General features: G+C 63.0%; 52 protein-coding genes, 2 tRNA genes and 3 pseudogenes (2 of these 57 only partly in view). 27 read left to right on the top strand and 30 right to left on the bottom strand.

Annotated features, from left to right (window positions below):
- A protein-coding gene (gene gloB / locus R2676_RS20130; RefSeq protein ID WP_027681150.1) for a hydroxyacylglutathione hydrolase crosses the window boundary here: on the bottom strand, positions 1-662 show its 5' portion. Its footprint begins 178 nt before the window's first position; 662 of the gene's 840 nt are visible here — the first part of the coding sequence; the start codon lies at positions 660-662; its stop codon lies off the left edge, out of view.
- Between gloB and R2676_RS20125 the strand changes: the two genes are divergently transcribed.
- Positions 661-1,566 carry a class I SAM-dependent methyltransferase gene (locus R2676_RS20125; RefSeq protein ID WP_206275247.1) on the top strand — a complete coding sequence of 302 codons (906 nt, stop codon included), beginning with the start codon at positions 661-663 and terminating at the stop codon, positions 1,564-1,566. The two genes, gloB and R2676_RS20125, sit on opposite strands and share 2 nt — an antisense overlap.
- Before the next feature lie 39 nt (positions 1,567-1,605).
- Positions 1,606-2,052 carry a ribonuclease HI gene (rnhA, locus tag R2676_RS20120; protein WP_009240904.1) on the top strand — a complete coding sequence of 149 codons (447 nt, stop codon included), beginning with the start codon at positions 1,606-1,608 and terminating at the stop codon, positions 2,050-2,052.
- 17 nt (positions 2,053-2,069) lie between these two features.
- On the opposite strand, the gene R2676_RS20115 is transcribed toward rnhA, so the two are convergent.
- From R2676_RS20115 to R2676_RS20100, 4 genes are all read right to left on the bottom strand, one after another.
- Positions 2,070-2,579 carry a hypothetical protein gene (locus R2676_RS20115; RefSeq protein WP_206275246.1) on the bottom strand — a complete coding sequence of 170 codons (510 nt, stop codon included), beginning with the start codon at positions 2,577-2,579 and terminating at the stop codon, positions 2,070-2,072.
- A gap of 41 nt (positions 2,580-2,620) precedes the next feature.
- Positions 2,621-3,073, bottom strand: coding sequence for a lysozyme (locus R2676_RS20110; protein WP_012762196.1), 453 nt, complete (start codon positions 3,071-3,073; stop codon positions 2,621-2,623).
- Positions 3,063-3,812: a DUF2589 domain-containing protein gene (locus R2676_RS20105; protein WP_206275245.1), complete on the bottom strand. Its 750-nt coding sequence runs from the start codon at positions 3,810-3,812 to the stop codon at positions 3,063-3,065. Before R2676_RS20105 ends, R2676_RS20110 begins: the two co-directional genes overlap by 11 nt.
- Positions 3,813-3,920: 108 nt before the next feature.
- Positions 3,921-4,589 carry a DUF2589 domain-containing protein gene (locus tag R2676_RS20100; protein WP_206275244.1) on the bottom strand — a complete coding sequence of 223 codons (669 nt, stop codon included), beginning with the start codon at positions 4,587-4,589 and terminating at the stop codon, positions 3,921-3,923.
- Between the two features lie 248 nt (positions 4,590-4,837).
- Between R2676_RS20100 and R2676_RS20095 the strand changes: the two genes are divergently transcribed.
- Both R2676_RS20095 and R2676_RS20090 read left to right on the top strand, forming a co-directional pair.
- Positions 4,838-5,497: a response regulator transcription factor gene (locus tag R2676_RS20095; protein ID WP_027681145.1), complete on the top strand. Its 660-nt coding sequence runs from the start codon at positions 4,838-4,840 to the stop codon at positions 5,495-5,497.
- Between the two features lie 167 nt (positions 5,498-5,664).
- A complete protein-coding gene (locus R2676_RS20090; protein ID WP_102067569.1) occupies positions 5,665-5,943 on the top strand; it encodes a DUF1488 family protein in 279 nt (92 codons plus the stop codon).
- Between the two features lie 90 nt (positions 5,944-6,033).
- Here the strand turns inward: R2676_RS20090 and R2676_RS20085 are convergent, their stop codons facing one another.
- The 3 genes from R2676_RS20085 to R2676_RS20075 form a co-directional block, all read right to left on the bottom strand.
- Positions 6,034-7,542 (bottom strand): SpoVR family protein, encoded by a 1,509-nt coding sequence (locus R2676_RS20085; protein ID WP_206275243.1) that lies wholly within the window; start codon positions 7,540-7,542, stop codon positions 6,034-6,036.
- Between the two features lie 114 nt (positions 7,543-7,656).
- Entirely contained in the window at positions 7,657-8,919 is a 1,263-nt protein-coding gene (locus R2676_RS20080; protein ID WP_206275242.1) for a YeaH/YhbH family protein, read from the bottom strand.
- Between the two features lie 54 nt (positions 8,920-8,973).
- Complete coding sequence (locus tag R2676_RS20075; protein ID WP_004634293.1) at positions 8,974-10,896, bottom strand: PrkA family serine protein kinase; 1,923 nt, start codon at positions 10,894-10,896, stop codon at positions 8,974-8,976.
- 1,198 nt (positions 10,897-12,094) lie between these two features.
- Here R2676_RS20075 and R2676_RS20070 point away from each other — a divergent pair.
- The 7 genes from R2676_RS20070 to R2676_RS20040 all read left to right on the top strand — a co-directional run bounded on the left by R2676_RS20070 (position 12,095) and on the right by R2676_RS20040 (position 17,208).
- Positions 12,095-12,346 (top strand): helix-turn-helix transcriptional regulator, encoded by a 252-nt coding sequence (locus R2676_RS20070; RefSeq protein ID WP_316887432.1) that lies wholly within the window; start codon positions 12,095-12,097, stop codon positions 12,344-12,346.
- A 12-nt stretch (positions 12,347-12,358) separates the two neighbouring features.
- Positions 12,359-12,766, top strand: coding sequence for a helix-turn-helix domain-containing protein (locus R2676_RS20065; RefSeq protein ID WP_316887431.1), 408 nt, complete (start codon positions 12,359-12,361; stop codon positions 12,764-12,766).
- Positions 12,763-13,227, top strand: a complete 465-nt coding sequence (locus R2676_RS20060) for a hypothetical protein (RefSeq protein ID WP_316887430.1) — start codon at positions 12,763-12,765, stop codon at positions 13,225-13,227. Before R2676_RS20065 ends, R2676_RS20060 begins: the two co-directional genes overlap by 4 nt.
- Positions 13,228-13,506: 279 nt before the next feature.
- Positions 13,507-14,061 carry a hypothetical protein gene (locus R2676_RS20055; protein WP_316887429.1) on the top strand — a complete coding sequence of 185 codons (555 nt, stop codon included), beginning with the start codon at positions 13,507-13,509 and terminating at the stop codon, positions 14,059-14,061.
- Positions 14,062-14,114: 53 nt separating this feature from the next.
- Entirely contained in the window at positions 14,115-15,203 is a 1,089-nt protein-coding gene (locus R2676_RS20050; RefSeq protein ID WP_316887428.1) for a phage late control D family protein, read from the top strand.
- Between the two features lie 703 nt (positions 15,204-15,906).
- Positions 15,907-16,359 (top strand): hypothetical protein, encoded by a 453-nt coding sequence (locus R2676_RS20045; protein WP_316887427.1) that lies wholly within the window; start codon positions 15,907-15,909, stop codon positions 16,357-16,359.
- Positions 16,360-16,839: 480 nt separating this feature from the next.
- Positions 16,840-17,208 (top strand): hypothetical protein, encoded by a 369-nt coding sequence (locus tag R2676_RS20040; protein ID WP_316887426.1) that lies wholly within the window; start codon positions 16,840-16,842, stop codon positions 17,206-17,208.
- Positions 17,209-17,552: 344 nt separating this feature from the next.
- On the opposite strand, the gene R2676_RS20035 is transcribed toward R2676_RS20040, so the two are convergent.
- The 5 genes from R2676_RS20035 to R2676_RS20015 form a co-directional block, all read right to left on the bottom strand.
- Positions 17,553-18,776, bottom strand: coding sequence for a tyrosine-type recombinase/integrase (locus tag R2676_RS20035; protein WP_316887425.1), 1,224 nt, complete (start codon positions 18,774-18,776; stop codon positions 17,553-17,555).
- A 188-nt stretch (positions 18,777-18,964) separates the two neighbouring features.
- Positions 18,965-19,039, bottom strand: a tRNA-Val gene (locus R2676_RS20030).
- Positions 19,040-19,110: 71 nt separating this feature from the next.
- Entirely contained in the window at positions 19,111-19,836 is a 726-nt protein-coding gene (gene dnaQ, locus R2676_RS20025; protein WP_027681141.1) for a DNA polymerase III subunit epsilon, read from the bottom strand.
- 25 nt (positions 19,837-19,861) lie between these two features.
- Positions 19,862-20,728, bottom strand: a complete 867-nt coding sequence (gene purU / locus R2676_RS20020; protein WP_206275241.1) for a formyltetrahydrofolate deformylase — start codon at positions 20,726-20,728, stop codon at positions 19,862-19,864.
- An 8-nt stretch (positions 20,729-20,736) separates the two neighbouring features.
- The gene (locus R2676_RS20015) at positions 20,737-21,591 is read right to left on the bottom strand and encodes an NUDIX hydrolase (RefSeq protein WP_206275240.1); all 855 of its coding nucleotides are present in this window, start codon (positions 21,589-21,591) and stop codon (positions 20,737-20,739) included.
- A 104-nt stretch (positions 21,592-21,695) separates the two neighbouring features.
- On the opposite strand from R2676_RS20015, the gene R2676_RS20010 reads away from it, so the two are divergent.
- Entirely contained in the window at positions 21,696-22,091 is a 396-nt protein-coding gene (locus R2676_RS20010; protein ID WP_027681138.1) for a hypothetical protein, read from the top strand.
- A gap of 25 nt (positions 22,092-22,116) precedes the next feature.
- Here R2676_RS20010 and R2676_RS20005 read toward each other — a convergent pair whose 3' ends face one another.
- Positions 22,117-22,677 (bottom strand): hypothetical protein, encoded by a 561-nt coding sequence (locus R2676_RS20005; protein WP_206275239.1) that lies wholly within the window; start codon positions 22,675-22,677, stop codon positions 22,117-22,119.
- A gap of 261 nt (positions 22,678-22,938) precedes the next feature.
- Between R2676_RS20005 and lpxO the strand changes: the two genes are divergently transcribed.
- From lpxO to R2676_RS19950, 11 genes are all read left to right on the top strand, one after another.
- On the top strand, positions 22,939-23,841 hold the full coding sequence (gene lpxO, locus R2676_RS20000; protein ID WP_065856564.1) for a lipid A hydroxylase LpxO: 903 nt from the start codon (positions 22,939-22,941) through the stop codon (positions 23,839-23,841).
- Positions 23,842-24,149: 308 nt separating this feature from the next.
- A complete protein-coding gene (locus tag R2676_RS19995; protein WP_206275238.1) occupies positions 24,150-24,767 on the top strand; it encodes a BPSL1445 family SYLF domain-containing lipoprotein in 618 nt (205 codons plus the stop codon).
- Positions 24,768-25,028: 261 nt separating this feature from the next.
- Positions 25,029-26,003 (top strand): LysR substrate-binding domain-containing protein, encoded by a 975-nt coding sequence (locus R2676_RS19990; protein WP_206275237.1) that lies wholly within the window; start codon positions 25,029-25,031, stop codon positions 26,001-26,003.
- Entirely contained in the window at positions 26,000-27,499 is a 1,500-nt protein-coding gene (locus R2676_RS19985) for an NAD(P)-binding domain-containing protein (RefSeq protein WP_206275236.1), read from the top strand. Before R2676_RS19990 ends, R2676_RS19985 begins: the two co-directional genes overlap by 4 nt.
- Complete coding sequence (locus R2676_RS19980) at positions 27,496-28,479, top strand: ABC transporter permease (protein WP_027681131.1); 984 nt, start codon at positions 27,496-27,498, stop codon at positions 28,477-28,479. Before R2676_RS19985 ends, R2676_RS19980 begins: the two co-directional genes overlap by 4 nt.
- Positions 28,476-29,405, top strand: a complete 930-nt coding sequence (locus R2676_RS19975) for an ABC transporter permease (protein ID WP_206275235.1) — start codon at positions 28,476-28,478, stop codon at positions 29,403-29,405. Before R2676_RS19980 ends, R2676_RS19975 begins: the two co-directional genes overlap by 4 nt.
- Positions 29,402-30,406, top strand: a complete 1,005-nt coding sequence (locus R2676_RS19970; protein WP_027681129.1) for an ABC transporter ATP-binding protein — start codon at positions 29,402-29,404, stop codon at positions 30,404-30,406. The genes R2676_RS19975 and R2676_RS19970 overlap by 4 nt, the downstream gene beginning before the upstream one ends.
- Complete coding sequence (locus tag R2676_RS19965) at positions 30,403-31,404, top strand: ABC transporter ATP-binding protein (RefSeq protein ID WP_206275234.1); 1,002 nt, start codon at positions 30,403-30,405, stop codon at positions 31,402-31,404. The genes R2676_RS19970 and R2676_RS19965 overlap by 4 nt, the downstream gene beginning before the upstream one ends.
- 49 nt (positions 31,405-31,453) lie before the next feature.
- Complete coding sequence (locus R2676_RS19960; protein ID WP_206275233.1) at positions 31,454-33,022, top strand: ABC transporter substrate-binding protein; 1,569 nt, start codon at positions 31,454-31,456, stop codon at positions 33,020-33,022.
- Between the two features lie 5 nt (positions 33,023-33,027).
- Entirely contained in the window at positions 33,028-34,908 is a 1,881-nt protein-coding gene (locus R2676_RS19955; RefSeq protein ID WP_206275232.1) for an acyl-CoA thioester hydrolase/BAAT C-terminal domain-containing protein, read from the top strand.
- Positions 34,905-35,495 carry a peroxidase-related enzyme gene (locus R2676_RS19950; protein WP_027681125.1) on the top strand — a complete coding sequence of 197 codons (591 nt, stop codon included), beginning with the start codon at positions 34,905-34,907 and terminating at the stop codon, positions 35,493-35,495. Before R2676_RS19955 ends, R2676_RS19950 begins: the two co-directional genes overlap by 4 nt.
- A gap of 73 nt (positions 35,496-35,568) precedes the next feature.
- Here R2676_RS19950 and R2676_RS19945 read toward each other — a convergent pair whose 3' ends face one another.
- Complete coding sequence (locus tag R2676_RS19945; RefSeq protein WP_206275231.1) at positions 35,569-37,866, bottom strand: xanthine dehydrogenase family protein molybdopterin-binding subunit; 2,298 nt, start codon at positions 37,864-37,866, stop codon at positions 35,569-35,571.
- Positions 37,863-38,330, bottom strand: a complete 468-nt coding sequence (locus R2676_RS19940) for a (2Fe-2S)-binding protein (RefSeq protein ID WP_206275230.1) — start codon at positions 38,328-38,330, stop codon at positions 37,863-37,865. Before R2676_RS19940 ends, R2676_RS19945 begins: the two co-directional genes overlap by 4 nt.
- Before the next feature lie 181 nt (positions 38,331-38,511).
- Between R2676_RS19940 and R2676_RS19935 the strand changes: the two genes are divergently transcribed.
- Positions 38,512-38,602 (top strand) — tRNA-Ser (locus R2676_RS19935).
- A gap of 315 nt (positions 38,603-38,917) precedes the next feature.
- Here the strand turns inward: R2676_RS19935 and R2676_RS19930 are convergent.
- Positions 38,918-39,226: pseudogene (locus R2676_RS19930) on the bottom strand (LysR substrate-binding domain-containing protein); the annotation flags it as partial.
- A 473-nt stretch (positions 39,227-39,699) separates the two neighbouring features.
- Positions 39,700-39,913, bottom strand: a pseudogene (locus tag R2676_RS19920) (integrase core domain-containing protein); the annotation flags it as partial.
- 270 nt (positions 39,914-40,183) lie between these two features.
- On the opposite strand from R2676_RS19920, the gene R2676_RS19915 reads away from it, so the two are divergent.
- Both R2676_RS19915 and R2676_RS19910 read left to right on the top strand, forming a co-directional pair.
- Positions 40,184-41,212 carry an IS110 family RNA-guided transposase gene (locus tag R2676_RS19915; RefSeq protein WP_316887423.1) on the top strand — a complete coding sequence of 343 codons (1,029 nt, stop codon included), beginning with the start codon at positions 40,184-40,186 and terminating at the stop codon, positions 41,210-41,212.
- A gap of 281 nt (positions 41,213-41,493) precedes the next feature.
- Positions 41,494-42,275, top strand: a pseudogene (locus R2676_RS19910) (transposase); the annotation flags it as partial.
- Positions 42,276-42,329: 54 nt separating this feature from the next.
- Here R2676_RS19910 and R2676_RS19905 read toward each other — a convergent pair.
- The 5 genes from R2676_RS19905 to gtdA form a co-directional block, all read right to left on the bottom strand.
- Positions 42,330-43,673: an MFS transporter gene (locus R2676_RS19905; protein ID WP_316887421.1), complete on the bottom strand. Its 1,344-nt coding sequence runs from the start codon at positions 43,671-43,673 to the stop codon at positions 42,330-42,332.
- Between the two features lie 109 nt (positions 43,674-43,782).
- Complete coding sequence (locus R2676_RS19900; RefSeq protein ID WP_316887419.1) at positions 43,783-44,997, bottom strand: 3-hydroxybenzoate 6-monooxygenase; 1,215 nt, start codon at positions 44,995-44,997, stop codon at positions 43,783-43,785.
- 30 nt (positions 44,998-45,027) lie between these two features.
- Entirely contained in the window at positions 45,028-45,669 is a 642-nt protein-coding gene (maiA, locus tag R2676_RS19895; protein ID WP_316887418.1) for a maleylacetoacetate isomerase, read from the bottom strand.
- Between the two features lie 11 nt (positions 45,670-45,680).
- A complete protein-coding gene (locus R2676_RS19890; protein WP_316887417.1) occupies positions 45,681-46,376 on the bottom strand; it encodes a fumarylacetoacetate hydrolase family protein in 696 nt (231 codons plus the stop codon).
- A gap of 83 nt (positions 46,377-46,459) precedes the next feature.
- Positions 46,460-47,506: a gentisate 1,2-dioxygenase gene (gene gtdA, locus R2676_RS19885; RefSeq protein ID WP_316887416.1), complete on the bottom strand. Its 1,047-nt coding sequence runs from the start codon at positions 47,504-47,506 to the stop codon at positions 46,460-46,462.
- A 131-nt stretch (positions 47,507-47,637) separates the two neighbouring features.
- Between gtdA and R2676_RS19880 the strand changes: the two genes are divergently transcribed.
- The gene (locus tag R2676_RS19880; RefSeq protein WP_316887415.1) at positions 47,638-48,585 is read left to right on the top strand and encodes a LysR family transcriptional regulator; all 948 of its coding nucleotides are present in this window, start codon (positions 47,638-47,640) and stop codon (positions 48,583-48,585) included.
- A gap of 8 nt (positions 48,586-48,593) precedes the next feature.
- Here the strand turns inward: R2676_RS19880 and dmpG are convergent, their stop codons facing one another.
- The 7 genes from dmpG to R2676_RS19845 form a co-directional block, all read right to left on the bottom strand.
- The gene (gene dmpG, locus R2676_RS19875) at positions 48,594-49,637 is read right to left on the bottom strand and encodes a 4-hydroxy-2-oxovalerate aldolase (RefSeq protein ID WP_316887414.1); all 1,044 of its coding nucleotides are present in this window, start codon (positions 49,635-49,637) and stop codon (positions 48,594-48,596) included.
- 17 nt (positions 49,638-49,654) lie between these two features.
- Complete coding sequence (locus R2676_RS19870; RefSeq protein WP_410482522.1) at positions 49,655-50,599, bottom strand: acetaldehyde dehydrogenase (acetylating); 945 nt, start codon at positions 50,597-50,599, stop codon at positions 49,655-49,657.
- 16 nt (positions 50,600-50,615) lie between these two features.
- A complete protein-coding gene (locus R2676_RS19865; RefSeq protein ID WP_316887411.1) occupies positions 50,616-51,413 on the bottom strand; it encodes a 2-keto-4-pentenoate hydratase in 798 nt (265 codons plus the stop codon).
- 36 nt (positions 51,414-51,449) lie between these two features.
- Positions 51,450-52,001, bottom strand: coding sequence for a flavin reductase family protein (locus tag R2676_RS19860; protein WP_316887410.1), 552 nt, complete (start codon positions 51,999-52,001; stop codon positions 51,450-51,452).
- An 18-nt stretch (positions 52,002-52,019) separates the two neighbouring features.
- Positions 52,020-54,467 (bottom strand): efflux RND transporter permease subunit, encoded by a 2,448-nt coding sequence (locus tag R2676_RS19855; protein WP_316887409.1) that lies wholly within the window; start codon positions 54,465-54,467, stop codon positions 52,020-52,022.
- Positions 54,464-55,522: a WD40/YVTN/BNR-like repeat-containing protein gene (locus R2676_RS19850; protein WP_316887408.1), complete on the bottom strand. Its 1,059-nt coding sequence runs from the start codon at positions 55,520-55,522 to the stop codon at positions 54,464-54,466. Before R2676_RS19850 ends, R2676_RS19855 begins: the two co-directional genes overlap by 4 nt.
- 101 nt (positions 55,523-55,623) lie before the next feature.
- Positions 55,624-56,729: the 3' portion of a DUF1329 domain-containing protein gene (locus R2676_RS19845; RefSeq protein ID WP_316887407.1), read on the bottom strand. 238 nt of this gene lie beyond the right edge of the window; 1,106 of the gene's 1,344 nt are visible here — the last part of the coding sequence; the start codon falls outside the window, past its right edge; the stop codon is at positions 55,624-55,626.

The following is a 56,729-nucleotide window of genomic DNA, read 5'->3' as shown; positions in this document are numbered from 1 at the left end:
CGCAACGCCGTTACCTCATCCTCCCAGGCGGCCAAGTCGGCGTTGCCAGGTTCGACTGCGCGCGCAAAGCGCACATTCGATGCAGTGTATTCATGCGCGCAATAGACACGCGTATCGGGTGCCAGCGCCGCCAGCTTGGCCAGCGACGCGCGCATCTGCGCGGGCGTCCCTTCAAAAAGCCGGCCGCAACCGGTGGCGAAGAGTGTATCGCCACAAAACAGGCTCGCCGATGCGGCATTACCCTGAAGGTGTCCCACATAGGCGACGTGACCGCTGGTATGCCCGGGCACATCGAGCACCCGGAAGGTGGCGGCCGGCTGCGCGAGCGTGACGACATCGCCTTCGCGCACGGCCTGCGTGCGGCACGGGATCGATTCGTTGGCTGGGCCGATGACGGGCAGCGGCGCTCCCTCGGGATTCTCCGGATACGCCGCAAGCAGTTCGCGCACCCCGCCGACGTGATCGCCATGATGATGTGTGATTACAATGGCACCGAGCGCAAGCCCGCGCTCCTTCAGGAAGCGCAGCACCGGTTGCGCGTCGCCCGGGTCGACGACAGCAGCCACACGGCCATCGTGTAGTGCCCAAATATAATTGTCGGTAAACGCAGCGATCGCCTCCACCTCAAGCGCTACACCACGCGGCACACCACCCTGGACCATGTCCGACTCCTCTAACGATCGTCGCATTATAGATTGGCACCACTGGCTGGCTTCGCCGCCCGGGCAATATGTCCTGCGCTGGGAGCAGGCTCAATTCGATCGCACGGTGGCCGACATGTTCGGCTATCACGCGCTGCAGTTGGGCCACCCGGGTTTTGGGGCGCTGCGCGAGAACCGCATCCCGCTGATCGCCCGCGTGGTGGATGACATCGATCCGACAGCCCCCATCGAAACGCTCGACCCGATGGACGGCAACCCGGCAGAATCCGCCGATACCGCCGACGCAGACCCGGACGCCAACACGCCGCAGCGCCAAGCCACGCCCCGCGTGATCTGCCGCTATGACGAACTGCCCTTTGCTTCGCAGAGCATCGATCTCGTCGCCCTGCCCCACGTGCTGGAATTTACTGACGATCCGCACGAAGTGCTGCGCGAAGTGGCGCGCGTGCTGATGCCGGAGGGGCGTCTCGTCATCACCGGTTTCAACCCGCTCAGCCTATGGGGCATGCGACAGGGCATGCGGCGCCTGGGCACGGAATCGTTTCTGCCCGCGCAGAGCCAGATGATTGCGTTCACGCGCCTGAAGGACTGGCTCAAGCTGCTTGGATTTGATATCGTGCGCGGCCGTTTCGGCTGCTACTGCCCGCCCAATCGCTCGGACAAATGGCTGCAGCGCACCGCCTTCATGGAAAAGGCCGGCGACCGCTGGTGGCCGATCTTCGGCGCGGTCTACATGCTGCAGGCCGTCAAGCGCGTGCGCACCATACGCTTGGTCGGCCCGGCATGGAAGACACGCAAATCGCCGGCGCTGGTGCCGGCCGGTACACCGGTCGCGACCCCTTCGGGCTCGCATTCGAGCAAGACGCCATCGGCCACCGCGCGTGACGGCAAATCGGGCGTCTGAGCGCGCCCATTCCACTCACTGATCACCCATCGTTTCTCAATGCAGGAAGTCACCGTTTATTCCGATGGCGCGTGCAAGGGCAACCCCGGCCTTGGCGGCTGGGGCACCGTGCTCGTCTCGGGCAGCCACGAAAAAGAACTCTTTGGCGGCGAAGCGCTGACCACCAACAACCGCATGGAATTGATGGCCGTGATCGAGGCGTTTCGCGCGCTGAAGCGGCCATGCCGGGTGCAGGTTTATACCGATTCGCAGTACGTCCAGAAAGGCATCAGCGAATGGCTGGCCGGCTGGAAGGCGCGCGGCTGGAAGACGGCCGACAAGAAGCCGGTCAAGAACGACGACCTCTGGCGCACGCTGGATGAACTCGTCGCCGGACATGAAGTGAGCTGGCACTGGGTCAAGGGCCATGCCGGCCACCCCGGCAACGAGCGCGCTGATGCGCTGGCCAACAAGGGCGTCGAAATGGCGCGTCAGGCAAAAGCCTGACGCGGCCGCGCACACGCTCACTTGCCCGCGCAACGCTGCGTCGGGATCTGCGGCGCATTTGCAGCGGTGGTCGTCACGTACTGCGGCTTGCCGTCCTGCGCATAGACCAGCCGCAGCGGGCCGCGCTTGGAAAGGCCATCGTCGATATCCGCCTGCAGCAGACCGGTCTGCGCCCATGCATCACCGCCGATGCTGCGCTTCTGCATCATGACGGGGCGATTCGCGCCCGGCTCCCAGTTGGCCTGGCGCTCCGGCACGTAACGGTTGGGCAACGTGCCATAGGCGTAGAGCTGATTCAGCGTGTCGGCCAGGTAGCCCCCGGCTTGATCGTTGAATGTCGGAAGATCCTGCTTGCCGAGTTCGCTGCGTATGCGCTCCGCTTCGACGGCGCATGTTGGCGCGGCATTGTCGGCGGCGCGGGCGTAGGACATGCCGATCGCAACCGCCGCGGCGGCAAGCCACGTCAATACGCGATACAGGCGGCGTGGGCGGGTGGTGGGAATCACGGACATCGGTTCGGTATGCATGCGAGCTTCTCCGTTGAACGTTGAAGTAACGTGGTGGTGAATCAGGACAGGAACAGCTTGCGTTCGGCCTGACGACGCTTCGTCAGCCCTTTGAGCGGCTTGCCGCCGGCCTTGTCCCACAGCAGGAACTGATTGGCCGCGCCGGCGTAATCGCCCGCGTTGAGCTTGCGCAGCAGCGTCGACGAGCGCAGCCGCCCCGCCCCCAGGTTGAAGACGAACGACGCCAGGGCGTCGAACTGCCCTTGCGTGATCGACACGCGCACGGCCTTCGCAATGCCCTGCTCGGTGTCGGCAAGGTCCTTGCGCAGCAGCGCTTCGGCCTGTTGCTGAGAGATCGGCCCATTGAAGGTCTCGCCGGGCCGAATCAGGTGGCCGTAGCCGATGGTCGGTTTGCCGACCGCGTCCAGATACGTCGACAGACGCAGCCCCTCCGATTCCTTGATCAGCGCGAGGCCTCGCTCGCCTGTGGTGCGCGGGTTGTGCTCAGTGCTCATCGCTTTTCTCCTGGGGCGTGCTGGGCGTGCCGGGGCCGTCGGAACCCGCGGCATTGGGCTGCAGGGGCCTTGGCACGAGCCGATTCGTGTATTCGTCGATCACGCGCATCACGGCTTCCGGCGGCTGCAGCGCGGTGAACCTCATTTCGATGTCGATGTGCTCGCTGTCGCGGCCGGTCTCACGCTGGGAATGCGGCGCAAGCGAGACGTAGAACCGGCCTACACCGCCGGTGGCTGCGCCGTGCAAGGGCAAGGCCTCGGCGAGGTCGCTGCGCACGGTCATGTTCACCGTCATTTCGTCGAGTGCGAGGCCGCGCGGCATCGCCAGCGACACCAGCGGCAGCGCCAGCCGGTGCTGACTGTCGAGCGCAAGTTCCACCTCGCGGGCGACCAGCGTGCCGCTCTCGTCGGCGTCGAAAAACTGGTCGAGTAGCGTGGTGTACTGCTGCGCGAGCATCTGGTTGGCGGAGGCTGCGGCGTGCTGCATGCCGCGCGTGATGTCGTCCAGCGTCAGGCCATTCACGCCCGGATGACCGTGGCTGTTGCTGCCACCGCCGCCAGGCGGAGAAGAACCCGGTGGCGGCGGCGGAGACGCATCGGACGCCGTCTCGGTAAACGGCGCGGCATCAGAAGAGACAGGTGGCGTGGGTGGCGCGCTGGCGGCGGGCGCTGGCGGTGTGGCGGGCGCTGACGATGCACGGCCATCGTCACGCCCGCGGCGGCTGAAGAGTTTGAACATGGTGTCGGGTCGGTCGAATCGAACAGATCAATGGGCGGCGCGCGCAAGCGCGCACCGATCAGGACACCGACCGTGGGGAGGCCGGCCGGCGTCCGTCGCCGTGGCGGCTTACGGCGTTGCCGGAGCCGGCGCCGGAGCGTTGCCGCCAGCCGGCACCTTTTCGCCGACCATCGTGCCGTCGGTCGGCGTGGCCGGCAGCGGCTTGACGTCGTTCTCCTTGCCCTTGACGACCACCGGCTTGGTTGCCGCGTCAGTCAAGAACTCCATCACGCGCATCAGCGCTTCCGGCGGGTTCTGGCGCTTGACCTGGGTGTGGAAGGAGTACTTGGCGCGCGTATCGGTGCTGCGCGTCTGCTCCGACTTGTGCGAAGCGCGGCCCGACACCGACACGCTGAACGGGCCCCAGCCGAATTTGGCCTGGAAAGACCCTTCTGCCTCGGTGGTGGACGATGACTTCTCTGACTGCGTGATCTCCAGCTCGAAGTCGATCGTGCCTTCCTCGATGGCGATCACCGGATGCACGACCGCGCACAGCAGCGGAATGCGCATCGTCTTCTGGATCGTGCCCTGCGACACGCCCTTCTCGTCGACGATGGTTTCGTCGTAGTCAAATTGCACCGCAACGGCTTTGCCGTTCTGAATACAGACCTGCAACAGAAAATCCGCATAGGATTTTGCCGCCGAGGTTTGCGCTGCGATCATGGCCTGCAGCGGCGCAGAGATCATCTTGTCAATCGGCAGCGCATTGATAACCGACCCGATAAGTCCGTTGTCCATTTAAAACTCCTCAGATTGAATTATTCGGACGCGCAGGTTTGTGCGCCCGAATCCAAAGTAAGAGTTTTTCCTGCGGGCTTCGATGCCTCGAAAGTCCCAGCCAAGGCCACGGAACAGCGGCCCAGTACATGGCGATAGCCAGCCCGTGACTTTCGGCACTGAACTTCCGTTTCAATGCATCCGGATCGATCCCGCTCTACAAAATAATCGGTTTCGCTGAAAACAATTAACTGAAGTACGAGGGGTCGATGAATATTCTGGTAATCGACAGCTTGCCGCTTTTTGCGGCAGGTGTGTCCAATGTATTGAATGCACTCGACGCACAGGGTGTGTTTATCGATACGCACTACACGGCGCAAATCGGACCGGCTTGCAGGCAAGCCGAACCCAGCGCCGTCGTCATGGAATGGAGCGCAGAAGACGACGACGCACGACAACGTTTATCGGAGTTGAAAGCGGTGCTGCCCGAAGTGCCCGTGTTGCTGACGGTGCAAGCAGTCGGGCGGCACGTGGTGGGCGACGCGCTGCGCTTCGGTGCCGCGGGCGTGGTCGACCGGCAGGCCACGGCCGACGTTCTGCTAGAAGCCCTGCAGCGCATTACCTCCGGCGCGGTGTACCTGCCGCCCATCAGCAACCTCTACCCCGACGATCCGCGCCAAACATCGGGAGAAAGCCCGGCAGAACTTTGGCGCCGACTCACGCCGCGACAGCATGAGGTGCTGCAACTGCTTGCAGAGGGCAAATCCAACAAGCAGATCTGTCGCGTGCTGAACGTGGCTGAAGGCACGATCAAGAACCATCTGTACGCACTGTTCCGGCAGATCGGCGTCAACAATCGGACGGAAGCAGCGCTGTGGCTGTCGCGTTGCAAGGCGAGCCTTGCCCGTCTGCAGATGTGTGCGATGTAGCGCCGCTCGCCTCCGCCTTTGCGGCCGCCGCCGTGGTCAGACGTTGCGGGCCAAGGTTACGCCGCCGGTGAAAACACTGAGCGGCGACATTGCATTCACGCGACCACGCCATACACTGGTTGAAAGGCGGCGCACGGTGCATCGCCGTCTTTTCATGGAGGCCGCCCATGGAAACCATCGAATTCCACGCCAGCCCGCCACGCTATTGCGCCGCGGATCTCACCCTGACCTGCACCGCCAGCGTCGACGGCCGCCTCGCCTGCTATGCGGTGACGGCGGAAGCGCTCGAAGAGCATTTCGGCGCGCGCTCGTGGCGGCAGGAAGATCTGCTGCAAGCCATGGAATCGCATCGCGGCACCATTGAGGACATGGCGCGGTCGCTGTTCAAGCTGACGGACTCACACAACATCGTGCTGCGCAGCGGCCATTTCCGCTTCGGCATGTAGCTGCGCCGTGAGCAGCATGGTCGACATCCGCGTCTGCGCCAGACAAAAAGAAGGCCAGCGCAAGGCTGGCCTCGTGGAAGCAGGCGTGGGCTAATCAGGCTTGCACTCGTGCTTCATCTCGCGTCGGCCGTCTTCATAGACCACCTCAAGCCGGCAGGTGAAGCCCCACAGGCGCACGACGTGCCGCAGCATCTCTTCGTAGTTCGGCCCAATCGGGCGGCGGTTGCTTTGCAGGTGGCGCAGCGTCAATGAGCGATCCCCGCCCACGTCGACGTTGGTCACCTGGATGTTGGGCTCGATGTTCGACAAGTCGTACTGCCCAGCCAACAACTCGCGGATCTTGCGATAGCCATCGTCATCGTGGATGGCGGTGACGCGCAGCTTGGCGTCGCGGTCGTCGTCGAGCACGGAGAACAGCTTCAACTCACGGATCACACGCGGCGAGAGGAACTGCAGGAGGAAGCTCTCGTCCTTGAAATTGCGCATGGCGAAGTCGAGCGTCTTTTGCCAATCGCTGCCGGCAATCTCCGGCGCCCAGCGGTAGTCCTCTTCGTCCGGGGATTCGCAAATGCGGCGGATGTCCTGGAACATCAGGAAACCGAGCGTGTACGGGTTCAGGCCGCTGTAGTACGGGCTGTTGAACGGCGGCTGGTAGATCACGTTGGTATGCGCCTGCAGCAGCTCGAGCATGAAGGCGTCGTTGACGAGCTTTTCGTCGTACAGCTTGTGCAGGATCGTGTAATGCCAGAAGGTGGCCCAGCCTTCGTTCATCACCTTGGTCTGCCGCTGCGGGTAGAAGTACTGCGCAATCTTGCGCACGATGCGCACGATCTCTCGCTGCCAAGGCTGCAACTTGGGCGCGTTCTTCTCGATGAAGTACAGCAGGTTCTCTTCAGGTTCCGGCGGGAATTGCGGATCGGGTTCGGGTATGTCGTCCGCCGTTGCCAGCGCGCGGGCACGGTGCGTCGGCAGCGTGCGCCACAGGTCGTTCACCTGCGCTTCAAGGTATTTCTCGCGCTCTGCCTGACGCGCCTGCTCTTCATTGATCGACAGCTTCTTGGGCCGCCGATAACGATCCACCCCGTAGTTCTGCAGCGCATGGCAGGAGTCGAGCAGCAATTCCACCTCCTGCTCGCCGAAGCGCTGCTCGCATTCGGCCACGTAGTTTTTGGCGAAGAGCAGGTAATCGACGATGGCGTCGGCGTTCGTCCACGTGCGGAAGAGGTAGTTGCCTTTGAAAAAGGAGTTGTGGCCATAGCAGGCATGCGCGATCGTCAGCGCCTGCATCGGCATCGTGTTCTCCTCCATCAGGTAGGCGATGCAGGGGTTCGAATTGATGACGATTTCGTAGGCCAGCCCCATGAGGCCGCGCTGGTAGCCGCGTTCGGACGCCAGGAAGTGCTTGCCGTACGACCAATGGTTGTAGCCCAGCGGCAAGCCGGACGACGCGTAGGCGTCGAGCATCTGCTCGGCGGTGATGATCTCGATCTGGTTCGGATAGGTGTCCAGACCGAAGTCTGCGGCAATCTGGGCGATGCTTTGGTCGTAGCGCCTGATCAGCTCGAAGGTCCACTCCGAGCCCGTAGATAGGTAGGCCATGCTCGTTCCCGTTGGTCCATCACACAGGGTCACAGGTGGCGTGCTCGCCATGGCTCACGCTGTCACTGCACAGCGGTGCCGGGCCTGAGCAACCTGCTGCTGCCCGATCAGCGATCAGGCGGCGCGCTTCTGAAACAGCTCGTGCAAGACCGGATAGATTTCATCCGCCTTGAGAATGCGCTGCATCGCGAAGTTTTCGTGCCCCGCCTTCAACGTAAGATACTCCTCCCACAGGTTCTGGGGCTCCGTGGAGACCACCTCGACATAGGCGTAATACTGCGTCAGGGGCAAGATCGTTTCGCGCAGCAGCTTTGCGCACAGTTCCGAATCGCCTGCCCAGTTGTCGCCATCCGAAGCCTGCGCGCAATAGATGTTCCATTGGCTTGGCGAATAGCGCTCCTGCATCACTTCCGCCATCAGCTTGAGTGCGCTCGACACGACAGTGCCGCCCGACTCGCGCGAGTGGAAGAAATCTTCTTCGTCGACTTCCTTGGCCACGGTGTGGTGACGGATGAAGACGACGTCGATGCGTTCGTAGTTCCGCTTCAGGAACAGATAAAGCAGCATGAAGAAGCGCTTGGCCAGGTCCTTGCGCGATTCGTCCATCGAGCCGGACACGTCCATCACGCAGAACATCACCGCCTGCGCCTGGGGGCGCTTACGCATCACGCGGTTGTTGTAGCGCAGGTCAAGCTTTTCAATGAACGGGACGCGATCGAGACAGGAGCGCAGATGGCGCATCTCCTTCATCAGCTCTTGCGCGCGTACGCCGTAGGGCCCGTCGTTTTCCAATTCTTCGTTGTACTCGCGTTCCAACTCGTGCAGGCGGCGCTGATACGGGCTGGACAACGCGATACGGCGACCGAGCGAGCTGCGCATCGTGCGCAGAATCGACAGGTTGGACGGTGTGCCATCGAGCGAGAAACCCGCGCGCACTTTGCGCACCTCGGCGATCTTGGCCAGGCTGCGCTTGGCAAGATCGGGCAACGCCATGTCTTCGAAGAAGAAGTTAAGGAAGTCCTCGCGCGAGAGCGTGAAGATGAAATCGTCTTCGCCCTCGCCCGAGTCGCTGGCCTGCGAGCCTGAGCCGCCGCTGCCCTGCTGCGGGCGGTCAAAGCTGTCGCCGCGAATGAACTCTTTGTTGCCCGGGTGAACGCCCTCCCGGCGCCCGCCCGAGCCGTGGTGGAACATGGGCTCCGAGATGTCCTTCACGGGAATGGACACCTGCCCGCTCTGCTCGATGTCCATGATCTTGCGGCCCGTCACGGCCTTGGCCACCGCGCGGCGGATCTGGTCTCGGTAACGCTTGATGAAGCGTTGCTTGTTGACGGTGCTCTTGCCGCCACCGTTCTCCCGCCGATCAATGATCGTGCCCATGTAACTGCCCTCGATTGGAAGTTCGCTGGGTGTCCTTGCCCTCTTCTGGTCTCCTTAAGATGACTTCCTGACGCGCAGATACCACTCCACCAGCAAGCGGACCTGCTTCTGGGTGTAGCCCTTCTCAACCATGCGGTTGACGAAGTTCTCGTGCTTTTCCTTGTCGTCATGCGACGACTTGGCATTGAACGAGATCACGGGCAGCAAATCTTCCGTGGTCGAGAACATCCGCTTCTCGATCACCGCACGCAGCTTCTCGTAGCTCGTCCAGACCGGGTTCTTGCCCCCGTTCTTGGCCCGCGCCCGCAGCACGAAATTGACGATCTCGTTGCGGAAGTCCTTCGGGTTGGAAATGCCCGCCGGTTTTTCCACCTTTTCCAGCTCGTCGTTCAACGCGCTGCGATCGAGAATCTCGCCGGTGTTCGGATCGCGATATTCCTGGTCCTGGATCCACAGGTCGGCAAACACCACGTAGCGATCGAAAATGTTTTGCCCGTACTCGGAGTAGGACTCCAGATACGACGTCTGAATCTCCTTGCCGATGAACTCCACGTACGGCGACGTGAGGTACTCCTTGATGTAGGACATCAGCTTGGATTCCGTCTCCGGCGGGAACTGCTCGCGCTCGATCTGCTGCTCGAGCACATACAGCAAGTGCACCGGATTGGCCGCCACTTCCGTCCCATCGAAGTTGAAGACCTTCGAGAGCACCTTGAACGCAAAGCGCGTCGACAAGCCCGTCATGCCCTCGTCGATGCCGGCAAAGTCGCGGTACTCCTGATACGACTTCGCTTTCGGGTCGACATCCTTCAGGCTCTCGCCGTCGTACACGCGCATCTTCGAGAAGATGTTGGAATTCTCGGGCTCCTTGATGCGCGTGAGCACCGCGAACTGCGCCATCATCTTCAGCGTGTTCGGCGCGCAGGGCGCCGCGGCGAGCGAGCTGTTACGCAGCAGCTTGTCGTAGATCTTCACCTCGTCCGACACGCGCAGGCAGTACGGCACCTTGACGATGTAGATGCGATCAAGGAACGCCTCGTTGTTGCGATCGGACTTGAAGCTTTGCCACTCCGCCTCGTTCGAGTGCGCCAGGATGACGCCATCGAACGGGATTGCGCCAAAGCCCTCCGTGCCCTTGTAGTTGCCTTCCTGCGTGGCCGTCAGCAGCGGGTGCAACACCTTGATCGGCGCCTTGAACATCTCGACGAACTCGAGCAGCCCGCGGTTGGCCAGGCACAGCCCGCCCGAATACGAATACGCATCCGGATCGTCCTGCGGATAGTCCTCCAGCTTGCGGATGTCGACCTTGCCGACCAGCGACGAAATATCCTGATTGTTTTCGTCGCCCGGCTCGGTCTTGGAGATCGCAATCTGCGACAACACCGACGGATGCAGCTTCACCACGCGGAAACGCGTGATATCGCCATTGAACTCGTGCAGCCGCTTGACCGCCCACGGCGAAGCAATCGAGTTTAGATAGCGTCTCGGGATACCGTAGTCTTCCTCCAGAATCTTGCCGTCTTCCTCAGGCGAGAACAGCCCGAGCGGGGACTCGTGTATCGGCGAGCCCTTCAGTGCGTAGATGGGGATCTGCTCCATCAACGACTTCAACTTCTCGGCAAGCGAGGATTTGCCGCCGCCCGGAGGCCCTAGCAGATAAAGGATCTGTTTGCGTTCCTCAAGGCCCTGCGCGGCGTGTTTGAAGAAGGAGACGATCTGCTCGATCGTGTCTTCCATGCCGTAGAACTCCCGGAAGGCCGGGTAGATCTTGATGACCTTGTTGAAGAACAATCGTGACAGCCGGGGATCGTGGTGGGTGTCCACCAGTTCCGGCTGACCAATCGCGGTGAGCATGCGCTCGGCGGCAGTCGCATAGGCGGTCGAGTCTTTTTTGCAGATATCCAGATACTCCTGGATGCTGTACTCGTCCTCTTTGCGAGCTTCAAAACGCGTTGCGTAGTGGCGGAAAATATCCATATCTCCCCCGTAGATTTCTTCCCTACTCCACACCAACAAGCGAGAGCCAGGCTAGTTCTTGCGTGCGTTGCTGATTCCACTGTAGACGAATCACCGATGAGCACAAGAACGGTTGACGACCTGGAACGGTGCACAACTCGTCGCGATTGCGTTAGCGCTCGACTGCATCAAGTGCTAACCGAACCTTGCACGATGCATCAGCCCATGCACCACGACGACCGGCTGCCCCGAGCACAGCAGAAAGCGTACCCATGACTTCCGCCCCGCGCTCGCAGGTTGGTACGTAACCGATCTGCGCGAGTTCCCGCGCGCACGCTGAATACAGGAGGGGGATATCCCTGCATTTCAACGCTTTGCCAACTGTGATAACGCAGAGCGCGCGCGTGGCATCGGACCGGGGCGATACGTTTGTAGCGGCAGCTTTTCTCGCCGTGACGCAACAATGCATTGTGCAAAGTATTGGGCGAAAGGCGTTTTGGGCCCGCCACCCCATCCGACGGAAGGAGGGAACGGATCGACAGAAGATGTCTCTTTTTTGCGCCACGGGGAAAGTTTTGCCGCATGCTTCGGACGAGCATACGGGAAAGCCCGCACAGAGAACGCGGACAAAGAAAAAGGCCCTCGGCGTTTGCCTGAGGGCCTTTTAAGCGATTTCTCGCCAGTTTGGTGGTGGTACACCTACAAAATAGTTGCCACGAAGCCACACAGCATAACCATCTTGCATTTTCGAATCGAAAAGTTGCCCCCAAAGTTGCCCCCAAACCCTCCCCGCTACCCATCCGCTTTCCACTAGATGACGCCCTGGTCCAGGGTTGAGGCAATGGCGTACGTGAATGAAAGCCTATGGCCCCTATTGCATGTATGCGCCGGGTTATGGTACTATTTTTGGTAGGTTAGAAGAACCTATGCCTAAAGAGCCCGCGAAAGCGGGCTTTTTTGTTTTCCCGCCGCCCTGACGCCCTGGTTCATGGTCGAAGCAATGGCGGACGAAAACGAAAGACCGCGGCCCCTATTGCACATGTGCGCCGTGTACGGTAGGATTTTGCTAAGTTAGAAGAACTGCAAGCCACACGCCCGCCTCGAGCGGGCTTTTTCGTTTTCCTGCGACCCGCGGGAGAACAAACCGCCAAGCCGCCTCCGGGCGGCTTTTTTGTTGCCCCGCCTCGTGCGGGGTTTTTCGTTTGGAGATCACTCGACGATGGCACACCAACCGCTCACCCGCCTGCTCAAGCTGCCCGAAGTTTGTGAGCGCCGTGCTCGCGGCGCAACGAGCCACTATAACGACATCTCTCGCGGCCTCTGGACCCGCCCCGTAAAGTGTGGCGTGAGGTCGTCGTCATGGCCCGAGCACGAAGTAGAAGCACTGATTCGCGCCCGCATTGCCGGCAAGACCGACGACGAAATCCGCGCCCTTGTCGCAAAGCTCGAAGCAGACCGAGCCAAGGCATAAGGGGCACGCGCGATGACGAGTTCAAATGAAAAAGCCCGCGGTAGCGCGGGCATTCCCAAGAAGCCGGAGATCCGTGGGGACGAATCGACGGCGATCATTCAGATACGAGTTCAGCGCTACTTTAACGCCTTGCGCGCCTGCTGGCAATGCCACGGCATCGATGTCAACACAACAGACACAAGCGCACAAATCAGCCGACTAGCCGCAATCCTTCGGGTCCAAGGCAGCTATGGCCTGGGTTCGGTTGAAGGACGCACGGCCGGCGGGATGCTTCAACTGCCCGCACGCATTTTTGACCTACGGGCCCGCGGCTGGGAAATCCTCGCGGTTCGGGAATCAACTTGGGGCGCTGATGGCCTGAGACATCCTCGCACTGTGCGGTATTTCGTCATCTCCGAACCGAGCGCGGAACATGCATGAGCAAAGCCGACAAGAACTGGAGCGGCATCGCGCACGTTCGCATCCGGCTCGACATCCTCAACTCCCCTGCATGGCGAGCGCTCAGCTTCACCGCGCGGGCGCTATACATGGACATGCGGGCCGGCCTGCGCTCAACGAACAACGGCGACATCAATGCGGCTCTTGGCACGCTAGCGCACAAAGGCTGGAGTTCGCGCACGACGATCCTAAAAGCCATAGGCGAGCTAACCGCGCTCGGCTTTGTAGCCAAGACCCGTCAGGGCATGGGCGGCCCAACAAACGGCTCCTGCAACTTGTATCGGTTCACGGATGTCCCGGCCTACGAGCAGCCAAAGGTCGGCGTCGGCGCGAGCAGGGCTACGTTCGATTACTTGGCCTTCAAAACAACCGGGGAAGCAGAGCAAGCGCTTCGGGAGTGGGCCGAAAACGAGGCCAAGCCGAAGGCTCAAAAAACAAAATGACCCGACAGAATCTGGACGCGACCTGTTCAGATTCTGGACGCGTGACGTACAGATTCTGGACTCGATACCTTTTCCCGCGTTCAGATTCTGGACGCGAAAAAGCGCTGCAAAGTCTTTCCGGGCTTGGCTTGAGTGGCATTTTCACTGTGGCGGCCCTCGCGTTCAGATTCTGGACACCTAAGTATTACCAATCCATATGGCAATTTCAGCGCAGGCGGAACGGGGACATGCATGAGCAAATCCCGAATGAATCATTCCGCCCATCGATCAGGACCGACCATGTTTGAAACCCTCCTCAAGCGCAAACCCGCAAGCGCCATCGAAGGCACGCAAAACCAACCGCGGCAACTGCTGGACGCGATGGAGATGCGGCTTGCGCAACTCCCCGACGAGATCGCCGCGGCACAAGCCGACCTGCAAGCTTTGGCCATCCGCAGAAAGGCCGCCGACGCTGCTGCGGCAAAGTTCACCGAGCAAGCGGGCGCCGGGACACTGGACGATCCGGCATGGCTGGTGACGGCACTACGCCAGCAAAGCGAACTTTCTGCGGACGATTCGGCATCAAAGCGATTGCAGGCGCTTCAGGCCGAACACGCCGCGCTAGAGCAAGAAATTCACGCACATCGACAGGCGGCAGCACGTGAGGCGTATCTCGCGGCTGTAGCGCACTACGCTGCGGCCTGCGCGCCACTGCCGGCGCTCGCGGTGCGGGTCCGCGAAGCGGCTGCTGCGGCCGGCGTCACGGTGAACAGTTTCAACTCACCGGGTTTGCTCGGGCGCGAAATTCAGGTCGGCGGCGCCATCATTGCCGTTCCCAGTGAAGGGGGCCTCTGATGACAAGCCTGAATGTTGTTCCCGCAGTGCCGACCGCTCGGCAACCTCGGGGCATGGTTTTGCTCGGCGACCCGAAACAGCCTGTTACTCCGGTTCCGTGGATTGACTGGGAGGTCGAGCAGAACGTCTGGCACTCGGCCAGCACGTTCCGCGTGCGTCTGCCGATCTCGGCGCTCACTGATCCGGTCAATCTGGATTACGTGACCAACACGAACCCGCTACAGGCGCAGATTTATGCAGGCTTCCCGCAAGATCCGGATCAGTACGGCACGGCGGACCTGCAGCAGCTCATCATCGGCAACGTCGATCAGGTGCAGTTTGACCCGGTTCGGCGGACGGTCGATCTGTCTGGGCGGGATTACACGTCACTGCTGATCGACACCAAGACCTTTGACCGATGGACGAACCAGACGGCCAGCCAGATCGCCACGACGCTCGCAGAGCGCCACGGCCTGACGCCACAGGTGACGGCCACGAAGGGGCTAGTCGGCAAGATCTACGAGATCGACAAAATCCACGATCGACACGGATCGACCGAGTGGGAATTGCTCACGTGGCTGGCCAGCGTCTATGACTACGTGGTGTACGTGCAGGGCATGACGCTCTATTTCGGCCCGAAGCCGGACCCGCAGACGGCGACGCCGTACCTGATCCAGTGGCAGAACCCAGACCAAGACAATGGCTTCTTCCAAGCCAACGCCTTGGATGTGTCGTTCTCGCGCACGCTGACGGTCGGCAAGGGCGTCGTGGTGCAGGTGCACAGCTTCAACCACAAGCAGAAGGCCGGCTTCTCGGTTACGTACCCGCAAGGCAAGGCCAAGGGCATCACGCCAGGCACGGCCAAGGCGCCGGCGCAGGTGTACAGCTACATCATCGCCAACTTGAGCCAGCAGGACGCCCAGCAGCGGGCGAAGCAGATTTACGACGACATCATCCGGCACGAACTCAAGATGACCGCCGAACTCCCCGGCGACAACATCCTCATGCCGAACGTCATGGTTGAGGTTTCAGGACTGGGAAAGCCGTTTGAGTCACCGTATTACGTCGAGTCGGTCGCGCGCCGTATGTCGTTCGATACCGGCTACACCATGACCGTGCGCGGGAAGAATCACAGCCTTGATACGTCGATCATTCCAGCTTGATTGCGTAATGGGGGGGCGCCTTCGGGCAGTCTCCCCGCTAGGCGAAACTAGACGCGCGCCTGTCGGTAAGTGTTGGTCCAATAGTTCCTTGGATGCGTTGTCCCGCTTATGGGGTGGCGTTTCCGCAAATCTGCTTACTTTTGCTAACCGTCGATTCGTGCGCTAACTCGCGCGCTAACCTGAGCATTTCCGTCCCGATGTCAGGTTTTGTCAGGTCGAAACCGTGCGTACCACCTTGCGTACCGAAAGGCTCCAAACCGTGCGAACCTGGGCGCGAACCGTGGTTTGCAAAAGGCCCAAAACCGTGGCTACCAGAGTGGCTACCACACTTCGAACCATCAACATGGCAAACGGCTGGACACCAGAACGACGGGCGCGGCAAGCGGAAGCAATCAAGCGCTGGAGGCCTTGGGATAAGTCCACAGGCCCCAAAACCGATGGCGGCAAGCGTGTATCGGCGATGAACGCCGTCAAGCACGGGTTGAGATCGCGCGGCTGGCTCGCGTACCAGAAGCGGGTCAACGACTTGCTACGGGCCTGCAAAGAGCGACTGCGAAGGGCATAGACAACGCTTCTGGAAATTAACCCCATGGATGAGGTGTTGGCGCCACCGGTGGTCGGCTGCTATCGTTGGCAAGGGGGGCGATTTGGCCCTCTTGTCCGAAAATAAGAAAAGCGCTTCGGCGCTGAAGGCGAGAGACCAATGAAAAATGCATTGATTGCGTGTGCTGTCGCGCTTCCTACGCTGCTCGGTTGCCAGCAAAAACCGGATCAAGAGGCGATGGCTGAGTGCTGGGGCCAGCCAGCCAAAGACATGGTGGCGAAGCTGGCTAGGCAGAATCTCGAGGAAAAGATCGACGCACTTATAAAAGCAGCAGGCGATCCGCTAAATGACGAAATGAAGAAGCGGGTTTCTGACTCCCTCGACGTGATGGCATCCAACTTCTATGTGATGTCGGTCGATCGCGTAGCAGACGGCGTTCATTGCGGCGCCCAGATCGCGATGAAGTACACGAAGGCAAACGGGAAGGTAATGACGGCCGATGGCGCCATCGTTGATTTTGATATTTACCATGGCGAGACTGGCAAGATGTATTCAATCCGGAATACGGGCCCCTTGATGCAGCTCGTCACTGATGCGATAAGCTCGATATAACCGCGTGGCTGTTGGCAAATGTTGGTGTGCAAGGAGGACTTATGCGCCCTTTGTACCGCCTACGTGAATGGCCGGCCGACCCTATCGGCTGGGTACAGTACCCAAAGCCGAAACCTCGCAGCCTGAGGGGGCACCCGCATAGGGATGGGGAGCCGGTAACGCCAGAGTAACGCTCGGAGCGTTACCGCTGCGGCGCAATTGCCACCATCAACGCCGGCAGCACACACCACCCCGGCAGGAGGCGCCGCACCCCGCCAAGCTCTGGCCTTATACGGGAGTTCTCATATTGATTTACTGATAACTTTTTAGATAACTTGTTATCACTGAATCTGTAAAAACTCGTTGGTAATTTAATACTCAAGAACTATTTCGTCAATTAAAAATGGCGTGTTAAATCCATTCCTGAAGCCTGATGCCATCGGGCGGGCAGCGGCGCACCAAAGCCGCCTAACCACAATCCAGCCACAAGGAAACCGGATCATGACTAACGCCGATCTCGCCTCTACCGCCATCGACGCTGACACCAAGCGAAACGGCGAAGCATCAATAGCACGTCTCATCGCCGCTGAAATGGCATCGGGCCGCCTGGATGAGCGAGCGATTGCGCTCTCTCTCGGCATGATCGACATGCTCAGAGAGCTATCCGAACGAAAGCTCAGCGGGGAGGATTACGCTATCTTGGCGGACGGCATAGGAGAGACGCTACGGATGATCGCTCGCCAGACGGAAGACCCTACCGCCGACCTTGAAGCCATCGCGGGTGCATCCTTGCTGTGTGCCGATATTGCCAACCTGATCGATGCACAACTGATGCGAATGTCGGACGAGTTGTCTAAGTTGCGCCATTGAGCTGGCGCAGCAACCGACCCGCAGATCGCTGTCACTCGTTCGACCCTCACCTGTCCCGTGGGACAGGCACGGGACGGATTGCGGACAAATTGCGGACATTGGCGCGAAGGCTACGCGGATGCCTTCCGGTTAGGCTTGCGGGACGATCGCGCTGTGTGCGAACGGATAGGGTACAAAGCGGCAGGGGAATCTATCGGAAGCCCCTTGGTAGCCCCTTAGCAGCCCCTTTGGACAACCACCGAAGCGCTCTATCCCTTGGCTGTCGGCCGCCGAAGAAGAAACTGAAAACAAACCCAGTGGGTTTGTTCTGGGTTTGGCTGGCGCTGCGAGCCGGTATCACATCCTCACGCAGCAGTCCGTGACGTAGGCATCTGCACTACGGCTGCCCCAGCCTTCAATCGGTCTAGATAGTCAGCCCATGCCTGCATCATTTGCTTGCGCACGGACAGGAAGGCCACACGATCGTACGCCGCGCCGTTCGGGTCTTTTTTCCTGTGCGCAAGCTGCAACTCGATCACTTCCGCCTCAAAGCCCAACACTTCACGCAGGATAGTGCGCGCGATTGGGCGCACACCGTGCCCGGTGAACTCCTTCTGCGTGTCGATGCCCATGCGCTTCAGTGCTGCGTTGATGGCGACTTCCGACATGGGTTTAGCCTTGTCCCTGGCCCCAGGGAATAGGTAGCGCCCGTGACCAGTCAGTGCGTGCAAATCGCGCAGGATTGCGACGGCCTGGGTGGCAAGCGGCACGATATGCGGCACATCCCGCTTAGACGACACGAAGCGCCATTCGGCTGCATCCAGATCGACATCCGCCCATTCGGCCTGCCGAAGCTCGCCGGGTCGGACGAAAAGCATAGGGGCCAGCAGAAGCGCGCATTTCACGACAAACGTGCCAGTGAAGCCGTCAAACATGCGCAACAGCCCTGCCACTTCCTTGGGATCGGTCGGCGCGGCGTAGTGCTTCCCTTTGGCCGGCGGCAAGGCGCCCCTCAGATCGCCCGATGGGTCGCGCTCTGCCCGCCCAGTAGCGACGGCGTAGCGGCACACCTGGCCGCAGGTTTGCAGCACGCGGTGCGCAGTGTCCAAGGCACCGCGAGACTCGACGCGGCGGCACACGGCAAGCAACTCAGGCGCCTTCAGTTCAGCAATCGGCCGGCCGCCGAGCCAGGGGAACACGTCATTCTCCAGGCGGGCCAGCACCTTCTTGGCGTTGCTCTCGGACCAACTCGGCGCGTACTTAGCGTGCCATTCGCGGGCCACGGCCTCAAAACTGTTAGCCGTCCGCTCGACCGTCGTCGCCTTCTGCACCTTGCGCTCGACTGACGGGTCGATGCCCTCGCCCAGCAACCGTTTTGCTTCATCCCGTCGGTCCCTCGCTTCCTTCAGGCCGATTTCCGGGTAGACGCCAAGGGAGAGTCGCTTTTCCTTTCCTGCGAAGCGGTATTTCAGCCGCCACCACTTGCCCCCAGCGGGCGAAATCTCAAGATACAGACCACCACCATCAAACAGCCGGATCGGCTTTTCAGACGGCTTGGCGTTTCGTATTGCGGTATCTGTCAGCGGCATGTGGGCACCTTCCGGAACGGGGGCAACAGCAGTTGCCCCCCACGACTCTTTGAGTTGCCCCCAAAGTTGCCCCCACTTGCCCCCGGTTGTCAATGGACATCACCGGACGCTGGCGGAAAGAAAAAACCCGCTAAGCCTTGAGCTTTCGCGGGTTTTTGGACTTCAACGGACGTTGCCGGAAGTGTATTTGGTGGGTGGTACAGGGATTGAACCTGTGACCCCTGCCGTGTGAAGGCAGTGCTCTACCGCTGAGCTAACCACCCGAATGCGGTGAAAAAGAGATTATGGCGAAAAGGCGCGGCCGTGTAAATACCCTGGCCGCACATTTTTTTGATCAGGCAGCCGGTGCAGCTTCCACAGCCTCCCGCGTCCAGACCGTTTTGCCGCCGCTGGCCTTGTCGATTTCCTTCAGGACGCCGGCGTGCGCCTCGGCCTCGGCTTCGGTCGCCAGCAGCACCGGCAGTTGCAGCGCGCTCAGGTCGACGGCGACGGCTTCGTCCGACGCGCCCTCGCCCGACTCCAGCATGTCGATCACCAGCGTGTTCTGGCCGCGCGTCATGGCGAGGTAGACCTCGGCCAGCAGTTCCGCATCCAGCAATGCGCCGTGCAGCGTACGGTGCGCGTTGCTGACGCCCAGACGGTCGCACAGCGCATCCAGCGAGTTGCGCTTGCCGGGGAACATCTGGCGCGCCTCGCGCAGCGTGTCGATGTGGCCCGACAGGTGCTCGCGGAATGGCGGCAGGCCCAGGCGCTGGAATTCCATGTCCAGGAAGCCCAAGTCGAACGCGGCGTTGTGGATGATCGCCTCGGCGCCCTGCACGTAGTCGCGGATCTCGTCGACGATCTCGGCAAACTTCGGCTTGTCGGCCACGAACTCGTTGGTGATGCCGTGCACGGCCATCGCGCCCGCGTCGATCTCGCGCTCAGGGTTGATATAGAAGTGCAGGTTGCGGCCGGTCAGGCGGCGGTTGACCATCTCCACGCAGCCGATTTCGATCACGCGGTCGCCGGTGGCGGCATTCAGGCCGGTGGTTTCGGTATCCAGGATGATCTGTCGCATCGCGCGCTCCCCTACTCTGACTGGATTACTTGAAGACGACGGTCTTGTGGCCGTTGAGCAGGATGCGATGTTCCGCATGCCACTTCACGGCACGGGCCAGCGCCACGCATTCCACGTCGCGGCCCACGGCGGTGAGCTGTTCCGGGTCCATGCTGTGGTCCACGCGCTCGATTTCCTGCTCGATGATCGGACCTTCGTCCAGATCGGCCGTCACGTAATGGGCCGTTGCACCGATCAGCTTCACACCGCGCTCGTGCGCCTGGTAATACGGCTTGGCGCCCTTGAAGCTCGGCAGGAACGAATGGTGGATGTTGATAGCGCGGCCTTCCAGCTTGCGGCACAGATCGTCGGAAAGAATCTGCATATAGCGCGCGAGCACGACGAGGTCGATCTGCTGCTCCTGCGCGATTTCCCAGATGCGGGCTTCCTGCTGGGCCTTCTGCGCGTCCGTCGCCTGCAGCAAGGGCAGATGCATGAACGGCACGTCGTACGACGCCGCGAGTTGGTAAAAATCGCGGTGGTTCGACACGATGGCCGCAATCTCGATCGGCAGCTGGCCTGCGCGGGCACGGAACAGGAGGTCGTTCAGGCAATGGCCGATCTTCGAAACCAGGATCATCACGCGCGGCTTGACGGCCGCGTCGAACATGCCCCACTGCATGGAGAAACGTTCGCCGATGGGCGCAAAGCGGTCACGCAGGGCGGTAAGGTCCAGCGGCTGGCCCTGCGGCACAAAATGCACGCGCATGAAGAACCGGCCCGTGAATTCGTCGCCGAACTGGTCGGAATCGAGAATATTGCAGCCTTGCTCGAACAGCAGACCCGACACGGCGTGGACGATGCCCGGCTGGTCCGGGCACGACAAGGTAAGAATGAAACCGGAGTGACTCATGAAGCGTTTTATGTATTGTTGTCGGGCGCAAACCGCTGTGGCGTAGGGGACGGACCCAGCCGCGCCAGGGCGTCGAGGGTGACGAGCGTCGCGTCGACCGTCATCGCGAAGTCCGCCATGATATCAAGCGCCGCGTCGGGGCTGGCACGCAAGTGGCCGGCGACCTCCCCGTCCTGATTGGCGGGGACGAAGCTGTCCGGCAGCGTCAGGTCAAAGGCGAACAGCGTTTCGCACTGGATGCCTTCGGGCACTTCGCGCAGCACATCCAGCGTGCCGCACGGCACCAGTTGCGCCGCAAGGTCGGCCCCGATGCCCGCCTCTTCCCAGCATTCCTTCTCCAGCGCGCCGCGGGCGTCGAAGCCATGACCGATACCGCCGGCGACGAGGTTGTCCCACATGCCGGGGTCGATCGGTTTGGTTTCGGCGCGGCGGGCCAGCCATAGCGCCGGCCCGGCGTCGTCCGCGCCGGCAATCAGGCCGTTCATGTGCGCGGCATAGGTCCGAATGCCGAAGAAACGCGCGGCGGCGCGCTCGATCAGCGCCAGCGTGGGCGTACCCCAGCCGGTGTTGACGGCGAAACGCTCGTCGCGCCAACCCCGCACGTGGCCATCTTCGGCAAGGCGCGCGATGACTTCGGCCAGCGCTGCGGTGCGGGCGGCCTCGTTGGCGAGCGTCTCCTGCAAATCGACCCGCTGCGTCGACACGTCGAACCACTGCGGCCAGCGCGCAAGCAGCGACGCGCGCTCGCGGCTCAGCCAGCCGACGCGTTGTCCGGCAACAATCCACGGGATCAGCGTGTCGGCGTCGAACGCCTGCCGGGCCGCCAGACCGTCCCGGATGCGCTGGATGCGCGGGTCCGTCATGCCAGCACCCCACAATGTCGGGCGTGCATTGTGCTTTCCGTGCAGCACGGGTCGCGCGATAATGCGCCGTTAATACAAGCCGTCATCAGACTGGAGAAACAAGGATGGATGAAATCGACGAGCTGTCGGATCTGCCGACCCCGCGCTTTATCTGGGGCTTCGCCATTGCCGTCACACCGTCCGGCGAAGTGTCGCACGATGAATTCGAATATCTGACGCACACCCGCACACCCCGCTTCACTTGCCGCGTGGTCGAACTCGAAGACGCGCCTGCCGAGCCCGAAGACGAAGGCGACATCGACGGCCGCATCGTCCACTTCGACAACCCGAAGCGGATGTTCTACATCACCGATCTGGGCCTGGCCCTGATGAACTTCACCCTGTTCGACAAGGTGGATAACAAGTCCAAGCTGAAGAACGCCTGCGATCAGGCCATTGCGGACTGGCTCACCCGCCGCGATTTTCTCGACTCCGAACCGGACGACGACGAGGACGATTGAGCCAATCGCTTGATCGCGTGATCATTCAGCCCTGACCGGCGGCATCGCCATCCTCGGCAAAGCGCAGGTCGGTCAGGCGCACATCGGCGTAGGAACGCCCGGCATCGAGCAAGGCCGAAACCTGCGCCTTCACCCGCTCTTTCTGAGCGCGCAACGCACGCGGCGGCACGGTCGAATCCTGACCGGTGTGGTGCAGATACAGCATCTTGTAGGTGAGTTGGCTCACCATCCACTGCCGCAGCACGCGGCGCCGGCCGGCATGGTCGGCTTCCAATCCGTCGATTTGTCCGAGCAATGCAGAAAACGCGCGCGCGAGGCTTGCCGGCTCTGCGGCCTCGCCGGCGATGCAACGTTCGGCCAAGGCACGCGCTTGCGCGGGTGACATGGCTTCGTCCGTTTCGACGAAGCGCTCGGTAGCCGGGTCTGGTCGCGGCATCGGTGGCCGGTTTGCCAGCCGCGCCGACACCGCAGACAGCGCTTCCTGCGCTCGGCGCATGGACGCTTCCAGCGATTCCGCATTGCCCAGGCCCACGCCAATGGTGGTCGGCATGTCGCTGGATTCTTCTTCGCGCTTTTTGGCGTCCATCGCTCCCTCCGGTGATCGTCCGTGACCAGGGTGCCTGGCGGACGAAAACAGAATTGTAGAACGCGACGCACATTTCGCGACAAATCGACACAGACGTTCCTTATTGCAAAGACCGCGCAAACGATAACGTGGCGTCACAAACTACGGTGCACTGTTGGCGGCTGTCCACGCGGTGCGGCTCCGCCCCGGGTAAAATGCCGGATTGCGCTGACAACGCATGCACTCAATTGCTGACCGCCTTCGCGCGGCAAGGAAATCGCCTTGATCAAGTGGATTATCGTGGCCCTCTATCTGGGCTCCATTCTGTACGTGCACTTTCGCGGCAAGGTGCGACTGAAATTCTGGCGCCAGATGTTCGACCACTCGGCCGTCGTGGCGCCGATCAATTGCTTCATGTACGCGTTTTCGGGCGTGCCTCAGACGCCGTATGTGCCGGTCGAGCGCTTCCCGGATCTGGAAAAGCTGCAGGCCGCGTGGCCGCAGATTCGCGACGAAGGCCTTGCGCTCATCAACCTGCGCAAGATCAAGGCCGCCGAGAAGAACGACGATGCCGGCTTCAACTCGTTCTTCAAGAACGGCTGGAAGCGTTTCTACCTGAAGTGGTATGAGGCGCATCACCCGTCGGCTGAACAGCTTTGCCCGCAGACCGTCGCGCTGCTGCGCGATCTGCCCAGCGTGAAGGCGGCGATGTTTGCCGAGCTGCCGCCGGGCGGCAAGCTGAACCCGCACCGCGATCCGTTTGCCGGCTCGCTGCGCTATCACCTGGGTCTGTCGACGCCGAATGACGACCGGTGCTTCATCGAGGTCGACGGTCAGCGCCACAGCTGGCGCGACGGCCAGGGCGTCGTCTTTGACGAGACCTATCTGCACTGGGCCGAAAACGCCTCCGACAAGGACCGCCTGATCCTCTTCTGCGATATCGAACGCCCGATGAAATTTGGCTGGGCGCAGCGCATCAACAAATGGCTGGGCCGCAAGGTCATGACTGCCGCCAGCTCGCCCAACGACGACGGCGACCAGACCGGCGGCATCAACAAGCTGTTCCGCTATGTGTGGGTGATGGGCCAGTACCGCCGCCGTTTCAAGGCGTGGAACCGCAAGGTCTACTACGTGGTGAAGTTCGGTCTGATCATTGGCGTGGCAGCGTTGATCATCTGGATCTGAGCGTTGAACCGCGCCCTGCATCGCACAAGAAACCGGCCTGAAGCGCCGGTTTTTTGTTGCGCGTGAAAAAGCTACGCACATTGCGGTCGGCTTGCTTTTTTACAAAGCAGTGAAGGAAAAGCGCCACATCAGCCACAAATCTCGCCTAATGTCAGGAACTGAGCGCACCGGCGCTTATCCGATATGGCGGGCACGCCGCTTGCTCTATGTTCCTCGACAACCCCTGCTCGTTGCATGGGACCGAGTCAGAGCGGGGACGTGTGTGCCTGTGTCCCTCGTCAACAACAAAGACAGTGAGATCAATCGCCATGAAAAAGAACCTCATTAGCCGCCAGACCATCGTCACCCGCGCCGCCGCGCTTGCTGCTGTCGCACTGCTCGGGACCCAGCTCGCCGCGTGTACCACGACCAGCCCGAATGCGCAGGGCTCCGACGTGATGTCGTCGACGAACAAGCACGCGACCACCAACTCGCAGGCGGATTCCGTGCTCTCGCGCCTGTACACCACGGCCAACGGCTCGCGTGAACTGGTCGCGCGCGCCAAGGGCGTCCTGGTGTTCCCGTCGGTGCTGAACGCCGGCTTCGTGGTGGGCGGCCAGTACGGCGAAGGTGTGCTGCGCACCGGCGGCGGGCGTCCGCTGGGCTACTACAACATCGCGTCGGCGTCGGTGGGCTTCCAGGCCGGCGCGCAATCGCGTGCGCTCATCATCCTGTTCATGACGGACGAAGCGCTGCAGAAATTCCAGGCCAGCCAGGGCTGGACGGCCGGCGTGGATGCCACCGTCGCACTGGCAAAGATCGGCGCGAACGGCGCGGTCGATACCAACACCGCCCAGCAGCCGATCATCGGCTTCAACCTCACCAACGCAGGCCTGATGGCCGGCGCGTCGATCGAAGGCACAAAGATCACGAAGCAGAACAACTGATCTGCGCATCGCTGGTTGCCAATACCGCCGTCTCGTACGGCGGTTCTTTTTTGCGCGAAATCGGATAAGCCGTTGCGGCAAGGTCGCAGCCCCAGACAAATCCGAAGGCGGCGCGGCGCTGCCTGGGCAGTGGCTGCACCGCACGAAATAGCGGTTGCCACCGCAAAACGCATGAGTACATAAGAAAATACTATTTGGAATTCGCATACTGCCTCTACCAGAATGCATGAACCACATGCATGACTGGGATCAATCAGGCGGATGGAACTCCGACAACTCGAAGCGTTTGCCGCGGTCATGTCGACCGGCAGCGTCACTGCGGCAGGCAAGCTGCTGGGACGCTCCCAGCCTGCCATCAGCCGGCTCATCCAGGATCTGGAAGCCGAAATCGGCTACGCCCTGTTCACGCGCGCGGGGCCGCGCGTCTCGCCCACGGAGCAGGGTTTCCTGCTGTACGAAGACGTTGAGCATACGCTGATCAGCTTACGTCAGATCCGCACGCGTGCCGAAGAAATTGCGCGCGGCGAGGCACGCCCGCTGCGCCTCGCGGCCACGTCGGCATTGGCGGCCGGTTTGTTGCCCGCCGCCTTGGCCGACGAGCCCGAACTCGCGCAACACGTCCAGATCCGCAGTGCCTCGCCCGAGCAGGTGGTGCACGCCGTGCTGACCGGCGCGGCCGACCTGGGCCTCAGCAGCCTGCCGCTCGAGCATCGCGGCGTGACGGTGCATTGGATCGGCGAAGCGGCGTGCGTGGCCGCTGTGCAGGCAGACGACCCGCTCGCTGCAGGCCAGCGCGTGGCGTTGGCCGATTGCGCCGGGCAGCGCATCATCACGATGCACAACCCGTATCGCTTGCGCCGCCGTCTGGACCAGGCACTGGCGAAGGCCGGCGTAGAGCCCACCTCCCTCATCGAGACCAACGCTTCGCTCAATGCGCTGACCGCCGTGCGCGCGGGCCTGGGCGTCGCGTTGCTGGAGCCCGTGACGGCCTACGGCGTGCCGATCGACGGCGTCACCGTGCGCCCGATCGACGCCGATATCCCCTTCTTCTTTGGCGTGATCACCCCCGAGGCCAAGCGGTCATCGGCGGCGGTGACTTCCCTGACCGACGCGCTCGCACTGGCAGCGCAGCGCCTGCTCCCGGACTGCAAGCTGCACGACCCGGCACGCCATGCCAGCATGCTGCAGGTGCTGTATGGCGAACCCATCAACGAAACCGAAGGCGCGTCCGCATGACCGCTGCACAACAAGACAACGCGCTGCAAGTCACCGGGCTTGCAGCGCTGGAAGCCCGTTTGCACCAGGACCTCTCCTGGCTCGAACTCCCCGCAAAAAACTGGACGCTGCCCCACACGTTAGACGGGCAACCCGTGCTGGACGTGGCCGTCATCGGGGGCGGCATGGCGGGCCTGGCGGCGGCGGCATCGCTCAAGCATCTTGGCATCGGCGCGGTGATATTCGACCGCTCGCCCGCCGGCTTCGAAGGCCCGTGGGCAACGACGGCGCGCATGGAAACGCTGCGCTCGCCCAAGCAACTGACCGGCCCTGCGCTCGGCCTGCCCGCGTTGACGTTCCGCGCATGGTTTGAAGCGCAGTTCGGCACCGATGCGTGGGAGGTGCTCGACAAGATCCCGCGCCTGCAATGGATGGACTATCTGCGCTGGTACCGCGGCGTGCTGCAGCTCGACGTGCGCAACGAACACCACGTGAAGGCGATCCACCCGCGCGTGGATGGCGCCGTTGAATTGCTGATCGACGCGCCGGGCCAACCGACGCAGCGCGTGTTTGCGCGCCGCGTGGTGCTGGCCACCGGCCGTGATGGGCTTGGCGGCCCATCCGTGCCCGACTTCGCGCATCGGCTGCCGCGCCGCTGGTGGGCGCATTCGTCTGACGAGATGGACTACGGCACGCTGGCCGGCAAGCGCGTGGGCGTGATCGGCGCAGGCGCATCCGCGATGGATTCGGCCGCGACGGCGCTGGAAGCCGGTGCTGCCAGCGTCGACATGCTGATCCGCCGCCCCGACCTGCCGCGCGTGAACAAGGGCAAAGGGGCCGGCAGCCCGGGCCTCGTGCATGGTCACCTCCACCTGCCCGACGCGTGGAAATGGCGCATCCGCCATTACATCAATGTCGAGCAGGTGCCCCCGCCGCGCGGCAGCACGCTGCGTGTGTCGCGGCATCCGAATGCGCGCTTCAACCTGGGTTGCGGCATCCTGGGCGTGGACGAGCACGACGGCGTGCTCCACGTGGCCACGACCAAGGGCGTATTCCAGTTGGACTTCCTGATCTTCTCCACGGGCTTTCGCACGGACTGGGCCTCGCGCCCGGAGTTCAGCGCACTGGCACCGCACATTCGCCAATGGCGCGACCGCTACACACCGCGCCCCGGCGAGGAAGATGCAGAACTGGCCGATTCGCCCGACCTCGGCCACGCGTTCGAATTTCGCGAGAAAACGCCCGGCACGCTGCCCGGCCTGTCGCGCGTGCATTGCTTCTGCTATCCGGCGTCGGTCACGCACGGCAGCGTCTCGGGCGACATCCCGGCCATCAGCGAAGGTGCGAAGCGGCTGGCGCAGGGCATTGCCGGCTTGCTGTACCAGGAAGACATCGACGCGCACTACGCCGCCATCCAGGCCTATGCCGAGCCCGAGATCTTTGGCGATGAATGGACGCCCGCCCCGCCGCCCGGCGTGGAAGCGAATGCCACTTCCGGCCAGGAGGCTGCGCGATGACAGGTTGGTTAATCCGACGCATCGGCCAGGCGCTGCTGGTCGTGCTGGTGATGACGGTGATCGTCTTCATCGGCCTGCACGCCATCGGCAACCCGGTCGACATCCTGATCGGCCAGGACGTGGACCAGATCGACCGCGCCCGCATCATTGCCGAGCTGGGTCTGGACAAGCCGCTGTGGGAGCAGTACCTCGCCTTTCTGAACGGCGCGCTGCACGGCAATCTCGGCAAGAGCTTCGTCTACAACGAACCGGCCATCCAGCTGATCCTGCAACGCCTGCCGGCCACGCTCGAGCTGGCGTTTTCTGCGCTGATCATCGCGGTGGTGGTCGGCGTGCCGCTGGGGCTGTTCGCTGGGCTGTACCCGCGCCATCCGGTGTCGCGCCTGCTCATGACGGGCAGCGTGGTGGGATTCTCATTGCCGACGTTCTGGGTGGGCCTGATGCTCATCATGGCGTTCAGCGTGAGCCTCGGCTGGCTGCCCGCAAGCGGACGCGGCGAAACGGCGCGCCTGTTCGGCATCGAATGGTCGTGGCTGACCGTCGATGGCCTGCGGCACCTCGTGCTGCCGGCGGTCAACCTGTCGCTGTTCAAGCTCTCGCTGGTGCTGCGGCTGACGTCTGCGGGCGTACGCGAGGTGCTGCCGCAGGACTTCGTGAAGTTCGCGCGTGCAAAGGGCCTGTCGCCGCTGCGCGTGGTGCTCGCGCACGTGCTGCGCAACACGCTGATCCCGTTGGTGACGGTGCTGGGCCTGGAGCTGGGCTCGACCATCGCCTTTGCTGTGGTGACGGAAAGCATCTTCGCGTGGCCCGGGGCGGGCAAGCTGATCCTCGATAGCATCAACTCGCTGGACCGGCCGGTCATCGTTTCCTACCTCATCGTCGTGGTGTGCCTGTTCGTGTCGCTCAACCTGATCGTCGACATCCTGTATCGGCTGCTGGACCCGCGCGTGCGTGCGGCGGACAGCGCGGAGGCTGCATGATGAATACAACTCCGCAACCCACCACCGCAGCGGCGGTTGCCGCCCCGCGCAAGCAATCGCCGTGGCGCCGAGTGGTGTCCGATTTTCTGGCATCCAAGACCGCCGTCTTTGGGCTCGTGGTGGTCGTGATCCTGATGCTCGCCGCGCTGGCCGCACCGTGGATCACGCCGCAGAACCCATACGACCTGATGCAGCTCGACGTGCTGGACTCGCGCCTGCCGCCAGGTTCGCCGAATGGCTTGGGGACGTTCACGTACTGGCTCGGGACGGACGGCCAGGGGCGTGATCTGTATTCCGGCATCCTCTATGGCCTGCGCATCAGCCTGGGCGTGGGGATCGGTTCGGCAGCCGTGGCGGCGGTGATCGGCACGCTGCTCGGCCTGATTGCCGCGTATGCCGGCGGCCGCGTCGACAGCATCATCATGCGCACGGTCGACCTGCTGCTGTCGTTCCCGTCGGTGCTGGTGGCGATGATGATCCTCGCCTATCTCGGCAAGAGCATCACGAATGTCGTGCTGACCCTCGTGCTGCTGGAGTGGGCGTATTACGCGCGGACGGCGCGCGGACAAGCCTTGGTCGAGCGTCGCCGCGAATACGTGGAAGCCGCCCGCTCACTCGCCCTGCCCGGCTGGCGCATTGCACTCAGGCACATCCTGCCGAACTGCCTGCCGCCGCTGATCGTCGTGGGCACGCTGCAGGTGGCGCGCGCGATCACGCTGGAGGCAACGCTGTCGTTCCTGGGCCTGGGCGTGCCGATTACCGAGCCGTCTCTGGGCCTGCTGATTTCCAACGGATACCAATACATGCTGTCTGGCCAGTACTGGATCAGTTTCTATCCGGGCATCGCGCTGTTGCTGGCGCTGGTGGCCATCAACCTGGTGGGGGACCGCCTGCGCGAAGTGCTGAACCCGAGGACGCAACGATGACGGCGTCCACCAACGCGACCACCCTCGAAGTCCGCAACCTCCGCACGCATTTCTTCACGCGCGAAGGCGTGCTGCCGGCCGTGGACGACGTGTCGTTCTCGCTCGCGCGCGGGCGCATCCTCGGGCTGGTGGGCGAATCCGGCTCAGGCAAGTCCGTCACCGGCTTTTCCATCATGGGTCTGGTGGACCCGCCCGGCCGCGTCGTCGGCGGGGAGATCCTCTACCAGGGCCGCGACCTCACCAAGCTGCCCCCGCGTGAATTGCGCAAGCTCCAGGGCAACCGCATCGCCATGGTCTTCCAGGACCCGATGATGACGCTCAACCCTGTGCTGCGCATCGATGCCCAGATGATCGAGGCCGTGCGTGCGCACAGCAGCATGAGCCACAAACAGGCGTGGGACCATGCGCGGGACACGCTCGGTCTGATGGGCATTCCGAGCCCCGAAGAACGGCTGCGTGCCTATCCGCATCAGCTTTCGGGCGGCATGCGCCAGCGCGTGGCGATTGCCATTGCGATGCTGCACCGGCCCGACCTGATCATTGCCGACGAACCGACCACGGCGCTGGACGTGACCATCCAGGCGCAGATTCTGTCGGAAGTGCAGAAGCTCGCGCGCATGCACGGCACGGCGCTGATCTGGATCACGCATGACCTGTCTGTCGTGGCCGGGCTGGCCGACGAGGTGGCCGTGATGTACGCCGGCCGCATCGTCGAACACGGCCCGGTTGATGCGGTGCTCGACGCCCCGCTGCACCCCTACACCATGGGCTTGATCGACAGCCTGCCCAGCGAGAACCGTCGCGGCCAGCGCCTGCGCCAGATTCCCGGCATGACACCGAACCTGCTGTCGCTGCCCGCGGGCTGCGCGTTTGCGGCACGCTGCCCGCGTGCCACCGAGGTCTGCGGCGTACGCCCCGACATCACGCAGCCAATACCCGACCGCCTCGTGCGTTGCTTCCATCCGGGCGCGCAGCACGCATCCTCGCAGGAGGTCGCATGAGCACGCCGCTCGTCGAACTCAAGCAGGTCAGCAAACGCTTTGGCGATCGCAAGGTCGGCGTGGCCGATCGCATTCTGCAGCGCGCCGGCCTGGCGCATCCGCCTGCGATCGTTCGTGCTGTCGATGGCGTCGACCTCGCGATCCAGCCCGGTGAAGTCGTCGGCCTCGTCGGCGAATCGGGCTGCGGCAAATCCACGCTCGGCCGGATTGCTGCCGGCCTAATGCCGCCCTCGGCCGGCGAGGTGCGCGTGGACGGCAAGGCTGTCGACACACTCTCCGCCGAGGAAGCCCGCGCGGCCCGCCTGAAGATCCAGATGATCTTCCAGGACCCGTATGCGAGCCTCAACCCGCGCCTGCGCGTGGAAGAGATCGTCGGCGAGGCAGCGCGCGTGCACGGCCTGACCGACCGCGCCAACTTTGCCGATTATGTGGCTGCGCAGATGCAGCGCGCGGGCCTGGACCCCGCCTTGCGCGACCGCTACCCGCATCAGTTCAGCGGCGGCCAGCGGCAGCGCATCGGCATTGCGCGTGCGCTGGCCGTGCAGCCGTCGATGCTCGTCTGCGACGAGGCGGTGGCCGCACTCGACGTGTCGATCCAGGCGCAGATCCTGAATCTGTTCATGGACCTGCGCGAGCAGCTCAACCTGACCTACCTGTTCATCAGCCACGACCTGGGCGTGGTGGAACACCTGTCCGACCGGGTGGTGATCATGTACCTCGGCCGGGTGGTGGAATCGGCCCCGGCGGAGGAAGTCTTCCGCCGCCCGAACCATCCTTACACGCAGACCTTGCTGGCGGAAATTCCGCGCCTGTCGGCCCGGCACAAGACGTTTACCGCCATTCAAGGCGAGATGCCCAGCCCGCTGCACCCGCCGACCGGCTGCCATTTCCACCCGCGCTGCCCGCACGCCATGCCCCGCTGCAAGACCGAGACGCCGACGCTGCGCGGCATTGCGGTCAACCACGTCAGCGCGTGCCATCTGAACGACGCGACCTGAACGATATTCAATAAGCCAACGATTCCAAAAACAGGAAAAGGGAACCCACGTGAAACGCCTCCTAGCCTCGTCGCTTGCTGTAGCGCTGTTTGCCGCTGCCGGCGCTGTCAGCGCGCAGACGCTGAACATCGCCTTTGCCGATCCGCTGTCGTCGCTCGACCCGCAGTTGAACAACCACGCCGGCGACCGCTCCGTCGACGTGCATTTCTGGGATCTGCTCGTCGAAAACAAGTGGAACAAGCTGCAGCCCGGCCTGGCGCTGTCGTGGAAGACGCTGGATGCGAAGACGTGGGAATTCAAGCTGCGCCCGAACGTGAAATGGCACGACGGCCAGCCGTTCACGGCCGATGACGTCATCTTCTCGTACCAGCGCGCGCGCAGCGTGCCGGGCAGCGTGGCAACGTTCGCGGGCTATCTGCGCACGGTGGAGTCCGTCACGGCCAAAGACCCGCTGACGCTGATCATCAAGACGAACATCCCGAACCCGGACTTGCCGCTGAACCTCGCATCCGTGCACATCGTCAGCAAGCATGTGGGCGAGAAGTCGAGCACTGAGGACTACAACGCCGGCCGCGCCGTGGTGGGCACGGGCCCCTACAAGTTCGTCTCGTATGTGCCGGGCGACCGCGTGGTGATGGCGCGCAACGACAACTACTGGGGCGGCAAGCAGCTCTGGGAGAAGGTCAATTACCGCTACATCAACAATGCTGCCGCGCGTACGGCCAACCTGCTCTCAGGCGAGGTGGACGTCATCGACAAGGTATCGGTGTCTGACCTGGCGCGCCTGCGCCAGTCGCCCAACGTGAAGGTGTTCGCCTATCCGGGCCTGCGCGTGATGCTGCTGCAACCGAGCTTCCGCAAGGGGCCGAACGATTACATCACCGGCAACGACGGCAAGCCGCTGCCGAACAATCCGCTGCTGGATGTGCGCGTGCGCCGCGCGCTGTCGCTCGCCATCGACCGCAAGGCGATCGTCGACCGCATCCTGCAAGGCGCCGCCACCGTCGCCAACCAGTGGATGCCGTCGGACACGTACGGCTACAACCCCGACGTGAAGGACATCGCCTACGACCCGGCACAGGCCAAGAAGCTGCTGGCCGACGCAGGCTTTCCGCAGGGCTTCAACCTCGTGATGCACGTGCCGAATGACCGCTATCCGCAAGGCCCCGAAACCGCGCAGGCGGTGGCGCAGTTCTGGACGCGCATCGGCGTGAAGGCGCGCGTGGAAGTGGTGCCCTGGTCGGTCTACTCGGGCCGCGCCAACAAGAATGAATATGCGATGAGCATGCTGGCCTGGGGCAACGGCACGGGCGAAGCAAGCTACGCGCTCGTCAACGTGCTGGCCACCGTCGATACCAAGAAGGGGCTCGGCGCATCCAACTGGGGCCACTACAGCAACGCGGCTGTCGACAACGCGTTGAACGCCTCCACCGAGGAATTCAACGTGGAAAAGCGCGCGGCCATTCTTCGCCATTCGGTCAAGCTGGTCTCGGATGATGTTGGCGTGATGCCGCTGTACCACTACCAAAACGTGTGGGCCGCCAAGAAAGGCCTGAAGGTGACGCCGATGACGAGCGATCGCACGGCGGCGCAAATGGTCACCAAGGACGGCAAGTAAGCGCCATGGGAACGTTCGCGCTCAGCGTGACGCCGGCGGATGACCTGATCGACGTATCGCGCGGCATCGTCGTGACGGGGCTTGCGCCCGGCGCCCAGGTCGGCATCGTCGCGCAAACGCGTCGTGGCAATGGCGTGCTGTGGCACAGCCGCGCCGCATTCGTTGCCGATGCGCACGGCACCGTGGACCTGACGCGCGACGCGCCCGTCTCCGGTGACTACGCCGGCGTCAGCGCGATGGGCATCGTCTGGAGCCAGCGCCCGGAAGACGGCAAGGCACGCGAGGTGTTTCCACAGCCAGTCGCGGAGCCGTTGACGACCACGCTGACGGCCACGGCCAACGGCGAGTCGGTCCACGCGCGCTTCGTGCAACGGCTGGCCGCGCCGGGCGTGACGCGCCACGATGTGCGCGACGATGGTCTGGTCGGTACGCTGTACCTGCCCGATCCGTATGCGCACCCGGGGCCGCGCCCTGCGGTGCTCATCCTCAACGGCTCGGGCGGCGGCATCAACGAGCCGCGCGCGGCGCTGTTTGCTTCGCACGGCTATGCGGCGTTTGCGCTGGCCTACTTCAAGGCGCCGGGGCTGTCGGACTACATCTCGAATACGCCGCTGGAATATTTCGAGCGTGCGCTTGCCTGGCTGCGCAAACGCGTGGAGCCGCTGCACGACTTCGTTGCCGTGAGCGGCCAGTCGCGCGGGGGTGAACTGGCATTGCTGCTGGGTGCGACGTTCCCGGAAGCCGTGTCTGCGGTCATTGGCTACGTGCCGGGCGCCGTCGTGCACAGCGGACAGAACGCCGCAGACCCTGCAGTCGGCCGCGAAGGCCCGACGTGGCTGTATCGCGGTCAGCCGCTGCCGCATCTGTGGGAAGGCAACCGCACCGCGACCTGGGCACCATTCGACGAAGGCCCCGCGCCGCATCGCCACGAGCGCGCCATCCGCACCGCGCTGCAGGATGCCGATGCCGTCGCACGCGCGCGCATCCGCATTGAGCGCGCGCGCGGTCCGGTGCTGCTGCTCTCCGCCACCGATGACGGCTCGTGGCCCTCGAGCGACTACTCGCGCATGGTGACCACCAAACTGGCCGAGGTACGCCACCCCTACCCCGTCCAACATTTCGATTACGAAGGCGCGGGGCACGCCATCGTCTTCCCATACGTGCCGACCACGCAGCTCGTCTATGCGCACCCGGTGTCGGGCCGCATCAGCACCGGCGGCGGCGAGCCGCGTGCCAACGCCCGCGCCGACGCCCAATCGTGGGCAGCAGTGCTTCGCTTCCTCGCCAGCGCGGTGGCCGCGCGCGGCGCGTCCGTACCCGATTCCCGGAGTCTTTCATCGATGGATTTCTCGCCCGCACAAGATGTGGTCGACCAGGTTGCCGGCCTGGAAGACGGCAGCGCCACGCACGCGCTGCGCCATGCCCGCGAAAAGGTCGCCACGGCCACGCAGGGCAGCTACGACGCATTGTTCGACGCAGGCCTGCCCGGGCTGACGTTGGGCGAACGCCTGCTCGTCGCGCTGTACGCCTGCCGCCTGACACCGGCGGCTGAACTGGCCGAACACTACCGCGCACGCCTCGCGAATACGCCGGTCGACGCAGATGCGTTGCAAGCCGTCGACCACGGCGATATCGACACGCTGACCGACACCCGCCTGCGCGCCATCCTCGCCTTCACGCGCACGCTCGTCGAACGCCCCATCGAGGGCGACCGCGATGCGCTGTTGCGCTTGCCCGCAGCGGGCCTCGCCACGGCCGACGTCGTGACGCTCGCGCAGCTCATCGCTTTCCTGTCGTATCAGACGCGACTCGTTGCCGGCTTGCGCGCGCTTCGCGAAGCCGCCGGCAGCGGCAGCGCCACCGCCTCCACGGAGACCGCAGCATGACCGAGATCATCCGCGCCCACGGCTTCACCAACGAATCGCTTGAATGGCAAGCATGGCTGGATGTGGTCGACCTCGACCGCGCCACGCCCGAGCAGATCGCCGTGCTGGAAGAAAGCCATCCGAAGGCGAAAACGTCGGACTACTACCGGTTTCTCGTTCACCAGCCCGAGATCCTGCGTCAGCGGTCGGCGGCGTTCAACGCGATCATGTATGCGCCGGGCGGCCTGTCGCGTGCCGAGCGCGAACTCGCCAGCGCGGTGGTGTCGCGCGTCAACGGCTGCGTGTATTGCGCATCCGTCCACGCACAGCGCTTCGAGCAGTTGGCCAAGCGCAACGACGTGATCAAGCAGGTCTTTGAAGACCCGCACATCGCCGGCACGAACGCGCGCGAGCGAGCCATCGTGCTGTTCTCGATCGACCTGACGATGCGCCCGGGCGATGTACGCGGCGAAGACTTGCAGCCCCTCAAGGCCGCTGGCCTGACCGACGCAGAGATTCTCGACCTGATCCACGCCGTGGCCATCTTTGCGTGGGCGAATCGGCTGATGCTGAATCTGGGCGAACCCGTGTTTCCGGACGCGGCCTGAGACGGGCGGCATCGCTCCCAAGAAAAAAGCCGCAGGTGTGCGCCTGCGGCTTTTCTGTTTCAACGCAGCGGCGTCACACCATTGGCAACTGCCGCACCGGCTTGCCCGTCAACTGCGCCACGGCATGCGCCACGGCGGGCGCGATCGGCGGCACCCCCACCTCGCCCATGCCGCTGGGCTCCGCGGTGCTCGGCACGATGTGTGTTTCGATGATGGGTGTCTCCGCCATCTTGAGCGCCGGGTAGTCGGGAAAGTTCGACTGCACGACCTGGCCGTCCTTGATGTCGATGCGGCCGTACAGTGCCGCCGTCAGGCCGAAGATGACCGCGCTTTCCATCTGCTGCGCAACGATGCCCGGGTTGACCACCGTGCCGCAATCGACCGCGCACACAACGCGATGCACGCGCGGCTTGCCGTCCTTCATCGACACCTCCACCACTTGCGCGACCACGGAGCCGAAACTCGGATGCAACGCAATGCCGCGCGCACGCGGTGCGCCGTCAGCGGCGGGTGCCAGCGGCTGCCCCCAACCGGCAGCCTGCGCCGCCGTGTCCAACACCTTCAACTCGCGCGGATGGTCCTTCAGCAACTCGCGCCGCATCGCCAGCGGATCAAGCTTGGCCCGGGTCGCCACCTCGTTGAGAAAGCCCTCCATGAAGAACCCGTTGTACGAGTGCCCCACGCTGCGCCAGAAGCCCACGGGAACCGGCAGATCGACCGCCAGATGCGCGATGTGCTCGTGCTCGATTTCGTACGGCAGGTCGAACAGGCCTTCGGCGGTGTAGCGATCGATGCCCGCTGATGGCGCACCGAACAGTCGATCCAGCTCGCCCGCAAGAATCGATTGTCCGGCGCTGCGCGAGGCAATCGCGGTGACCTTGCCGTTTTCGACGCGCGCCTTGAGCCGGGCGATGGCGTGCGGGCGATAGAAGTCGTGGCGGACGTCTTCTTCGCGCGACCAGATCACCTGCACCGGCTTGCCTTCGGTCTTGGTGGCGATGGTCACGGCCTGGCCGATGAAGTCCGATTCCAGCCGTCGCCCGAAACCGCCGCCGATGAGCGGGATGTCGATGTGGACCTTGTCGCCGCTCACTCCAGCCGCGCGCGCTGCTACCACCTGCGCCAGCGTGGCGACCTGCGTCGGTGCCCAGAGATGCACGCCGTCTGCCGTGACCTGCGCGGTGCAGTTGATCGGCTCCATCGTCGCGTGCGCGAGATAGGGCGCGCTGTATTCGGCCTCGACGATGGTGGCGCCATCGGCCTTGTCGAAGGCTTTCAGGCCATCACCCATCGACCGATACGTGAAGCCGCCCTTGTCGCTGTCGAGCGCGCTGACAAGCTGCTGCCGGATGCCTGCGGAATCGAGCTTGGCATGCGGGCCGTTGTCCCACACGGGTTCGAGCGTTGCCAGCGCCTGCCGGGCCTGCCAGTAATGGTCTGCCACCACGGCCACGCCCGGCGCACCACCGCCCGTGCCATCGAACGGCACCACGTAACGCACGCCCGGCATGCCAAGCGCCGCTTTCGACTGGAACGTCTTGAGCTTGCCGCCAAACACCGGACACATGACGACCGCGGCATACAGCATGCCCGGCAGGCGCGTGTCGATGGAGAAGCGCGCGCTGCCATCCGTCTTCGCGGCGAGGTCGTTGCGCGGCGCCGGCTTGCCGATCAACTGGAATTGCGAGGCCGGCTTGAGCGTCACGCTGGACGGCGCAGAAATACCACGCGCGGACTTGGCCATCTCGCCAAACGTGGACTGCTTGCCGCCGGGGCCGATCAACTGGCCTTCGCGGATGCTGACGTCGGCAGCCGGCACATTCCATGCGCGCGCTGCCGCTTCCACCAGCGCTGCGCGCGCCGTGGCGGCGGCTTCGCGCACGGGCTGCCAGCCGTCGGCGGTGCTGCTGCTGCCGCCGGTGATGATGAGGCCGATCTCGCGCGCGCTCTTCGCCATGATCCAGTGCAGTGCGCGGGCCCACGTCTTGTCAGCGCTATCGGGATGCAGCGGCAGCGAACTGTCGCCCATGGCGACGACGTTGCCGTAGATGCGCTCCACCGGCGCACTTTCGATACTCACGCGCGAGAGCGGAATGTCCAGCTCTTCGGCCGCCAGCATCGACAGCGCGGTGTGGATGCCCTGGCCCATCTCCACACGCGGCATGGCAAGCACGACGTTGCCTTCGGGCGTGATCTTGATCCAGCCGTTCAGCGCAATCTCGCCGTTGTGCTCGGGGAAGATGTTCGCGTCGCCCACGCGGCTGCGCGGCGGCATCACGCCCCAACCGACGACGAGTGCGCCGCCAATGCCCAGCGCACCCAGCAGGAAACGGCGGCGTCCGCTGCGCGGTTTCGTTGCCTTCGCGTTCATGCGCGGCCCTCCCGCAGCGCCTTCGCAGCGCGCTTGATGGCGGCGCGCATGCGCGGATAGGTTCCGCAGCGGCAAATGTTGGTCATGGCCGCGTCGATGTCGGCATCAGTCGGATCGGGATGTTGGGCCAGTAAGTCGGCCGCGGCCATCAGCATGCCGGACTGGCAGTAGCCGCACTGGGGCACCTGCTCATCCACCCAGGCTTGTTGCAGCGCGTGACGTTTGCCTTCGCCGCCGGCCAGGCCTTCGATGGTGGTGATGTGCTTGCCGGCCACCGCGGCCACCGGCAGCACGCAGGACCGGACGGCTGAACCGTCAACGTGTACGGTGCATGCGCCGCACGCCGCCACGCCGCAGCCGAACTTCGTACCCGTCAGGTTCAGGTGATCACGCAGCACCCACAGCAGGGGCGTGGCCGGGTCGCAGTCAACGCTGACCGGCTTGTGGTTGACGTCCAAATCCATGGGGCCGTGGTCTCCTAGTCCTTGTGATTTTTTATGCTGGCAAAGCGTACGTTCAAACGGCTGGGAGCGGCAATAGTGGTCACCCTCGGTTGCTTGCTGCGCCGGAGAACCGACAACCTCGTCCAGACCAGGGCAACAGGGGTTGGCTAGCTCGCCCGGTGTGCTACAATCGCGGGCTTCCGGAGAGATGGATGAGTGGTTTAAGTCGCACGCCTGGAAAGCGTGTATAGGTTAATAGCCTATCGGGGGTTCGAATCCCCCTCTCTCCGCCAGCTTCCTATAAGGCTTTGCGCGCCGCGTAAGACCGGGGTTGTGCCATAGAATCGGGGTTGTGCCATAGAACACGGCGCGCCGTAGTAGCAGGTACAGCATGAAGCCTCGCATTGCGAGGCTTTTTTGTTTCTTGACACGTCCTGAATAAGGTTGACACTTATTCCGAGCGAAAGACGTGAAGCAGCCTCACTCTAACGAAAGTGGCATCTTCCAAAAGCGAAGATCGCCGGCGTAGTTGCGTCGCCCGTCGAGGCGCTTTTCCGTGCCTGATCGATTCCCGACCAGCGCAGCCACCACCAGTGGACTAACCGCCGTCAACTCGCCGCGAGGGCTGGACTGTCCGGCGGGAACTGGCTCCGGATCCGCGCAGCTAGGTAGTCAATCAACAACCGCACCTTCGGCAGCAGTCCTCTGCGGAATGGGAATGCCACGTGAACGATGCCGCCCTTCGGCGCCCAGCTGGGTAAGATATCCACGAGCGTCCCGTTACTTAGATCATCCTCGACCACCATGTACGGCAATTGGACGATCCCGACACCATGCTGCGCGGCCCGACGCAGCGCGATCATGTCATCGCTGACATATCGGGGTTGATGCCGCACCTGCGCCTCCATATCTTCCGGCCCGAGTAACTGCCAGACGTGGTCGCGAGGCGGCCCTCAGCCGAGACTAGCCGTGTCGGCCAGATTTGACGGATGCCTCGGCAATGCGCGGTCCTTCAGGAACGCAGGACAGACGACGAGCCGCTGTCGACTTTCCCCGAGCACCCGCATGACCAGACCACTGTCTTGGCGACTACTCCTCGACCACCTGCTCAAATGCCGCCGCCAGATAATCCACAAGCAGCCTGAGCGACGGCAGCAGCCCCTCCTGGATGGAAATACGGCATGCAAGATTTCCGGCCTTGGAGCCCATTGCGGCAGTAGCCTAGCGAGCGAGCCGTCGGCCAATTGCTTGGTCACCATCATGACCGACAAATGTGCAACCCCGACTCCTCCGACGGAGGCATTGCGGATGGCGATCATGTCACCGGTGACGAAGCGCGGCCGGTTGGCGTGACCGATATTCCGGTCCAGTTTGTGCGAGAGGTTGAAGTTTATTGGATGGTGCTCGGTTGTTGTGCCGCCAGCGGTGTTGGGCGGGACGCAGCAGGTGCCGGCGGCACGGTATCCCAGCGACGAATGCGAGCGCCGCATGTTGTAGTGCCCGCGCCATTGTTCAATGACGACCTGCGCTTCCTTTAGGCTGTAGAACAGCTCGCCGTTGAGTAGCTCATCGCGCAGCTTGCCGTTGAAGGACTCGCAGTAGCCGTACCCCCGAAGGCGGCACCTACAAGCCCAGCCGTGAATCCGAACATCCGCACGAGAACATTGAAGATGCACCAATGTATGCTTTCGTATCGCATTGTTCCAATAGGTAACCAGTGATTCGTTTTCTCTACCTGGAGCGGCCCCCTGAATCCCCGGACACAGTCACCCACTTAAACTAACGGGTAGGCATACGACTGTGTTAATGGGATGGTCGCCCCCGCCTCCGCGAAGCGCGTACGCTACGGAGGCCTTTACCGAAGGGGAACCATCATGGAAGACGTAGCGCTGGTAGGTATTGACCTTGGCAAGCATTCGTTCCATCTGCACGGCCAGGATAGGAACGGCAAGGAAGTGTTTCACCGGAAGGTGACTCGTAAGCAGCTGGTTCAGTTGCTTGCCAATTTTCCGGCGTGCACGATTGCGATGGAAGCTTGTGCCGGCGCTCATTTCATGGCGCGCACGCTGAGCGGTTTTGGCCACAAGGTTCGATTGATCGCCCCACACTTTGTCCGGCCCTTCGTAAAGAGCAACAAGAACGACTTCGCTGACGCCGAGGCGATCTGCGAGGCGGCGTCGCGACCGTCTATGCGGTTTGTCACGCCGCGAACAGAATCGCAGCAAGTTCTATTGGCATTGCACCGTGTCCGGGATTCGTTTGTGCGCGATAGGGTGTGCACAGGAAACCAGGTACATGGATTCCTGCTGGAGTTCGGCATCAGCCTGCCGGTGGGCAGCACCGTGATGAAGCGCCTGCCGGCCGTGATTGCAGAACATCCGCTTCCGCCGCAGCTCGTGGCGATACTCGAGCGCCTCCATACCCACTACAAGTATCTCGATGAACAGATTGCGCAGATCGACAAGGAACTAGCACGTCAGCTTGCCGACGATGATCTTGGGCAGCGTCTAATGACGATCCCTGGCGTAGGGCCTATTACCGCGAGCGTACTCTCAGCCGAAGTGGGTGATGGGAAGCAGTATCGCAACAGCCGAGACTTCGCGGCATCGATCGGCCTCGTGCCACGGCAGTACAGCACAGGCGGTAGAGCCAATCTGCTGGGGATCAGTAAGCGAGGAGACAAGAACATCCGGCGGCTGCTTGTGCAATGTGCGCGGTCGTATATGCGAGATGTCGATAAACGAGTCGGTGCGCTAGCTGAATGGGTGCGAGCTCTATTGGCACGGCGACACTCGAGCGTTGTGGCATGCGCCTTGGCCAACAAGCTAGCTCGAGTCGCATGGGCTATCGCTGCGAAGCACACCGCATTCACTGCCAGCAACGTTCAGATGCTGCCTGCTTGAAACAATAGAAGTCGATGTCTGGATCAACCATCTGGTTTTGCGATCGCAGGAAATTTGATGACGTAAACGGCATACCGGCCTGAACGAACAACCCGATAGTCATAAAGGCTCTCGAAGCCGATGTGTTTTTTAGGATCGTCAGGCGCGACTCTCATCGTGGCGCGGGACTAAGTTCCCAATACGACGCCGGATAGATTTGAGCAAGCCCGCTACAACATCAAGAGCCTGCATTGCAAAATTGGGGGCGACCATAGATTATGACTAACAGCAACCAAGAAGTGATGGAAGTGTTGACGGGCCCGGAGCGCCGTCGGCGGTGGTCGGTGGAAGAGAAGCTGGCGATGGTCAGGGAGAGCTTCGAGCCGGGTAAGACGGTCTCGATGGTGGCGCGCCAGCATGGCGTGAATCCGAATCAGGTGTTCCAGTGGCGCAAGCTGTACCAGGAGGGGAGCCTGTCGGCAGTGAGTGCGGGCGAGGAAGTGGTGCCGGCCTCAGAGCTGGCCGAAGCGCTCAAACAAGTCCGTGAGCTGCAGCGCATGCTCGGCAAGAAGACGATGGAGAACGAGATTCTGCGCGAAGCCGTGGAATACGGTCGGGCAAAAAAGTGGATAGCGCGCTCGCCATCGTTGCCGGGGGACGACCAGTGAAGCAGGTTTGCGAGGTCCTCGGCGTAGCGCGCTCAAACGTGGCGGCCAAGCGCGCCCAGCCGGCAGATTGGCGCGACGGGCGCTCGGCCCGGCAAACGGATGACGCTGGCTTGGTTGAGGAAATCCGACACGTCGTCGCTGACCTGCCGAGCTACGGCTACCGGCGGGTCTGCGGCCGACTGCGGCGCGAACGGGAGCGTCGATGCGAAGCGCCGGTCAATGCCAAGCGGGCCTATCGGGTCATGCGCGTGCACGGCCTGCTGCTTGAGCGCAGGCCGACGCCGCGCCCACAGCGCCGACACGACGGTAAAGTCGCCGTGGCCAAGAGTAACCAGCGCTGGTGTTCCGATGTCGACGAGGCCATTGCCTTCGTAAATGCGTGTGATCGGCCACTGGCGCTCTACTGGTACGGGACCGACAAGGCGCGGCGCGATCGGGAGTTGGAACGCAAACGGTTCCCCGCGCGTGTGTTAGGTCGCAGCCATCCGCTGCTCCACTGCGGTTCTCCGCACGACGCCGAGCGATAACATTGTTGCTCCCGCAATCAGTGCTGGCACGCCAATCACCGCAAACAAGGTAGGCATGCCAAGGTCCATTGACAGCATCGTTGCGCCTCCAACGGAACCCAAGACCGAGCCGAGCCGACCGATGCCATTGGCCCAGCTCACACCAGTCGCACGGCAGTCGGTCGGATAGAAGCTGGCCGACAAGGCGTTCGCGCCAACCTGCGAGCCCGAAATGCAGAAGCCTGCCAGGAAGACTGCCGTGGCTGCAGCCCAAGGCGTAGTAGCCAGGCTACCGACAGCGGCAATGAAGACGCCCGCCAATGCATAACTCGCAGCCAGTACATAGTGCGGGTTGACGCGATCCATCAGCCAGCCCAGCACGATGGCCCCCACCGTGCCGCCAATCTGGAACATTGCCGTAATCAGCGCCGCGGTGCGCAGCGACAAACCGGTCCCGCGTAGCAGCGTCGGCAGCCAGCTCGACAACAGGTAGATCACCAGCAGGCTCATGAAAAAGGTGAGCCAGAACAGCAGCGTGCCGCGCACGAGCTTGGGTGCGAAGAGGCGGCTTACGGGCGATTTCGTGCCGCGCTCCTCGCCAACGACGAAGGTCACATCACGCAGGTCTGCGGTCGGTGCTATGCGCTGCAACGCTAAAGCCACGCGTTCTGGGGGCCTATTCGCCATGACTAGGAAGCGGATCGATTCCGGGAGCGTCCGCGCAAGCAGCAATGCGAGCACCAGTGGCGAGATGCCGCCAACGATCAGCACAGAACGCCAGCCATATGCGTCGATCAACGCGGCTGACGCAAGACCACCGAGCGCGGAGCCGACCGTGAAACCGCAGAACATGGTGGTGACCAGGAAGGAGCGCCTGCGCTCGGGGCAGTACTCGGAGGTCAGCGTGATCGCGTTGGGCATCGCGCCGCCCAGGCCAAGCCCGGTCAAGAAGCGCAAAACCACCAGCTCCCACAGCGTGCCCGACCATGCGGAAGCCAGGCTGGCCAGTCCAAAAAACAGCACAGACGCCAGCAGCACGCTCTTGCGTCCACGACGATCCGCCAGAGGGCCGAATACGAACGCTCCGGCCATCAGTCCGGCCAAGCCGGCTCCGAACAATGGGGCGAGCTGCGCCGCACCCAGATTCCAATCGGCCCGGATCGCGGGCGCAATGAAGCCGATGGCGGCCGTGTCGAAGCCGTCAATTGCGACGACAAGAAAGCAGAGCACGACGATCGTCACCTGAAAAGGCGACAAAGGGTGTTCGTCGATGAACTTCGTGATGTTCAGCGGTAGGCTGGCAGGCATGTTGTCTCCTCCGTTGTGCCATGTTTGGGCGACAAGCGGCCAGCAGCTGCATTGGCTGCCGATTCCGTCTGCTGGTGGGAAGTGGTAACGCGGGGTAAGGTTGCGTTCGTCAGAGCCAGGGCGTGAGGCTCAGACACTGCTCTGCGCGCCAGCCATGGAGCCATTGCAGCGCGTCGTAGAACTGCGTCTGCGAGCGTCCAGCCCACAGCGTGTTTCGCACGAGGCGGTCCACACCCTTGGCATGGTAGATGCGCCCCATGTCGCGAGCCGCGTACAACACACGGGCAGTGCGTGGGATGCGGGCTTCCTCATAGAGGCGAAACGCCTGCTCAAAGTCCGAGTCGGCTGCGTCCACTGCGGCGCCAAGTGTGACGGCATCTTCGAGGGCTTGACAGGCGCCCTGTGCGACATACTGCGTCATCGGGTGGGCAGCATCACCCAGCAGCGTCGCGCGGCCAAAGCTCCAGTGCTCGACGGGGTCTCGGTCTGCCGTGGCCCAGCGCTTCCATGAGGTTGGCCTGTCGAGCATCTGGTGCGGCATCGGATGGATACCCTCGAAGTACGACAGGACCTCTTCCTTGCTTCCATCGCGAACGCCCCATGTTTCGCGCTCGCGGCTGTGGAACGTCACCACCAGGTTGTATTGCTGGCCGCCGCGCAATGGGTAGTGAACCAGGTGACAGTGCGGCCCCGCCCAGACCACCGGTGCATTGACCTGCAGATCCACGGGCATGTTAGCCACACCAACCACCGCCCGGTATACGACATGGCCCGTCACCCGCGCCTCGTCACCCACCAATGCCTGGCGGATGGCGGATTTGACGCCGTCGCAGCCAACCACGGCGTCCGCTGTATAACGCACACCACGTTGATCGATGACGGTCACGGCATTGGCGTCCTGCTCGAATCGCTCCACCCGCGTGGCAGTGTGAAACTGGATCAGCGGATGGTCGCGCACCGCCTCGAAGATCGACAGGTGGATGTCCGCACGGTGAATCACGGCATACGGATTGCCGAAGCGCTGCTGATAGGCCTGGCCCACATCGACACGGGCAATGGTGTGCGTGTCAATGGCGTCCCGCATCTCAAGGTAATCGGTAAAGACCGCGCGATCGCGTGCGGCCTGCCCCACGCCCAGTGCATCGAGCGCGGCGAACGCATTGGCGCCAAGCTGAATCCCGGCGCCGATTTCCCCAATCTGCTCTGCTTGCTCGAGCAGTTCGATGCGGATGCCCTTGCGTGCCAATGCGAGCGCCGCTGCCAATCCGCCGATCCCGCCCCCGATGATCAAAACCTTGCGGCTGGCGTTACGTGTGGTGTTCATGCTGGTCTCCTGTCACCTGCGATCGTGTCGTCAGGACGTGTAATCGGGTTGCTGCATCGGGGCAGCCTGCGCGAAGGCCGGGTGTGCGCTGGCGAACGCGTGCACGGCCATCGCACGCTCGAACCGATCCATCTGACACCCCATCCGCAAGGCGTTGGCAATCTGCGGGACCAGCGCCACGTCGGCGAGGGTTGGGGAATCACCAAAGCACCATGTCCCGTGGCCATGCAGGACAAGGAGGCGTTCGACGGCCGTCATGCCCTCATGGATCCAATGGCGGTACCACGCCTCCTTCTGCTCTGGCGTTACCTTCAGCACATCCTGCAGGTAACGCAGCACGCGCAGGTTGTTGATGGGGTGGATGTCGCAAGCGATGGCGTTGGACAGCTCCAGCACGCGAGCACGCTGTACCGGGTCAAGCGGGATCAGCCGCGGCTCCGGATAGACCACATCGAGGTAATCAATGATTGCCAGCGACTGGCTCACCTGTAGCGCGCCGTCTACGAGCGCCGGTACAGCAGCCGATGGACTGACGTGCTGCACATACTCCGTCGTGCGGTGCTCGCCTGTGCGGATGTTGACCGCCAGGTAGTCATACGGCAGCCCCTTGAGTGTCAATGCGATTCGCACGCGGTACGACGTGGAGCTGTTAAAGAAACTATAGAGCTGCATGGCGCGGCCTCTTAGACAACCCGGACCTTCAACTCGCCCAGACCATCGACGCCAGTCACGATACTGTCGCCCGACTTGACCGCCCCCACACCCTCCGGTGTGCCGGTGTAGATCACATCGCCCGGCTCAAGACGGAAGAACTGCGAGAGATAGGCCACCGTTTCCGCTACCGACCAGATCAGGTGCGAGACATCGCTACGCTGCTTGGTTTCGCCGTTGACGGTCAGCCAGATGCCGGCCTGCTGCAGGTGACCGAGCGTGCTTGCGGGATGAATCGGGCCCATCGGCGCGGAGACGTCGAAGGCTTTGCCGATCTCCCACGGACGCCCCATCTCACGCATCTTCATCTGCAGATCGCGGCGGGTCATGTCCAAGCCCACGGCGTAGCCCCAAACGTAGTCGAGTGCGTCATCCACGGCGATATCAGCGCCGGATTTTCCGATGACCGCCACGAGCTCGGCTTCATAGTGGTAATTCTGCGTTTGCGGTGGGTACGGCAGCTCCAGGGTCTGCCCGTTGGCGACGGGCACGATGGCGTCTGCGGGCTTGCAGAAGAAAAACGGCAGCTCACGGTCATCGAAACCCATTTCGCGAGCGTGCGCAGCATAATTGCGGCCGACGCAGTAGACGCGCCGTACAGCGAACTGTGCATCGGTCCCGGCAACCGGAACAGCAGTGATAGCAGGAGGCGTAAAAACGTAGCTCATGGTGACTCAGTCGAATCGTTAGGGTGAACGAGGCCAGCGGCGGTGCCGTACGGCGCGCCGCAGGGACAATCAGCGGTGGGGGACTACGTGCGCGCTTCGCGCAGCAGGTTCAGGGCAGCCAGAACGGGCCGATCGGAATAGCTGAACAGCACCGCATCTTCGAGGGCACCCAGCTGCACCGGCGCCCACGACGGGGCGACGAACACATCTCGAGGCTCGAACTGGAACTGCGCGTCGCCAATGCGTGCTGTGCCGCGCCCCTCAACCACGCAATAGACGGTGGCATCGGTGCTCCGATACGTCTTGCCGGCAAAGCCCGCAGGCAGGTATTGCATGAAGGTCGCGATGGTCGGCATCGGCCATCCGCCTGTTGCCGGGTTGACGTAGCGCAGCTTGACGCCATCCCAGGCGTCGAGTTCGCCGTTGCGGTAAAGCTGGTCCAGCGCCTCGCGCGAGCGTTCGTATGGATAGCTGAAGATGGGTGAGGTCGGGTCGGTCACGCGGTGTCGCACCGGCACCATGTTGTGACCAAAGCGGGCAAAGCTGTCCCCCTCTACACGCGTGACAGGCTGCTGCGTCTCGGGGTAGTTCTCTGCAAAACCCGCATCGAATTGCTGCACGAGCGGAATATCCAGGCCATCGAGCCATACCACCGGCTCGCCACCTTCATCAACGCTCGGGCAACCGTGGTCGTGCCACGTCCACGACGGCGTGATGATGAAATCGCCGGGATGCATGGTGGTGCGCTCGCCGTTGACGGCAGTCCATGCGCCCCTGCCTTCGACGATAAAGCGCAGCGCCGACTGCGTGTGCCGATGGCTTGGCGCGATCTCGCCCGGCAGAATCAGCTGCAGGCCCGCGTACAACGTCGATGTAATGCTCGATTTGCCGGGCAAGCCCGGGTTCTCCAACACCAGCACGCGGCGTACCGCCTCTTCCGCGCTGATGATGCTGCCGGCCTGCATTACCAGCGGGCGGACTTCCGAGTATTTCCAGATGGCCGGCGTGATGCGCGGCTGCGGCTCGCGCGGCACCAGCGAATGGAGCGACTCCCACAGCGGGGTCATATGGCTGCTGGCAATGCGTTCGTAATAGGCGGCACGCGCGGCTTTCGGATCGTGTTCTGACATGCTGTCTCCATCACTTCTGGCGAGCACTTCATCAAGTGTCGCTTTGTTATTTGGTGTTATACGTGTCTGGCTATAAGATTTGAAATTATCAATTGATCTGCTCAATACGTTTTTTCGTATAGGTGACGTTTGTGGATTGGACCCAGCGTTTGCGCCTGCGCAATCTCCAGATGCTGCTCAGCCTGGCCGAGACCGGCAACATGAGCCAGTCGGCGGCCCTTCTGAACACCACCCAGCCAGGGCTTTCCAAGTGGCTGAAAGACCTGGAAGAAGACATCGGCCTGCCGCTGTTTGAGCGCCAAGCGCGCGGGCTGCGGCCTACCCCTTACGGCGAAGCACTGATCGAGCATGCGCGCCGCATCGAAGCACAGCTCGACGTGGCGCGCGACGACCTGCAGGCCATGCGCGAAGGCGGCAGCGGCCTGGTGGTGGTGGGCACATCCGGCGCATCGGCCTCCGATACCGTGCCGCTGGCGGTACTGCAACTGATGCAGCAGTTGCCCAAAGCGCAGGTTCGGCTGGTCGAAACCACCATGGACCGGCTGATGGGGCTGCTCGTGCGTAGCGAGCTCGATATCGTGGTGGGGCGCTCTGCCCCCGAACTGCAGGATGCCCAGGTTCGTTCCGAATCGCTCTACATGGAACCGATCCACTTCGTTGTGCGACCGCGTCACCCGCTCGTGCTGGCCCGCGACATCGACTGGGACGACCTGCAGCGCTGCCGCTGGGTCATCTGGCCGCGCGGCACCCCGATCCGCACCGCGCTGGAGGCCGCACTTGCCAGCGCCGACCGCGCGCTACCAGCCGACTGCGTGGAGAGCAACTCAACGGTGCTCAACCTCACATTGCTCAACAACAGCGATATGGTGGGCGTGGCTTCCCACCGCACGGCACGCCGACTGGAAGAGCTCGGCGCCTTGCGCATCGTGCCGCTACGGCTGGCCGGTTTTGGTTCGGTATCGATGTACTGGCGAGACGACGGCATGAAACGCTCGGCCGTGTCGGCCATGCTGGAATGTCTGCGCCGTGCCGCGGACCGGGGCGTGACCGATATCACGCGAGCGCCTTCTCAAGCCTAACGCGCAATTCAATGCCGTCGGGCGTCACCAGCATCGCGCCGTTGCAGCATATCCAGCGCCACATCGACGATCATGTCTTCCTGTCCACCGACCATACGTCGCTTGCCCAGCTCGACCAGGATGTCGAAGGCCGATAGGCCATACCTCTGCGCAGCGGCTTCGGTGTGGCGCAAGAAGCTGGAATACACGCCGGCGTAACCGAGTGCCAGTGTCTCGCGATCGACACGAACAGGACGCTCCTGCAGCGGCCGCACGATGTCTTCCGCCGCGTCGATCAGCTTCTTGACGTCGCAGCCGTGGTGAAGTCCCATGCGGTCCGCCGCAGCAATGAACACTTCCAGCGGCGCGTTGCCTGCGCCCGCGCCCATGCCGGTCAGGCTGGCGTCGATACGATCGCAGCCGTGCTCCAGCGCCACAATCGAATTGGCCACGCCCAGCGACAGGTTGTGGTGGGCATGCATGCCCGTCTGCGTCTCGGGCTTCAGCACATCCTTAAAGGCCTTAAAGCGGTCAGCGACGTCGTACATGTTCAGAGCGCCGCCGGAGTCCACCACGTACACGCATTGCGCTCCGTAGCTCTCCATCAGTCTTGCCTGTTCGGCAAGGTGTTGCGGCGTAGTCATGTGACTCATCATCAGGAAGCCCACGGCATCCATGCCCAACAGGCGTGCATACTCGATGTGCTGCTTCGAGATGTCGGCCTCGGTGCAGTGCGTGGCCACGCGCACGATGCGGGCGCCCGCGTCGAAGGCGTGCTTCAAGTCGTGGATGGTGCCGATTCCGGGCAGTAGCAGCGTGGCCACCTTGGCGTGCTTCAGCACATCAGCCACTGCGGCAATCCACTCGAGGTCGGTGTGAGCACCGAAGCCGTAGTTGAAGCTCGAACCCTGCAGGCCGTCGCCGTGAGCGACTTCGATACTGTCCACGCCTGCCTCATCCAGCGCACGCGCAATGCGCACAGCCTGCTCCAGCGAGTACTGATGGCGGATAGCATGCATGCCGTCGCGCAACGTGACATCGGAGACGTAGATCTTTTTGGTCTTGTCGAACATGGGAATTCCTTCGAGGCTTAGATACCGAGCTTGACGGCCGCCAGCCGATCCGCGGCTGCCAGCGCTGCGCTGGTCATGATGTCGAGGTTGCCGGCATAGGCCGGCAAGTAATGCGCTGCGCCTTCGACCTCGAGGAAAATCGACACCTTAAGGCCGGCCTGCCGGCCAATGCCCGGCACGTTCAGCGCCCGGTCAGCCTCGAAGCGCTCGAACTGCACGGCCTGCTTCAGGCGGTAACCCGGCACGTATTCGGCAACACTGGCTGCCATGTCGCGCACGGATTCACGGATCGCGTCCTGATCGGCATCGAGCTCGGCCAGGCAGTAGACCGTGTCGCGCATGATGAGTGGCGGCTCAGCGGGGTTCAGCACGATGATGGCCTTGCCGTGCCGCGCGCCACCGACCTCGACGATGGCCCGTGACGTCGTCTCCGTAAATTCGTCGATATTCGCCCGCGTGCCGGGGCCCGCGGACTTGCTGGCAATCGACGCGACAATCTCCGCGTAATGGACTGTGGCAACGCGAGACACAGCGCGCACCATCGGGATGGTCGCCTGCCCGCCGCAGGTCACCATGTTGATGTTGGGTGCATCCAGGTGCGCATCGAGGTTGACGACCGGGATGACATAAAGACCGACAGCTGCGGGCGTCAGATCAATCACGCGCACGCCGTGAGCCTGCAGCAACGCGTTGTGGCGCGCATGCGCGCCCGCAGAGGTCGCGTCAAAGGCGATGCCGATATTGGCGAAATTCGGCATCCCGAGCAGCCCATCGATACCTTGCGCCGTGATCGGCACGCCCAGCCGTGCGGCCCGCGCGAGACCATCCGACGCGGCATCGATACCGACCATCGCCCCCATCGTCAGATGCTCGGCATGACGCATCACCTTGATCATCAGGTCGGTGCCGATGTTGCCGGACCCAATAATGGCGACCGGGATTTTCTTGCTGTCTTCAATCATCATTGCCTCTGGCACCTTATTCCGAGAACACGGCACGCACGTCGCCAAGGCCCTCGATCCGGGCCACCAAACGGTCTCCATCCTTGACCGGAACCATGGGACCGAGGGCTCCGCTCATCAGCACATCGCCTGCCTTGAGTGGCGAGCCCCTCCTGACCATCATGTCAGCCAGCCATACCGCGGCATTGAGCGGATTGCCGAGGCAGGCAGCGCCGGTACCGGCGGACACCTGCTGGCCTGCGCGTTCCATCGCCATGGTGCAGTTCACCAAATCGAGTTCGCGCAGGCGCGCCGGCCGGGAACCCAGCACAAAGAGTCCGCTCGACGCGTTGTCGGCGATGGTGTCGGCGAGCGTGATGTCCCAGTTGGCGATGCGGCTGCCGACGATCTCGATGGCGGCAACGGCGTAGGCCGTGGCGCCGATGATGTCTGCGAAGGTGTGCTTCTCGTGCGTCAGATCACGCTCCAGCACCAGCGCGATCTCGGCTTCGGCCTTGGGCTGGAGCGTGCGGGACAACGCGATTTCCTCTCCGTCGCCGACGGCCATGTCCGCGAACAGCATGCCGAAATCTGGCGAATCCACCCCCAGCTGTTTCTGCACGGCCACCGAAGTCAGGCCGATCTTGCGGCCGACCAGCCGGCCGGTACCGAGTCGATGCTGCGTGTTGCAGGCCTGCACGGCGTAGGCTGCCTCAATGAGGTCGGCGTCGCTGGTCGCTTCGCGGATCAGTTCGCGAACAGGCGGGCATGGGGTCCGCGTGGCTTCTGCTTCGCGCAGGCGGTACGCGATCTCCGCGATCAGTTGTTGGTTCATACCGGAATCTTTCTTGTTGAAAATGGTTGGCGGCGCTCAGTGCGGGATCTGCCTGAAGGCGCCGTTGATGTAGACCAATGCGTCTTCATCGATGCAACCTCGGGTCGCAAGCACTTCGCACAAAAACACGTGGTGCGTGCTTTCGTCATAGACCTTGACCACACGGCAGTCGAAATTGACGAGCGCGTTGTCGAGGGCCGGTGAATGGGTCACCATCGTGCTCCAGCTCCCATGCCGGAAACGCTCGTCGCCATGGACGCCTTCGACCATGCCGGCAAAGGCCTTCGCCACGGCTTCCTGGGGGCCGGACAGAACATTCACGCATAGCGCGCCACTGCGCAGAATGATGTCCGCTGCGACCACGTTCTTGTTCACGAACACGGCCAGGCGTGGCGGCTCGGCTGTCACGGAAACCACTGCCGTGGCCGTCAGCCCGGCGCGTGCACCCTCATGCCCGGCGGTGATGATGTTCACCGCCGCGGCAAGGTTGCGCAGCCCGGTGCGATGCTCCTGTGCGCTCACGGAGGGCAACGCCTGCAATGCGAGGTTTGGCGTCCAGTCCAGGCGCTGGTTGATTGGCTGGTCCATCGATACGCTCCTAGGTCTTCACGATGCCGATGACGTCGGCTCAACCGGCTGCAGTGAGGCAGCGTCCTGCTCAGGTACGGGGCGCTCGCCCTGGGGGAACAGGAAATGGGACAGCGCCGGCAACAGGATCAGCGCGCCCAGCATGTTCCAAAGGAACATGAAGGCCAGCAGGATGCCCATGTCTGCCTGGAACTTGATCGGAGAGAAACCCCACGTCGCCACCGCCAGCCCAAGCGTGACGCCGGTGAGCACGACCACGCGGCCGGTGAAGAGCAACGCCTGGTAGTAGGCCCGCGACAGGCTCTCCCCCTTTCGCAGGAAGGACAGCATCACGGTCAGCATGTAGAGCGCGTAATCGACGCCGATGCCCACGCCCAGTGCGATGACCGGCAGCGTGGCCACCTTCACCCCGATGCCGAGCGCCACCATCAGCGCTTCACACAGCACCGAAGTCAGCATGAGCGGCAGCACCGCACAGACCACGCCCCGCCAGGATCGGAAGGTGATGAAGGCCAACAAAATCACCGCCGCATACACCAGCAGCAGCATCTGTGTGTTGGCGGTCTTCACCACAATGTTGGTGGCCGCCTCGATGCCGGAGTTGCCGGCAGCCTGCAGGATCTTCACGTCCTTGCTGTCGTTGCGCCGGGCGAAGTCTTCAACTGCAGCCACGACTGCCGACAGCGTGTCGGCCTTGTGGTCCTTCAGGTAGATGTAGACCGACAGCAGGTCGCAGCGCTGGTTGAAGACCTCGCGCGGGGCGCGCGTCACGATGGGGTTGATCATGCTCTGCGAACGCGGAATCTCGTACCAGAGCATGCTGCCTTCGTTCATGCCGACAGCAATCTTCTTGGCCACCGCCGCCAACGAGTTGGTGGACTCCACGCCGGGCAACTGCTGCAGTTCCCACGCCAATGCGTCCACTTTGATGAGATTGGCGTAACTGGCGCATTCGCCGGGCGGCGTCTTCAGCATGGCGATGAAGATGTCGCTGCTCGCCGCGTAGTTCTGCGTCATGAAGGCGTTGTCGCGGTTGTAGCGCGAATCCTGGCGCAGCTCCGCCGCCCCAGGATCGAGGTCGCCGATCTTCAGACGCAGGCTGGCGGCAAAGCCGATCGATCCGAGCATCAAGGCGACGAGCAATGCCGTGCCGGCCCATCTGCGCTGCGTAAAGCGATCGAGAAACGCCCACAGCGCGTGTTTGCGGTGTGCAGCAGCCTGCGTGCTATCCGTCTCGGCCCTCAGGCTGCGTTGCGCCGCGGCTGCGCTCACACCCGTGTACGACAGCAGGATCGGCAGCAGGATCAGGTTGGTGAAGATCAGCGCCGCCATGCCGATGCTGGCGGTGATGGCCAGATCCTGGATCACGCGGATATCGATGACCATCAGTACCGCGAAGCCTACGGCGTCGGCAAGAAGCGCGGTCAGGCCGGCCAGGATCAAGCGGCGGAAGGTATAGCGCGCCGCCACCAGCCGGTGCGTACCGCGGCCGATGTCCTGCATGATGCCGTTCATCTTCTGCGCGCCGTGACTCATCCCGATCGCGAACACCAGGAACGGGACCAGGATGGAATACGGATCCAGCTCGAAGCCGATGGTCGGCAGCACGCCCAGCAACCAGATCACCGCCACCAGCGAGCAGGACACCACCAGCAAGGTGCTGCGCCAGCAACGTGTGTACCAGAGCAGCACTGCGGTGCAGAAGGCAATCGCCACGGCAAAGAACAATAGAACCTGCCGCAGGCCGCTGATCAGGTCACCGACGATCTTGGCGAAGCCGGTGACATGGATTCTGATGCTGTCGCTCTCGTATCGGGCGCGGATCTGTTCGATCCTGTCGCTCAACTGGCGGTAGTCCAACCGCTGCCCAGCACCGTCTGCGCCCTCCATCAGCGGTACCAGCACAATGCTGGAGCGGAAATTGGGTGACACCAGGCTGCCGATCTCACCGGAGCGCTCTACGTTTGCGCGCAGTTTGCGCATGGCTTGCGGTGATCCGTCGTAGCTGTCGTCGATCACGGGGCCGCCGTCCAGGCCGTCTTCCGTCACACCGAGCCAGCGCACGGCGGGCGCCCACAATGACTTCATGAAGGGGCGGTCCACGCCGGGCAGCAGGAACACCTCATCGTTGATCTTGCGCAACGTCTCCAGGTAGTTGGCGTCGTAGATGGTGCCCCGCGTGTTCTCCACCGCGATACGCAACACGTTGCCCTGGCCCAGATCTGCCTTGTGGGCCAGATAGTTGGCGATGTACGGATGCTTGGCCGGAATCATCTTTTCGAAGCTCGCCCCAAGCGTCAGTCGAGTGGCCTGGAAACCCAGAACGGCAGTGACAAGCAAGCAGAACACGATCACTGCCGCGCGGTGGTTGAACAGCAGGCGCTCAATCAAGGAGCCGGATTGCCGATCAAAGCCCGTGAGGTCCCGAATAACGGGCGGCGTATCTCTTGTCGGAACGTGGCTCATAGCTTGCGCACCTCCTTATCGCCGCCGGCCGTGAAGCGCACTGGACCACGCACACTGCTGCCGACAAGCGCGCCATCCACGGTGAGTGTGATATCCGTCATCGGCGCCCTGCGCTGCACTACGTGGAACTGGCGGCCTTCGTTGTCGCCAAGGTAGATCTGGCCGGATTCGTCCACCAGCAGAAAGCCGCCCGTATCAAGGCGTGCGCCAGCCATGATGGAAACCGGCGGCAGCTCCACCCGCTCCCAGTTCGCGCCGGCATCTGCGCTGCGAAAGACGTTGCCTTTCAGGCCGTAGGCCAGAAGGATCCGCCCCGAAGCGGAAGACACCGCACCAAAGACCGTGCCTTTGCCCGGGAAGCCGACGCGACCAAAGTGATTGCCACCGTCTGCGGACGCGAGCACGGTTCCCTGCTCGCCCAGTAGCAGAAGCGCATCTGGCGTCTTGACGATGGCATACAGGTGGCGTGCGTCCGCTGCCGCAAGATGCCCCATGACGGAGTACCAACTATGGCCGCCGTCTTCGGTCCGGAATGCCATGCCGTAGGCGCCCACCACCATGCCATGCTGTGCGTCGGAGAATTGCACGTCGAGGAAGGGTTTGTCGGCGCCGTCCTCAGCGAGTCGACTGGCATCGGCGGCACGGCGCGAAGCATCGCCGTCCTCGCGCCTGGCAGCATCCAGCTCGAGTCGTGCGGCTCTCATGCCATCGAGCTGCTTGCTCCAACTCTCGCCGGCGTCGTGGGTGGCCAATACCACCCCGCTGTGGCCGACTGCCCAGCCATTCTTTTCATCGACAAAGCGCACACGCGTCAGCGCTGCGGATACGGGCACCTTCGCCTGCCGCCAGTGGTGACCGTTGTCATCGGAAAGCAGGATGACGCCGCGCTCACCGACAGAAACAAGGCGGCTGCCGGCACGGGCCACGGACAGTTGCACGAGCGTGGCTGCCCTCTCCGATGCCACAGCAGGCTGATCGAGTACATCAGCCTTCGCGCTGCCAAGGCAGCAGGCGACGGCCAGTGGGAGAAACCAGCCAAGTCGGCGGGCTGGCATATTCAACATCGTCATGGGATTACACATCATGGAGTTTCAGCGGGACGTTGCGCTGCGCGGGGCGTGCCGCCTGCCGGATCACCGCCAGGCGGCCGCTCGCATCAGCGTGCGCCGGCGTTGCTCAACGCGTCACCGGTGAAGTAGCTCACCGGGCGCGGCTTGACCAGCTTCAGGCTATCCACGTACTGGATCACCGACATGCTATTTGCCTGCAGGTTGTAGACCACCGCGCAGCTGGAATCGAGCGCACCGCCTGCTTCAGGGACGACCTGGTTCATCACATGCGAGACGCGCCACAGCTTGCCTTCGGCGTCATAGCCGTCCATCGTCAGCACGCTCCAGCTATCCTCATCGATATAAAGGCGGCGCTTCGGTACGGCATGGCGCTTGCCCTGTGCCAGCGTGGCCTCGACCACCCAAACCCGGTGCAGCTCCCACCGCACCGCATCCGGATTCGTGTGGAACGGCACGAGGGCCTTCTCCTCGCCTGCGGCAAAGAATCGGTTGTTGTTGTACGGAACGTAGATTTCCTGTTTGCCGACCAGCTTCCAGTTGTAGCGATCGAGACGCCCCATGAAGCCATACACCTCGTCAAAGTAGTTGGCACCCGAGGCAATGAAGTCAGGCGTGTCGTAGCCGATGGTGGGTGCGCGACGCACGCGGCGCTGGCCGACCAGGTACTGCCATGCCGGCGGGTCCTGCGCTACGTCCAGAGAGTCGTGCACCACCACGGCCTCGCCAGCCTTGAACGTTGGCGCGACGGTTTCGAAGCGCACATAGCGGTAGACCTTGTTGTACTTGTCCGCGCTACCGTCCTTTTGCCAGTACGAGGCCAGATTCGAGAGCTGCGTCTTGGACGCCATGCTGTGCTGGCCGTCTGAAGTCCCGACGAAGTTGCGCGACACGCTGTCAAACGCCGGTGGTGTCGGATGAACAAGGTGGTTCATCATGACTTCGTTGCCGCTCTTCGGAATCGGAAACGGAATACCGCCCCATGCGCCCTCGAAGCTCATGCCGTTGTCAGTGAGCTTGGCAGTGGTCGCTGCCTTCAACGTGTTGTCGTACACCCATTGCGGCGCGCCGGCAGTGCGGTGTGTCGGATAAACGTCGACCCGGAACGTCGGGTACTTCTTCAGCAGTGCCATGGTGCCTTCGGTCAGCTTGCCCGCATGCTGGCCCATGTTCTGCGCAGTGATCTGCAGCACCG

Origin of the sequence: Ralstonia flatus (genome assembly GCF_958439105.1) — a bacterium.
Lineage (GTDB): Bacteria > Pseudomonadota > Gammaproteobacteria > Burkholderiales > Burkholderiaceae > Ralstonia > Ralstonia flatus.
Note: the sequence above shows the minus strand (reverse complement) of the source record. Positions and strands in the feature narration are given on the sequence as shown.

What these genes read in the sequence shown, in the direction of transcription:
- R2676_RS20125 (WP_206275247.1), top strand. Translation starts at nt 661, where the DNA reads ATGTCCGACTCCTCTAACGATCGTCGCATTATAGATTGGCACCACTGG.
- rnhA (WP_009240904.1), top strand. Translation starts at nt 1,606, where the DNA reads ATGCAGGAAGTCACCGTTTATTCCGATGGCGCGTGCAAGGGCAACCCC.
- R2676_RS20115 (WP_206275246.1), bottom strand. Translation starts at nt 2,579, where the DNA reads ATGCATACCGAACCGATGTCCGTGATTCCCACCACCCGCCCACGCCGC.
- R2676_RS20110 (WP_012762196.1), bottom strand. Translation starts at nt 3,073, where the DNA reads ATGAGCACTGAGCACAACCCGCGCACCACAGGCGAGCGAGGCCTCGCG.
- R2676_RS20105 (WP_206275245.1), bottom strand. Translation starts at nt 3,812, where the DNA reads ATGTTCAAACTCTTCAGCCGCCGCGGGCGTGACGATGGCCGTGCATCG.
- R2676_RS20100 (WP_206275244.1), bottom strand. Translation starts at nt 4,589, where the DNA reads ATGGACAACGGACTTATCGGGTCGGTTATCAATGCGCTGCCGATTGAC.
- R2676_RS20095 (WP_027681145.1), top strand. Translation starts at nt 4,838, where the DNA reads ATGAATATTCTGGTAATCGACAGCTTGCCGCTTTTTGCGGCAGGTGTG.
- R2676_RS20090 (WP_102067569.1), top strand. Translation starts at nt 5,665, where the DNA reads ATGGAAACCATCGAATTCCACGCCAGCCCGCCACGCTATTGCGCCGCG.
- R2676_RS20085 (WP_206275243.1), bottom strand. Translation starts at nt 7,542, where the DNA reads ATGGCCTACCTATCTACGGGCTCGGAGTGGACCTTCGAGCTGATCAGG.
- R2676_RS20080 (WP_206275242.1), bottom strand. Translation starts at nt 8,919, where the DNA reads ATGGGCACGATCATTGATCGGCGGGAGAACGGTGGCGGCAAGAGCACC.
- R2676_RS20075 (WP_004634293.1), bottom strand. Translation starts at nt 10,896, where the DNA reads ATGGATATTTTCCGCCACTACGCAACGCGTTTTGAAGCTCGCAAAGAG.
- R2676_RS20070 (WP_316887432.1), top strand. Translation starts at nt 12,095, where the DNA reads ATGGCACACCAACCGCTCACCCGCCTGCTCAAGCTGCCCGAAGTTTGT.
- R2676_RS20065 (WP_316887431.1), top strand. Translation starts at nt 12,359, where the DNA reads ATGACGAGTTCAAATGAAAAAGCCCGCGGTAGCGCGGGCATTCCCAAG.
- R2676_RS20060 (WP_316887430.1), top strand. Translation starts at nt 12,763, where the DNA reads ATGAGCAAAGCCGACAAGAACTGGAGCGGCATCGCGCACGTTCGCATC.
- R2676_RS20055 (WP_316887429.1), top strand. Translation starts at nt 13,507, where the DNA reads ATGTTTGAAACCCTCCTCAAGCGCAAACCCGCAAGCGCCATCGAAGGC.
- R2676_RS20050 (WP_316887428.1), top strand. Translation starts at nt 14,115, where the DNA reads ATGGTTTTGCTCGGCGACCCGAAACAGCCTGTTACTCCGGTTCCGTGG.
- R2676_RS20045 (WP_316887427.1), top strand. Translation starts at nt 15,907, where the DNA reads ATGAAAAATGCATTGATTGCGTGTGCTGTCGCGCTTCCTACGCTGCTC.
- R2676_RS20040 (WP_316887426.1), top strand. Translation starts at nt 16,840, where the DNA reads ATGACTAACGCCGATCTCGCCTCTACCGCCATCGACGCTGACACCAAG.
- R2676_RS20035 (WP_316887425.1), bottom strand. Translation starts at nt 18,776, where the DNA reads ATGCCGCTGACAGATACCGCAATACGAAACGCCAAGCCGTCTGAAAAG.
- dnaQ (WP_027681141.1), bottom strand. Translation starts at nt 19,836, where the DNA reads ATGCGACAGATCATCCTGGATACCGAAACCACCGGCCTGAATGCCGCC.
- purU (WP_206275241.1), bottom strand. Translation starts at nt 20,728, where the DNA reads ATGAGTCACTCCGGTTTCATTCTTACCTTGTCGTGCCCGGACCAGCCG.
- R2676_RS20015 (WP_206275240.1), bottom strand. Translation starts at nt 21,591, where the DNA reads ATGACGGACCCGCGCATCCAGCGCATCCGGGACGGTCTGGCGGCCCGG.
- R2676_RS20010 (WP_027681138.1), top strand. Translation starts at nt 21,696, where the DNA reads ATGGATGAAATCGACGAGCTGTCGGATCTGCCGACCCCGCGCTTTATC.
- R2676_RS20005 (WP_206275239.1), bottom strand. Translation starts at nt 22,677, where the DNA reads ATGGACGCCAAAAAGCGCGAAGAAGAATCCAGCGACATGCCGACCACC.
- R2676_RS19995 (WP_206275238.1), top strand. Translation starts at nt 24,150, where the DNA reads ATGAAAAAGAACCTCATTAGCCGCCAGACCATCGTCACCCGCGCCGCC.
- R2676_RS19990 (WP_206275237.1), top strand. Translation starts at nt 25,029, where the DNA reads ATGGAACTCCGACAACTCGAAGCGTTTGCCGCGGTCATGTCGACCGGC.
- R2676_RS19985 (WP_206275236.1), top strand. Translation starts at nt 26,000, where the DNA reads ATGACCGCTGCACAACAAGACAACGCGCTGCAAGTCACCGGGCTTGCA.
- R2676_RS19980 (WP_027681131.1), top strand. Translation starts at nt 27,496, where the DNA reads ATGACAGGTTGGTTAATCCGACGCATCGGCCAGGCGCTGCTGGTCGTG.
- R2676_RS19975 (WP_206275235.1), top strand. Translation starts at nt 28,476, where the DNA reads ATGATGAATACAACTCCGCAACCCACCACCGCAGCGGCGGTTGCCGCC.
- R2676_RS19970 (WP_027681129.1), top strand. Translation starts at nt 29,402, where the DNA reads ATGACGGCGTCCACCAACGCGACCACCCTCGAAGTCCGCAACCTCCGC.
- R2676_RS19965 (WP_206275234.1), top strand. Translation starts at nt 30,403, where the DNA reads ATGAGCACGCCGCTCGTCGAACTCAAGCAGGTCAGCAAACGCTTTGGC.
- R2676_RS19955 (WP_206275232.1), top strand. Translation starts at nt 33,028, where the DNA reads ATGGGAACGTTCGCGCTCAGCGTGACGCCGGCGGATGACCTGATCGAC.
- R2676_RS19950 (WP_027681125.1), top strand. Translation starts at nt 34,905, where the DNA reads ATGACCGAGATCATCCGCGCCCACGGCTTCACCAACGAATCGCTTGAA.
- R2676_RS19945 (WP_206275231.1), bottom strand. Translation starts at nt 37,866, where the DNA reads ATGAACGCGAAGGCAACGAAACCGCGCAGCGGACGCCGCCGTTTCCTG.
- R2676_RS19940 (WP_206275230.1), bottom strand. Translation starts at nt 38,330, where the DNA reads ATGGATTTGGACGTCAACCACAAGCCGGTCAGCGTTGACTGCGACCCG.
- R2676_RS19915 (WP_316887423.1), top strand. Translation starts at nt 40,184, where the DNA reads ATGGAAGACGTAGCGCTGGTAGGTATTGACCTTGGCAAGCATTCGTTC.
- R2676_RS19905 (WP_316887421.1), bottom strand. Translation starts at nt 43,673, where the DNA reads ATGCCTGCCAGCCTACCGCTGAACATCACGAAGTTCATCGACGAACAC.
- R2676_RS19900 (WP_316887419.1), bottom strand. Translation starts at nt 44,997, where the DNA reads ATGAACACCACACGTAACGCCAGCCGCAAGGTTTTGATCATCGGGGGC.
- maiA (WP_316887418.1), bottom strand. Translation starts at nt 45,669, where the DNA reads ATGCAGCTCTATAGTTTCTTTAACAGCTCCACGTCGTACCGCGTGCGA.
- R2676_RS19890 (WP_316887417.1), bottom strand. Translation starts at nt 46,376, where the DNA reads ATGAGCTACGTTTTTACGCCTCCTGCTATCACTGCTGTTCCGGTTGCC.
- gtdA (WP_316887416.1), bottom strand. Translation starts at nt 47,506, where the DNA reads ATGTCAGAACACGATCCGAAAGCCGCGCGTGCCGCCTATTACGAACGC.
- dmpG (WP_316887414.1), bottom strand. Translation starts at nt 49,637, where the DNA reads ATGTTCGACAAGACCAAAAAGATCTACGTCTCCGATGTCACGTTGCGC.
- R2676_RS19870 (WP_410482522.1), bottom strand. Translation starts at nt 50,599, where the DNA reads ATGATTGAAGACAGCAAGAAAATCCCGGTCGCCATTATTGGGTCCGGC.
- R2676_RS19865 (WP_316887411.1), bottom strand. Translation starts at nt 51,413, where the DNA reads ATGAACCAACAACTGATCGCGGAGATCGCGTACCGCCTGCGCGAAGCA.
- R2676_RS19860 (WP_316887410.1), bottom strand. Translation starts at nt 52,001, where the DNA reads ATGGACCAGCCAATCAACCAGCGCCTGGACTGGACGCCAAACCTCGCA.
- R2676_RS19855 (WP_316887409.1), bottom strand. Translation starts at nt 54,467, where the DNA reads ATGAGCCACGTTCCGACAAGAGATACGCCGCCCGTTATTCGGGACCTC.
- R2676_RS19850 (WP_316887408.1), bottom strand. Translation starts at nt 55,522, where the DNA reads ATGCCAGCCCGCCGACTTGGCTGGTTTCTCCCACTGGCCGTCGCCTGC.